Below are 48,640 nucleotides of genomic sequence, written 5' to 3' on the forward strand. Positions count from 1 at the left end.
GGCGACGCGCAGGGTGCCCGCGACGATGCGGGACCGGCCGCTCAGCGCTTCGGCGAGCGCGATTCCGCCGGGCTGCTTCGGGTCGATGCGCAGCGCCTCGCCGGGCCCGACGCGCAGGCTCGCGACGCGGGCGCCGCCGCGCAGCAGCAGCTCGTCGCCCGCGATCCGGGCGTCGGGCTGGTCGGGCGGCCAGTTCTCGTGCGCGAGCTCGCGGGCGAGCCCCTCGCCCTCGACGTCGAACACGGGCAGCACGCGCGACAGCCAGCGGGGCATGCGCCAGGCGCGATCGCCGAGCAGGGCGAGCACCGCGGGGACGAGGGTCATGCGCACGAGGAACGCGTCGACGAAGACGCCGACCGCGAGTCCGAGCGCGATCACCTTGATGCTCGCGTCGCCCTCCGGCACGAAGGCCGCGAACACGGCGAACATGATGATCGCGGCGGCGGTGACGACGCGGGCCGAGCCCACGAAGCCGGTGCGGATCGCGGTCTGCGCGTCGGCGCCGTGCACGACCTCCTCGCGGATGCGGGAGACGAGGAACACCTCGTAGTCCATGGCGAGACCGAAGAGCACACCCATGAGGATGATCGGCATGAAGCTCAGCACGGGACCGGTGGTCGGGACGTGCAGGACATCGGCGAACCAGCCCCACTGGAACACGGCGACGACCGCGCCGAACGCCGCGCCGACCGAGAGCAGGTAGCCGAGCGTCGCCTTGATCGGTACCCAGACGGAGCGGAACACCATGGCCAGCAGGATCAGCGAGAGGCCGACCACGAGCACGGCGAAGGGCAGCAGCGCCTGCGCGAGCAGGTTGGAGACGTCGATGGCGACGGCGGTGAAGCCCGTGACGGCGAGGCTGACGCCGTACTTCTGCTCCCACGCGTCGTGCTTCGCGCGGAGCGCGTCGACGAGCTTCGCGGTGCTCTCGGCGTGCGGACCGGCCTCGGGCACCACCTGGATGATGCCGGTGTCGGCGGTCGCGTTCGGCGTGGCCAGGGGCACCTCGGCGACGCCGGGCACCTTGCGCACCTCGGCGGCGAGGGCGTTCATGAGCCCGACCGGGTCGTTGCTCGCGACGATGGATCCGGTGAGGACGAGCGGTCCGGTCGCGCCGGCGCCGAAGTGCTCGGAGGTGAGCTCGGAGGTGATGCGGGCCGGGTCATTGGCCGGCAGCGCGGTGGCGTCGGGCAGGGCGAGCCGCAGGTCGAGCGCGGGGATCGCCGCGGCGCCGACCGCGAGCAGCACCGCCACGATAGTGATGATGGGCTTCCGGGTCGCGAGGCGCACCCAGCCGCCGAAGAATCGTTCGGCCCGGGTCTTCGGCACCGCGGGAGCGGCGCCGTGCGCGTCCGCGCCGGTCGGGCGGCCCCCGTCATCCTGCGGGACACGGTCCCCGTCATCCTGCGCGAGCTCGCGAGTCGCAGGATCCCCGCCCGTCACGAGCGCCGCGCGCTGCTTCCGCTGCTTGCGTGGCAGGATACGCTCGCCCGCCATGCTGAGGATCGCGGGCGTGAGCGTGACCGAGATGAGCACGGCGATGGCGACCGCCGCGGCCGCGGCGACGCCGAGGGCGGTGAGGAACGGGATGCCCGCGACGCTGAGCCCGACGAGCGCGATGATCACGGTGAGCCCGGCGAAGACCACGGCGGAGCCGGAGGTCGCGGTGGCGCGCGCGATGGACTCGCGCACGTCGAGGCCGGCGCGCAGCTGCTCCTGGTGCCGGCTCACGATGAACAGCGTGTAGTCGATGCCGACGGCGAGGCCGAGCATGAGCGCGAGCATGGGCGTGGTCGAGGTGAGCGGCACGAACGCCGTGGTGAAGATGATGCCCGCCATCGCGACGCCGACGCCGAGGATCGCGATGAGGAGCGGCATGCCCGCGGCGAGCAGGGATCCGAGAGTGAGGATCAGCACGACGAAGGCGACGACCACGCCGACGGCCTCGGTGGGGCTGATGCCCGGCACCGACATGTTGAACACCTCGCCGCCGTAGGAGGCCTTCGCGCCGCTCGGCAGCTCCTTCGCGAGCGCGTCGCTCGCGTGCTTCACCTCGTCGAGCGTGGCCTTCGGCACCTCGCTCGCGGTGCCCTTCAGCTGCACGGTGATGAGCGCGGCGCTGCCGTCCTTCGCGAGGCCCGCCGCGACCTGCCCGAAGGGGGTCTGCACGGCGTTGACGTCGTCCACACCCTCGAGCGCCTTCGCGGCCCGCTCGATCTCGCCGCGGTAGGGCTGCTCGTCGACGCGCTGCCCGTCCTTCGCGACCACGATGATCTGGGCGCTCGTGCCGCTGACCTGGGGGAAGGTGCGGGCGAGCGAGTCGAGCGCCTGCTGCGACTCGGTGCCGGGGATCGTGATGGGCGCGTTGGCGCCCTGCCCGAAGACGGCGGCCCCCGTGCCGAGCACGGCGAGCACCGCGATCCAGAGCAGCAGCATGAGGGTGCGCGCGCGGGCGGCGAAGCGCCCGAGCGCGTAGAGCATCGACGACATGGCGTCCTTCCGTGAGGATCGCGAAGCGGTTTCGATACAGGAGTGTATCGGTTTCGATACAGTACTGTATCCACATCGGCTTCGAGCCGCCTGAACGCCGGGCCGCGGCCCGCGCCCTGAGAGGATGTGAGCATGCGCACCGCAGACCGTGAGGACGAGTCCACCGCGACCAGCCCCCGCCGCCGGGAGACCCGCGCGCGCCTGCTCGCCGCGGCGTTCGAGGTGTTCGCCGAGGTCGGCCTCGGGGCCGCGTCCGTCGAGCAGATCTGCCAGCGCGCCGGATTCACCCGCGGCGCCTTCTACTCGAACTTCTCGACCAAGGAGGAGCTGTTCCTCGAGCTGCTGAGCCAGGAACTGCGCAAGCGTCTCGAATCGCTCGAGGCGGCGGCCGAGCGCTCGATGCCCGAGCTGCGCCAGCGCAGCTGCACCCTCGACCGCGACGACCTCGCCGCGTTCGTCACCGAGTTCTTTGCCGACTTCCTGCAGACCGGCGAGGAGGCGACCACCTGGTACGTGCTCGAGACCGAGTTCCTGCTGCTCGCGCTGCGCGATCCCGAACTCGCGCCGCGCCACGTGCAGTTCTCGGTCGAGGTGTGCGCCGAGATGGCACCCGTGATCGAGCGCCTGGTCGGCGCCGCCGGGCGCCGCTTCGTGCTCCCGATCGAACGGGCGCTCGGGATCCTCACCGACTTCTTCGAGCGGGCGATGCGGGCGTCCGCGCTGCAGGGACCGGACGCCCCCGACGGGCTGACCACGTTCGGGCGACACACGGCCGACCTGCTCTTCGCGATCACCGAGCCGGCCGCCGCTGCCGACGGATCGGACGCGGAGCAGCCGCCCAACTAGTTGCCTCAGGCAACCACTGAGCGTAGGGTCGAGGCATGACCTCGGACCCCGCGCACCCGCACGCCGCCCTGCTGGGCGAACTCACCCGGCTCATGTCGCGCTGGTCCTCGCTCGAGCTGCAGCGGCGCATCACCGCCGAGTGCGGCGTCTCCCTCGATCCCGTCGCGGTCCGCGCGGTCTACCTGCTCGGCGTCGCGGGCGGCGGCGCACGGCCCAGCGTCCTCGCCGACGAGCTGCACCTCACGCGCCCGTCCGCCTCCAAACTCGTCGCCCGGCTGACCGAGGCCGGACTGGCGGAGCGCCGCCGCGATCCCGCCGACCGCCGCGCCGCCACCGTCGAACTCACCGAGACGGGCGAGGACGTCTACCGCCGGCTCTTCTCGGCGGGCGTCGGCATGGTCGACGCCGCCACCGCCGACTGGGATCCGGCCGACGTGCGCGCGCTCGGCGCGCTGCTGCACCGCTTCGTGGGCGGGCTCCTCCGCCCCGACCCCGCACCGGGGAACCGAGAGGAATGAGGGAATCACCATGGCACGCACCTTCGTCGTCACCGGAGCCGCATCCGGCATCGGACGCCTGACCGCGCAGCAGCTCCGCGATCGCGGCGACACCGTCATCGGGGTCGACCTGCGCGACGTCGAGGTCGCGGGCGACCTCTCGACCCGCGAGGGCCGGCTCGCCGCGGCCGAGGAGGCGACGCGTCTCGCCGGGGGCACGGTCGACGCCGTCATCGCCTGCGCCGGCCTCTCGCTCCCCAAGGTCGTCACCGCCGCCGTCAACTACTTCGGCATGACCGAGTTCCTGGAGGCCATGCAGCCGGCGCTCATCCGTGCCGCCGCGCCCCGTGCGGCGCTGATCTCGTCGATGGCGTCGCTGCAGCCGGTGGCGCCGCCTCTCGTCGACGCCCTGCTCTCAGACGACGAGGCCGCCGCGCTCGCGATCGCCGCACAGCTCGAACAGGATCCCGAGACCGGTAACCTCATCTACTCCTCCTCGAAGCAGGCCATCTCGCGATGGGTGCGCCGCGAGGCTCCGGGCGCCCGCTGGGCGGGCTCCGGGATCCCGCTCAACGCGGTCGGCCCGGGCACCGTCGTCACCCCGATGACCGCCGAACTGCTCTCGACCCCGGAGGGATCCGCGCTCGTCGACGCGGTCGTCCCCATGCCGCTCCACGGGCACCAGGGTCCCGAGAGCATCGCCGACCTGCTGCTCTGGCTCACCTCCGTCGAGAACACCCACTGCTGCGGCCAGACCATCTACTGCGACGGCGGCGCGGACGCCGTGCTCCGCGGAGACGACGTGTGGTCGTGGAACGAGGAGGGGATCCGCGCGAAGTTCGGCGAGATCATGGCGGACCTGCAGGGCTGAGGGCCACCCGGAGCACGGCACGGGAACGATCCCGACGGTAGGATCGTTCCCGTGCTGCTCTCAGATCGCGATATCAACTCCGAACTCGCCTCCGGCCGCATCGGGCTCGCGCCGAGCGAAGCGTCGATGGTGCAGCCGTCGAGCGTCGACGTGCGGCTCGACCGCTACTTCCGGCTCTTCGACAACCACAAGTACGCGGTCATCGACCCGGCCGAGGAGCAGCCCGAACTGACCCGGCTCATCGAGGTCGACCCCGCCGAGGGCTTCATCCTGCACCCGGGCGAGTTCGTGCTCGGATCCACCTTCGAGAAGGTCTCGCTGCCCGACGACATCGCGGCCCGGCTCGAGGGGAAGAGCTCGCTCGGCCGCCTCGGCCTGCTCACCCACTCGACGGCCGGCTTCATCGACCCCGGCTTCGAGGGGCACGTCACGCTCGAGCTGTCGAACGTCGCCACCCTGCCGATCCGCCTGTGGCCCGGCATGAAGATCGGTCAGCTCTGCTTCTTCAAGCTGTCGTCGCCCGCCGATCGGCCCTACGGCGCCGGCGCGACCTACTCGCGCTACCTCGGCCAGCGCGGCCCGACCGCGTCGCGCTCGTTCCAGAACTTCCACCGCACCGACGTCACCGTCACCGCGGAGGGCTCGCCGGGGCAGTAGCCCCGCAGAGGCACCCCGACCGGATCCCGGATCCGCTGGGCCCGCCCCGGGGCCGCTACCGCTTCCGCGCGGAGCGCGCGTCGCGCTCCGCCTGGGCCGCGAGCATCGCGTTGTACTCAAGGAGCTCGGCCTCGCCCGAACGATCCGCCGCACGGTCCCGGCGCTTCTGCTCGCGGGCGTCGCTGCGCGACCACTGCACGGTGACCACGAGCGCGAGCGCGAGCGTCGGCAGCTCGCCGATGCCCCAGGCGATGCCGCCGCCCAGGTTCTGATCCTCGAGCGGAGGCGCGCCCCAGGTGCGCCCCATCGCGCCGAACCAGTCGGCCAGCATCAGCCCGTTGCCCGTCATGATGGTCACGCCGAAGAAGGCGTGCGACGCCATCGTGGCGAACAGCGTGACGAGGCGCAGCGGGTACGGGAACCGGTAGGGCACGGGATCGATGCCGACCATCGAGAGGCTGAACAGGTAGCCCGAGATGAGGAAGTGGATGATCATCCACTGGTGTCCGAGATGCTCGGTCATGGCCCAGCGGAACACGGGCGTGAAGTAGAAGATCCAGAGCGAGCCCGCGAACACCACCGCGGCGACCGCCGGGTGTGTGATGATCTTCGAGTACGGCGTCTGCACCATCCACATGATCCACTCGCGACCGCCCCACGAGCCGTCGTCGCGCTTCTCGGTCGCGCGCAGCGCGAGCGTCACCGGTGCGCCGAGCACGAGCACGAGCGGGATCAGCATCGTCAGCATCATGTGCCCGAGCATGTGCACGCTGAACAGCGTCTGCTCGTAGGCGTTGAACGCGCCGTTGGTGGTGTAGAACAGCATCGCGAGACCCGCGAGCCAGGCGAGCGTCCGCCCGATCGACCAGCGGTCACCACGGCGCCTCAGCCGCCAGACACCGGCCAGGTAGAGCGCGGCCGCGAACACGCAGACGAGCACCCAGGCGAGGTCGAACTTCCAGGCCGTGAAATAGCTCAGCGGGGTGAACTCGGGCGGCAGTTTGTCGCCGGTCAGCCACTCGGCCGGGGGCAGCAGCGTGTCGGCGTCGCGCACCGGCTCCTGCGACACGGGCGGCGCGGTGCGGCCGAGCGCGGCGGCGATACCGCTCGCGAAGCCCATCACCGCGAGCTCGGCGACCGCGAACCAGGCGAAGACGCGGCCGCCGTTCGGACCGGCGATGCGCGGGATCAGTCGCTCGCGCTGGATCGCGCCGAAACCGCCGAGCAGGATCAGGGCGAGGGTCTTCAGCAGCACGAGCTGGCCGTAGCCGGTGTTCAGCAGCGCGTCGAGGCTGCCGAGACGCACCCAGGCGCTCACGACACCGGACGCGGCGACGCCGACGAAGGCGAAGAGCGCGAGCGGCGAGTAGCGGCGCACGAGGTCGGAGAGCCGCTGCTTGTCGACCGTCCGCGCGAGGATCAGGAGCGTGAGGAGCCCGCCGAGCCAGACCGCCGCGCCAAGCAGGTGCACCAGCAGCGAGTTGACGGCGAGCGCGTGCCCCGACGCGCCCGCGGCGTGGCCCTGGAAGGCGAAGGGGAGAGTGGTGCTGAGCGCGGCGACCAGCACGATCAGCTGCATGCGGCGCTCGCGGATCGCGAAGCACATGACCGTGGTCGCGGCGGCGAGCAGCAGCTCGATGAGCCAGAGGCGGCCCAGCTCGATCTCGGTGACGAACTGGGCGAGGCCCGCGCCGAAGCTCGCATCGGTCGAGAACGCCTTGCCCGAGACATCGACGTAGGCGAAGAGGAGGGTCGCTGCGGAGGCGACGGTGAGGACCGCGCCCGATGCGGCCGCGAAGTCGAGCGCGACGCGCTGCTCGGGCTTGCCCGGGGTGAGCGACCAGACGGCCGTGACCACGGCCCCGATGAGGCCGGCGCAGGCGATGTTGACGATGGTGCGCGAGATCGGCAGGCCGTAGCGCACGACGGCGCCCGGGTCGAGCAGGGTGCGTTCGTCGGCGCCGCCGCCGATGCTCAGTCCGATGAACAGCGTCACGAGGGCGACGGCGAGCAGCACGGCAGGGGCGATCACGCGCAGATTACGGGGCACCGCACCAGCCTACGCGGCCCAGATGCGAAGAAGCCCCCGGCCGGAGGCCGGGGGCTTCTTCGAGGCCGTACTTACTTGACGGCTGCCTTCAGCTTGCTGCCGACCGACACCTTGACGCGCTTGCCAGCGGGGATCGCGATCGACTCGCCGGTGCGGGGGTTGCGGCCCGTGCGGGCAGCGGTGGTCGCGGTCTCGAACGAGATCCAGCCGGGGATCGAGACCTTGCCGCCGTCGGCGACGGTCTCGGAAACCGCAGCGAACAGCCCGTCGACGACGCTGGCAACGGCGGCCTGGCTCTGGCCGGTCTCGGCAGCGATCTTGGCAACGAGCTCAGTCTTGTTCAGTGACATGTCCTGTCCTCCCAGGGCCGCCGGGTGCGGACCTCTGATCGTGTGCAAGTTCCCCGATATGGGGATCGATCGGTTGATCGCGTCCGAATCTACCCCACACCGCGACAAAAACCGCGGTATTTCGGTGAATTTCCCGCGATTCGCCCCTTCGAGGACGCTGAGATCACCCCGAATCGGGGTCTCGGGATCGCCCCGGCCCCTCCCGAGCACCGTTCGGAGGCGCTCACGCGCGTCCGCGAGAACCGTACCCGAGAACGACGAAGGGCCCGGATCCTCTCGGATCCGGGCCCTTCGTTCAGAAGCGGGTGCTTACCAGCTCGACTTGGTGATGCCGGGCAGCTCGCCACGGTGCGCCATGTCGCGGAAGCGGACACGCGAGACGCCGTACTTCGACAGGACGCCACGGGGGCGGCCGTCGATGACGTCGCGGCTGCGCACGCGCACCGGCGAAGCGTTGCGGGGCAGCTTCTGCAGGCCCACGCGAGCGGCCTCGCGGCTCTCGTCGGTCCCGTTCGGGTCCACGAGGGCCTTCTTCAGCTCGGCGCGCTTCTCCGCGTAGCGGTTGACGATCGCCTGGCGCTGCTTGTTCTTCGCAATCATGCTCTTCTTGGCCATGATTAACGCTCCTCTCGGAACTCGACGTGCTTGCGAACCACCGGATCGTACTTCTTGAGCACGAGGCGGTCGGGGGTGTTGCGACGGTTCTTGCGGGTCACGTAGGTGAACCCGGTGCCAGCCGTCGAACGGAGCTTGATGATCGGACGGACGTCCTTATCTTTTGCCATTAGAGCTTCACCCCACGCTTCTGCAGATCAGCAACGACGGCCTCGATGCCACGAGCGTCGATCACCTTGATGCCCTTGGCGGACAGGGTGAGCGTCACCTTGCGGCCCAGCGAGGGCACGAAGTAGGTCTTCTTCTGGATGTTCGGATCGAACCGACGCTTGGTACGACGGTGCGAGTGCGAAATGTTGTGACCGAAGCCGGGAACGGCGCCGGTCACCTGGCACACTGCTGCCATGGTGATTCCTCTCAGTACCGTGGAGCCGGACGGCCCCACCCAAGATCTCTTGTCTGCACGGGACATCACCTGAGCCGAAGCCCCGGATCGCCCCCGTGCGGTCTGCGCGAAGGGAGTTCGCACAGCCAAAGATCAAGCTTAGATCAGGATCGCGTCGGCCGCAAGCCTGATCTGCGCGGCCGCACCACCAGCCACGCGACCCCGCCGAGCAGCACGGCGAGCACGCAGACGCCGAGCAGGATCAGCGCGACGATGATCGCACTGCTCTGGTACACCCAGCACAGGAAGACACAGAGAGGCAGTCCGCCGATGAGGCCGCCAAGACCGGCGCCGAGGCTCAGCGGCAGCGCCCGATCCGGAGCCGGGAGTCCTCCCGACCCGGTTCGACCGCCGCTGCTCCACTGACCGACGAACGCGCCCAGGGCCGACAGCAGCCCGGCGACGATGCTGAGGGCGAAGCACGGGACCAGCAGGTAGAAGAAGGCGTAGATGATGCTCCACGGGGCGTCGAGGAAGGCCCCGATGATCGAGAGCAGCACCCCCGTCATCACGACCCCGACGCTGACGGCCGGGAGTACGAGCAGCAGGATTCGACGTCGCACGATTCACCTCCTCGCGGGCCGCCCGGCCGTCAGCCAGGCGATGGCGGCGGCGAGCGCGATCACGGCTCCGGCGGTGCCCGGCGCGAGGTATCCCTGGGTGAGCACCCAGCCGACCGCGACCACGAGCAGCACGGTCGCGAGGATCGCCGCCCACAGGCGCATCGGCCCCGGACGCTCCTTCGGCCAGAGCCGCTCGATCCGGGCCACGAGCGGGCAGAGCACGGCGATCACGGCCGCGATCGCGAGGATCCAGGGCACGCGCGTCAGCCACCAGACGCCCGTGAGCGGTTCGGGGAACGGCAGCCCGACGGCCAGCAGGATCCCGACCACGACGCCCATCGCGACCGTGTGCCACAGGTAGATCGTCATGCCGAAGACGCCGAGCGCGCCGACGACGAGCAGCACGCGCCTACGGCGCACCACCGCGCGGATCAGCGGCTGCAGCAGGGTGAAGAGGTACACCTGCGCCAGGCCGAGCAGCAGGAGGAGCACGGTCGGCGGGTTCAGGTTGGCGAGCATGTCGGGCGAGTAGCCCAGCCCGAACACCGCGACGCACATGAGCCCGTAGGCTGCGGCAGCGAGCACGACGAGCAGCCAGCGCGGGCGCTTCGCGTACCAGCCGTCGCGCACGCCGAAGCCGAGCTGCTGCACGAACAGCCACACGAACAGCCAGTTGAGGGCGGCGACCGGCACGCCGGCGAAGCGGCTGAGCAGGTCGACGGCGACCGCGGCGCCCGCGAGTCCGAAGTACGTCGGCCAGGCCGCCAGGCGGTGCAGTTTCGCCATGAGCGGCACGAACGCGGTGCAGATCGCGTAGACGGCGATGAACCAGAGCGGCTCTGCGAGCCGGAACGCGAAGGTGCGCAGGAACTCGGGATCCACGCCGCAGAGCGCGAGGACGCCGAGCACGGCCAGCACCGCGAGCATCGCCGGCAGCACGGGTCGGGCGAGCCGCAGCGCGCGGATCCGCAGGTACTCGCCCGCGGTGCCGCCGCTCGCGCGGAGCCTGCGCCAGGTCGTGATCCCGGCGAAGCCGCCCGCGATGAAGAAGGTGGGCATGATCATGCCGACCCAGGTGATCCAGACGAGCGGCTGCCAGTGCGCGAGCGCGTTCGAGGCCCGCAGCGGATCGCCGGAGATCCCCATCTGCAGGGCGTGCAGCAGCACGACGACGGGCAGGCAGAGCGCGCGCACCGCGTCGATGGAGAGGTCGCGATCGGGCGGGATCCGGGGGAGCTTCGATGCCACGGGATCAGCATACGGGCGGGCGCATGCCGACGAGCGCGCGCTCCGGCGGCCGGGCGTAGGCTGGCGAGGTGCCTCCGATCGACGACGCTCCCGCCCCGCTGTTCCCCGCCGACGCCCCGATCCGCTACGTCGCGATCGGCGACAGCTTCACCGAGGGCGTGGGCGACGAGCAGCCCGACGGCTCGGTGCGCGGCTGGGCCGACCTCGTGGCGCAGGGCCTCGCCGATGCAGCGGGACGCCCGATCGAGTACGCGAACCTCGCGATCCGCGGGCGCCTGCTCGGGCCCATCATCGACGAGCAGCTGGAACCCGCGCTCGCGCTCGGCCCGACGCTCGTGAGCTTCAACGGCGGCGGCAACGACATGCTGCGGCCCGGCACCGACCTCCCGTGGATCCTGGAGCGCACCGGCAGCGCGCTGAGACGGATCCTCGAGACCGACGCCGCTCCGCTGCTGCTCGCCGGCGCCAACCCCACCGCGGGTCTGCCGAGCGGTGGGCGCGTGCGGGCGAAGGGCGACGAGCTGACCCGCGAGGCGGGCGCGCTGGCCGGGCAGCTCGGGGTGCGGTTCTGCGACAACTGGAGCGATCCCGTGCTCGCGCGCCGCGAGTACTGGTCGCCGGACCGGCTGCACCTCGCGCCGGTCGGGCACCACCGCGTCGCGAGCAACGTGCTGCGCGCACTGGGCTACGCGGCGCCCGCCGACTGGGTGATCGACGCGGACCCGAAGCCCGCACCGACCCGGCGCGAGCAGCTCCGCTACACCCGCGAGCACGTGCTGCCGTGGATCCAGCGCCGCCTCACGGGCCGGTCGAGCGGCGACGGCCGCACGGCGAAGCACCCCGGCTGGGTGCGGATCGAGCCGCGGGAGTAGTCGGCGGTCTCCTGTGGATCACCGCCCGTTCGGCGGTGACGATCCGCTCGAGCGTGCTCAGTCCTCGCCGGGAAGGGACTCGGCGAGCGAGCGTTCGAGGAGTTCGCGCAGCACTCCGCGGTCCACGCCGGTCAAGCGCGTGAGATAGAGGCAGACCTTGCTCGCGCGGTGCGGTCCGAGCCCCGACATCAGATCCGGCCAGCGCTCCGCGAAGTCGTCGACCAGGTAGACGGTGTGCTTCGTCGCACCGGGAGCGAACGCGAGCAGCGGCATCCGACCGCCGCGACCGCTGTCGTAGCGGTACTCGACCTCCCCGAATCCGATGATGCGCCCCGCCCACACGACCGGCGGCTCCCCGCTCAGCTCCGCGCAGAGCGCGAGCAGCTCATCCGCCTCGACGCGTCGCGCTCCGGTCGCGCGATCGAGCACTTCGGCGACGGGCATCTCGGACGGCGACATCGCGGGCTGTTTGGCTGCCATGAGGACTCCTGACGATTCGGGTACCGGGTGCTGCCACCGTAGACGAAACGGGGCGCAGCTGCTCAGCCCGCGAGCGGCGACTTCAGCCCGGAGCCGGTGAGCACGACGACCGTCGTCTCCTCCGCCCGGATCTCGCCGCGCGCGAGCAGCCGCGTGAGCCCGGCCGCCGCGACGGCGCTCGTCGGCTCGGCGTAGAGCCCCGTGCGCGCGAGCCCGACGTGCGCGGCCCGGATCTCGTCCTCCGTCACGGCGACGGTGCCGCCGTCGCTCCGGCGGATCGCCACCAGGATCTCGGCGAGGCGACCGGGTGCGCGGATCGCGGTGCCCTCGGCGATGGTCGGCAGCACCGGCCGCTCGGCGCCCGGCTCCGCGAACGCCGCGTCGATGGGCGAGCAGTGCAGCGGCTGCGCGGCGTAGAGGCGCGGCAGGCGATCGATCGCGCCGGCCTCGAGCAGTTCGCCGAAACCGAAGGCGCAGCCGAGCAGGCTGCTGCCCGCGCCGACCGGCAGCACGATCGCGTCGGGCGCGCGGAAGCCGAGGTCCTCCCAGAGCTCATAGGCGAGGGTCTTCGTGCCCTGCAGGAACACCGCCTGCCGGTTGTGCCCGGCGTCGTGCGCATCGCCGCGCGCCACGGCGGCGAGCGCCGCCGCCTCCGACGCCTCGCGCGGACCGTCGACGAGCTCGATCGCGGCGCCCGCCGCGCGCGCCTGCACGAGCTTCGCGGGCGAGGTGCTGGCCGGGGCGAACACCGTGACCGCGAGGCCGGCGGCTGCCCCGTACGTCGCGACCGCCGCGCCGCCGTTGCCCGAGCTGTCCTCGACGATCGCCGTCGCACCCGCCGCTCGCAGCGCGGTGACGAGCGCGCTCGCGCCGCGATCCTTGAAGCTGCCGCTCGGCGAGAACCACTCCAGTTTGAAACGCGGGCACGCACCGGCCCAGTCGCGGGCGACGAGCGGCGTGCACCCCTCGCCGAGACTCACCGGCGCGGCGCCGGCCAGCTCCGGCAGCGCGGCGCGGTAGCGCCACATGCTGCGCTCGGCGGTGTCGACGTCGCTCGGGGTGATCATGCCGCCACTCTAGGCGGCGCGGGCGCGGCAGCGCTCGCAGACGCCGTAGAGGTCGACGACGTGGTCGATCTCGGTGAAGCCGTGCTCGGCGCCGACCCGCTGGGCCCACTCCTCGACCACGCGCGCCTCGAGCTCGCGTGTCTCGCCGCAGATACGGCACACGAGGTGGTGATGGTGCCCCTGCATGCTGCAGGAGCGGAAGCGGTTCTCGCCGTCGGGCGACTGCAGCGAATCGGCCTCGCCGCCCTCCGCGAGTCCGGCGAGCGCACGGTACACGGTGGCGAGGCCGATCGTCGAGCCCTGGTCGCGCAGCGTCTGGTGCAGCTCCTGGGCGCTCACGAACCCGCGCGCCTCGGCGAGGGCGGCGCGGACGGCCTCGCGCTGCCAAGTGTTGCGCTTGGGTGCTGCGGTCATGCGGCTCCGCCTTTCGTCACCTCCAGGCTCTCACGCCCGGAGGCCTCCGCGCACGCCGGGTCCGGGGCTCCGGTCTCGGCCTCGCGGATCACGACCGCGCGCTCGCGCGCCTGGAGCGCTCGCTCGGCCGCGCGTTCCGCGCCGAGCCGGAGCCGGTCGCGCAGCCGGCCGGCGGCAGCGGCGAGCAGGAACACGACGGCCACCACGAGGCCGATGGAGCCGCCGGCGGCGATCCCGAAGTCGCGCGAGATCCACAGGCCGACGAGGCCCGAGACGACGCCGAGCACCGCGGCGATGCCGGGGATCCAGGTGAATCGGGGCGCGAGGATCCGCGCGGCGGCCGCGGGGCCGACGAGCAGGGCGACGCCGAGGATCGCGCCGACCGCGGGCATCGCGGCGACCACGCCGGCGGCGATGATCCCGCTCGCGAGCGCCTCGACCGGCCATGCGCGGAACCCCGCGGCGGCGAAGCCCACGGGATCGAAGGTGTGGAACAGGATCCGCCGCCCGAACACGGCGAGCAGCAGCAGGGTCGCGGCGAGCACGGCGCCGGTGCGCACGAGGTCGGAGCCGGTGACGCTGAGCGGCGACCCCACGAGCAGCGCCTCGACCGGGACGCCGTTGCCCGTGTTGAGGCTCGCGAGCAGCGTGCCGAGCGCGAAGCCGAACGACAGCACGATGCCGCTCGCGACCTGGCGGCCCTGACCGGGCACGCGGGCGAGCAGCGTCATGATGCCGACGAGCAGCAGAGCGAAGAGCGCCTGGCCGAGGATCAGGTTCCAACCGAGCACCGCGAACAGCACGCCGCCGGGGAAGGTGGCGTGGCTGAGCGAGACCGCGAAGAACGAGCGGCGGCGCATCACGATGAGCGTGCCGACGATGCCGGACAGCACGCCGAGCAGGGCGAGCTCGATCGCGGCGAGGGCGAAGTAGCTCATGCGGCATCGCCCCCGGCGGTCGCGCCGACCGGCGCCGGGGCATCCGCCTGATCCGCCGCATCGGAAGCGCGCTTCGCGCGGGCGCCCGGCGCGCGTCCGCGCAGCAGGCGCCAGCCCACGGCGAGCGCGTAGAGCGCGACGAGCACGAGCACGACCGTCGCGCCGGGCGAGACGGTGGCGCCCGCGCCGACCGACCACACGAACGAGAGCCACAGGCCCGCGACGCCGGCGATCAGCGGCACGAGGATCGCGATGGGGACGAGCAGACCGAGCCGCCCCGTGAGGAGGCGCGCCGCGGCCATCGGCACGGTCAGGATCGCGAGCACCATGAGCACGCCCAGCGCCTGCACGCCCGCGACGACGAGCAGCGCGACCGCGACCGACAGGGTGAGGTCGGTGACGAGCGGGCGGAAGCCCGCCGCCCGGAACCCCTCGGGATCGAACGCGCGGAACAGCTGCGCCCGCCAGCCGATGGCGAGCACGATCACGGCGAGCACCGCGACGACCGTCACCTGCCAGAGCTGGGCCGCTGTCACGGTGAGGAGGCGCCCGAACAGCAGATCCTCCAGCTGCGAGACGTACCCCTGCTGCCGTGAGACCAGCACGACTCCGAGGCTGAAGAGGCCCGTGAGCACGACCGCGATGGCGGCGTCCGAACCGACGCGTCCCGCGCGCTCCAGCAGGGTGAACAGCACGGCCGCGATGAGCGCGGCGATGATCGCGCCGGGCAGCACGAAGTCGGATCCGCCGATCGCGGCGCCGACCACGAGCCCGGGGAACACGGCGTGCACGAGGCCGTCGCTCACGAACTCCAGCTCGCGGAAGCTGATCCCGATCCCGACGACGCCCGCGGCGACGGCGAGCACCGCGAGGGTCGCGAGCGCGCGGCCCATGAAGGGCAGCGAGAAGATCTCGATGAGTCCGGCGTCCACCGCTACTCCGTCTCGCGGGTGGTGGTGACGGTGTGGCGGTCGAGCTCCACGGTGGTGTCCTGGAACGCGTGGGCCACGGCCTCGAGCGTCAGCGCATCGTCGAGGGTGCCGTAGGCGGCCGGGTGACCGGGATCCTCGGGGTGGTGCCCGCTCGAGAGCAGCAGCGCGTGCGTGCACGCCTCGCGCGCGATCTCGAGGTCGTGGGTCGAGACGATGATGGTGCGGCCCTCGGCGCGCACCTCGCGCAGGAGGGCGAGCAGCGTCTCGCGGTTCTCGCGGTCGAGCCCGTTGAACGGCTCGTCGAGCAGGATCATCTCGGGGTCCGCGACGAGCGCGCGGGCCAGGATCCCCCGCTGCTGCTGCCCGCCCGACAGTTCGCCGAAGCGGCGCTGCGCGAACGGGGCGAGCCCCACCCGGTCGAGCACGGCGTCGATGCGGCGACGGCCCTCGCGGCCGATCGGCCGGAAGGCGCCGAGCTCGCGGTACAGCCCCATGCCGACGACCTGCCGCAGCGTGACCGGCAGCGAGGTGTCGCGCTGGTCGGCCTGCGGCAGCGATCCGATGCGGCGGCGCGCCCGCACGGGCGCCTCGCCGAGCACCCGGACCTCGCCGGCCGTGAGGTCGGCGAGGCCCAGGATCCCGCGCAGCAGCGTGGACTTGCCCGAGCCGTTGGGCCCGATCAGCGCCACCGCCGAGCCGCGCTCGACGGTGAGGGAGAGGCGCGCCACCCGTGTGCGTCCGGCGTAGCCGAACGCGGCATCGCGAAGAAGGATCGCGGGGGTGTCGTGCGCGGCGGGCGCCGCTCCTGCTGGGGCTTCGGTCACTTGAGGTTCTCCGGGAGCGGGCCTGGCTTCTCGCCCCAGGCCTCGAGGATCGTTTGCGTGTTGTGGACGGTGGCGCCGAGGTACTGCGCGCTCGAGCTGCCGGCGGGTCCGAGCGAGTCGGTGTAGAGCGACTCCGCGTCGACGACCTTGACGCCGGCCTCCTTGGCGATGGTACGCGCCAGGCCGGGGCTCATGGACGATTCGACGAAAACCGCACGGACCTTGCGCTCCTTGATCGTCGCGACGAGGCGGTCGACATCGGCCGCGCTCGGCTCGGCGTTGTCCTCGAAGCTCGGCAGGATCGACCCGGCGAACGCGATCCCGTAGTCGTGCAGGTAGTAGCGGAGCGAGTCGTGCCCCGTGACCATGATCCGCTCGGCCTTCGGCACACGATCCATCTGAGTCGTGATCCACTCGTCGAGACCCTTGAGCTTGAGCAGGTAGGCGTCGGCGCGGCGCTGGTAGTCCGCCTTGTGCGCGGGATCCGCCTGCGCGAGCCCCTTCGCCACCTCGGAGACCATGCCCTCGGCGTTGCGGGGGGAGGTCCAGATGTGGGGGTTCAGGTCGCCGTGATCGTGATCGTCGTCATCGCCGTCGGCGTGCGCGTGGGCGGCCTCCTCGGTCGCGCTCGCGTGGTCGTGGGCATCGGTCGACTCGTGCGCGTGGTCGTGCGTCTCGGCGCCGCCGGCCTCGGCCGCGCCCTCCGCAGTGATGGCCTTGAGCGTCGCCTGATCGAGGCCGTCGGCCGCGGTGACCGTCTTGCCGTGGAAGCCCGAGGCCTCGACGGCGCTGCTGACGAAGGTCTCGAGGCCCGCGCCGTTGACCACGAGCACATCGGCGCGGCCGAGCGCGAGCAGGTCGGCGGGGCTCGGATCGAAGTGGTGGGCCGAGGCGCCGGGCTTCAGCAGGCCGGTGAGCTCGATGTCGTCGCCGCCGATCTCCTTCGTGAAGTCGGCGAGCTGCGTGGTGGTCGCGACGACCCGGAGGCGCTCCCCGTCGGGGGCCTTGCTCCCGCCCGCTTCGGCGCTCGGCGACGAGCAGCCGACGAGCGAGGCGGCGAGTCCCGCCGCGAGGGTGGCCGCGAGCGTCGCGGTGACGAGGGTGCGAGTCCGTGAGTGTCGCATCGAGTGGGTCTCCTGACCAGTTCGGGTCGCGCCGGTGCGCGCCGCTTGTTGAGAACGAATCTCAGCATAGTCTCTTCTGAGAACGGTTCGCAACAACGGGGCGTGAGCCTGCTTCTGTGTCCCCGCCCCGTGCGCGCGTGCCGCCCCTGCGCCGCACCCCTGCGCCGCCCCGCTCCCGGGCTCGTCGAGTGAGCAGTTGTACACGTTATGAGGCCGCATAACGTGTACAACTGCTCACTCGACCGGGGTGGGTGGGCGGACGGGATGGTGGGGTGGGTGGAGGGCGGGGCGGGGTGGGGCGGGGCGGGTCGTAGGCTGGAGGGATCCGGCGGCCGACTCCGCCACCCGACGACGAAGGGCCCGAGATGACCCACGAGCCGCAGAACGAGCTGCCCCCGGAGCTGCGCGAGGACCCCGCCGAGAGCCCCGCCCCGACGGAGGCTCCGCGCCGCGGGCGCCGCGTCGGCCCCCTGGTCGCGATGACCCTCGCACTGCTGCTCGCCGTCGGCGGCGTCTTCGCGCTGCCGTTCAACGTCGGCGGCGCCTGGACCCAGCCGACGTCGGGCGGCGAGAAGATCATCCGGGCCGCGATCGCCAGCGACCCGACGAACGTGTGCGACGGGGGCATCGATGCCGATTCGCTCACCCACCTGGCGGATCTGCCGGGCGGATCCGGGTTCTTCGCGGCGCGCACGAACTCCGGCGGCGTCTGCGCGCTCCTGACGGAAGCGCACGGTTGGGGATCGATCTCGGGCGACTCCCCCGTGCGGGGCAGCTCGCTCCTCACCGGGAGCGACGGCAGGAACCGCTACATCGTGCTCCGGCTCGAGTCGGCCGGCGACGGCGCCTCCGGGTTCCGATCCGACTACCGGATCGTCGACGACCCCGCCGAGGTGGAAGCGTGGATGCGCGGGCAGGACACCTCGACGTCCGTCTGAGCCGCTCGACCGATGCTCCGGCGCGCAGCACGATCTGAGAGACTCGCTCCGTGAACGCCGACACGCACGCACCGTCCGCGACGCACCCGACCGCGCTCGAACTGCGCGACGCGCTGCGCCGCGGCGAGGTCTCCGCGGTGGAGCTCGTGCACGACGCCCTCGACCGGATCGCCGCAGACGAGCTCGGCGCCTTCGTCAGCGCACAGCCCGAGGCGGCCCTCGCCGAGGCGCACGACGCCCACGCGCGGATCGCCGCGACGCCGCGCGACGAGCGCGGATCCCTGCCGCCGCTGCTCGGCCTGCCGACCGCGCACAAGGACCTGGTCGACGTGCGCGGCGCGGTGACGAGCCACGGCAGCCGCGCGGTCCCGCATGTCGCCGCGCGGCACGATTCCCCGGTCGCCGCGGCGGTCCGCGCAGCTGGGGCGATATCGCTCGGCAAGACGCAGGTGCCCGAGTTCGGTATCGCCGGATACTCGGAGAATCTGGTCGCACCGCCCGCCCGCAACCCGCGCGATCCGAGCCGCACTCCCGGGGGTTCCTCGGGCGGCTCCGCGGCTGCGATCGCCGCGGGCCTGATCCCGCTCGGGGTCGGCAGCGACGGGGGCGGCTCGATCCGGATCCCCTCGGCGGCGTGCGGTCTCGTCGGGCTGAAGCCGGGCCGCGGCGCGGTGCCGGCGGATCGCGGGAGCGGACTCGTCGACGAGATCGGCGCCCCGAGGCTCACCGTGTCGGGGCCGATCGCCCGGACGGCCGCCGACGCCGCCCTGCTGTTCGACGCGATGCGCGGCCTGACCGCGGAGCCGAGCCTCGCCGCGGTGCGGCGGGCCCACGAGCTGCGCGGTCTGCGCATCGGAGTGACGCTCCGCTCGCCGTTCGAGGGCGAGGTGCCGGTCTCGTATTCGCCGGACGCGCTCGCGGCGCTCGACGCCGCCGTCGCTCGGCTCGGCGAGGCGGGTCACCGCGTCGAGGAGGCGGACTGGATCCCGGATCCGCGCTATCCCGGGGCGTTCACGGACGTCTGGACGGCGGGTCTGGCCCGCATCGATTTCGGTCCCGGCGCGGAGGAGCGGCTCGGCGAGCTGGCGGCGGCGTTCCTCGCTCGCGCCCGGCGGGCCTCCCCCGAGCGGCTGGCGCGTGCGGCGCGCACGCTGCGCGAGTTCGCCGCGGATTGCGTGCGGCAGTGGGGCGCGTACGACGCGATCCTGACGCCCGCGCTCGCGTTCGCGGCGCCCCGGGTCGGCGCGTTCGTCGCGGCCGGGCCGGAGGGCGACTACCGGTTGCAGTGCGAGTGGGCGCCGCAGACGTCGATGGTGAACGTGGCGGGCCTTCCGGCGGTCGTCGCCCCGATGCGTCGCGACGCGGGCGGGCTCCCGTTCGGGGTGCAGCTGATCGGACGGGCGGGCACGGAGACGCCGCTGCTCCGCCTGGCGGAGCAGCTGGCGCCCTCGGTTTCGTCTCGCTAGCGCTCGCTCAACCAGCGGAAGCGCCCAGCGAACGGCCTGTGAGGCGTGCGCGGTGACCGGGATTGCCCGGCGGCGCATCGGGGTTGGCGTGGCGCGACGGAGGAGCGACATCGCCGGGGGATCCCCGCCTAAGCCGCAGGGCAATCCCGGTCACCGCGCACGCCCCACCCGAGAGCGACCCCTTACTCGTACGCCCCGATCACGGTCTGGTCCCAGTCGATGATGGATCCGGTGACGACGCCGCTGCGGTCGCTGAGGAGGAAGACGACGGCGTCGGCGATCTCGTCGGGTTGGCCGAGTTTGCCCATGGGCATCCCGGCGGAGGCTTGTTCGAGCCAGCCGTCTTCGGCGCCGTGGAATTTCTGCTGTGTGGCGTTCTCGCCGGGGGTGGCGGTCCAGCCGATGTTGAGGCCGTTGATGCGGATCCGGTCGAAGCGGTGCGCGAACGCGGCGTTCTTGGTGAGTCCGGCGAGCCCGGCTTTGGAGGCGACGTAGGGCGCGAGGTAGGGCTGCCCGCCGTGGGAGGAGATCGTGATGATGTTGACGATGGTGCCGGGTGCGCCGCGTCGTTGCAGGTCCGCGACGGCGCCCTGCATGGTCATGAATGGTGCGACGAGGTTGACGGCGAGGTGTTCGCCGAGCAGTTCGCGCGTGGTGTCGGTGAGGCTGCCGCGGGTGGGCAGGGCGGCGGCGTTGACGAGGCTGTCGATGCGACCGAAGCGTGCGATGGTCTCGGCGACGGCGCGTTCGGCTTCGCCGGGGGTGGCGAGGTCGGCGACGATGGCGATGGCGTTCGCGGGGCCGTCGTCGCTCCAGAGCGCCGCTTCGTGGATCTCGACGAGCGCGCGTTCGGCCTTCTCGGCGGAGCGTCCGACGATGGCGATGCCGGCGGCTCCTTCGCGGGCGGCGGCGCGGGCGATGGCGAGGCCGAGGCCCTGGGTGCCACCGGTGACGAGCAGGATCCTGCCGGCCATGAGGTGCTGCATCATGCCTCCTGGGGCGCGGTGAGGGCCGCGGTCGTGCCGGGTTCGGCGGGGATCCGTTCCCAGCTGCGTTCGGCGGCCGAGCGTTCGGCGGCGGAGACGACTCGGGCTGCGGAGAGCGCGTCGTGGATGTTCGACGCGTCGGAGGAGCGGCCGAGCACGGCGGAGAGGAACTTCTTGGCTTCGATGACTTTGAGGTCGTCGTAGCCCATGGAGGTGCCGGCGCCGGGTTGGAATCGTCCGAATTCGCCCATGCCGGGGTGCGCCATGACGGTGGTGTAGCCGGGGTCCTCGGTGCCGAGCGGGGTGGAGACGCGCAGGAAGTTGAGCTGTTCGAAGTCCCAGATCGCGGAGCCGTTCGTGCCGTAGACGGCGATCCCGTAGCTGGCGCGGGGGCCGACGGCGACGCGGGAGGCTTCGAGGGTGCCGACGGCGTCGGCTGCGACGGCGTCGCCGGAGAGCCGCACGAGCATGCCGGCGTAGTCCTCGTTCTCGACGGGTTCCATCTGTCCGCCTTCGATGAGGGCGAAGTGGGTGCCGGTGCCCATGGGCAGTTCGGGTCGTTCGGCGTAGACGGTGGAGGTGAGGGCGCTCACTTCGGCGACGGGCCCGAGCGTGTAGTGGACGAGGTCGACGAGGTGACCCATGAGGTCGCCGAGCACGCCGGATCCGGCGAGTTCGCGCACGAAGCGCCAGGAGCGGGCGCCGCGCGGGTCGGCGGAGTAGTCGGCGAACATGTGGCCGCGCACGTTGGTGATGCGACCGAGGGTGCCCGCGGCGATGAGTTCGCGGAGGTGCTCGACGGCGGGCGCGTGCCGGTAGTTGAAGCCGATGGAGGTGACGACGCCGGCCGCGTCGGCGGCTTCGGCGACGGCCGCGGTCTCGGTCTCGCCGCGTCCGACGGGCTTCTCGATCCAGAAGTGCTTGCCGGCTTTCGCGGCCGCGATCCCCATTTCGGCGTGGAGGAAGTTGGGGGCGCAGATCGAGACGACGTCGACCTCCGGGTCTTCGAGTACGGCGCGGTAGTCGGCGGAGGCGCGCTCGTAGCCGAGCACGTCGACCGCTTCGCGGCGCCGGTCCTCGGAGGTGTCGGCGGCGTGCACGAGCCGCGGACGGACCCCGAGGTCGGGGTAGGCGTAGGCGAGGTTGCGGTAGGCGCGGCTGTGGAGCTGCCCCATCCAGCCGACGCTGATGAGGCCGACCCCGACCTCGGTGGTTCCGTTCGCGAGCGTGCGCATGCGCCTCCTACTTCCGGGTCGCAGAGATCTCGTGGGCGAGCGATTCGAGCTCGGCGCCGCCGGCCATCGCCTGCACCAGTTCTTCGAGCTCGACCTTGCCGCGCTCGAAGTCGGCGATCATGCGGCCGCGGTTGAGCAGGTAGAAGCGGTCGCCGACCATGAACGCGTGGTGCGGGTTGTGGGTGATGAAGACCACGGCGACGCCGCGTTCGCGTGCGGCGAGGATGTACTTCAGCACGATGCCGGACTGGCGTACGCCGAGCGCGCTGGTGGGCTCGTCGAGGATGAGGACCTTGGCGCCGAAGTGCACGGCGCGGGCGATGGCGACGGCCTGCCGCTCGCCGCCCGAGAGCGTGCCGATGGGCTGGTTGGTGTCGCGCAGGTCGATGCCCATCTCCATGAGCGCCTGCTTGGTGATGTCCTGCGACTTCTTGACCGACATGAAGCCGAAGAACTTCGGTCCCTTGACGGGTTCGTTGCCGAGGAAGAAGTTGCGCCAGATCGACATGAGCGGCACGGTCGCGAGGTCCTGGAACACGGTCGCGATGCCGCGGGCGAGCGCGTCGCGCGGCGAGGAGAACTCGACGGCCTCGCCCTCGACGCGGAAGGCGCCGGAGCTCGGCTTGTGCACGCCCGACAGGGTCTTGATGAGCGTGGACTTGCCGGCGCCGTTGTCGCCGAGCACGCAGGTGACGGATCCGGCGTCGACTTTGAGGCTGATGTCGCGCAGCGCGATGACGCTGCCGAAGCTCTTGCCGACGTTCTCGAGCTCGAGAGCCGGGGTCGCTGATTCCTGGGTCATTTCTTTCGACCTCCCTGTGCACGACGCGAGATGGTGATGTTGATGAGCACTGCGGAGAAGAGGATCACGCCGAGGAACGTCGAGACCCAGTCCTGATCCCACAGGGCGTAGGGGATGCCGACCGCGGCGAAGCCCATGATGAGCGCGCCGATGGAGGCGCCGATCGCGGATCCGGCGCCGCCGGTGAGGAGGCAGCCGCCGACGGCCGCGGCGATGATGTAGTAGAACTCCTGGCCGACGCCCTGACCGGCCTGCATGCCCTTGAGACGCAGCACGAACATGACGCCGACGAGCGCGGCCGACATCGCGGTCATCATGAACAGCAGGATCTTGGTGCGGTCGACGGGCACGCCCGCGTTGCGCGCGGCGTTGGCGTCGCCGCCGACGGCGAAGATCCAGTTGCCGAAGACGGTGCGGGTGAGCAGCAGCGTCGCGATGATGGTGAGCAGGATCCACCAGACCACGGAGATCTGGAAGGTGGTGCCGCCGATCGAGACGGTGCTGGCGAAGAATGCCTGCGCCGAGTCGTAACCGTCGCCCTGGTCGACGCCGGAGACGCGGACGGTGCCGGTGATGCCCTTGGTGACGGCGAGGTTGACGCCCTTGAGCACGAAGAACGTGCCGAGGGTGACGATGAAGGACGGCAGTTTGGTCTTGACGACGAGCATGCCGTTGATGAAGCCGACGATGCCGGCGAAGACGATGGTGATGAGGATCGCGAGCCAGACGTTCACGCCCCACTCGGTGATGAGGAGGCCCGCGAGCAGGCCGGAGGTGCCGACCATGACGCCGGTCGAGAGGTCGAACTCGCCGCCGATCATGAGGAGAGCCACGAACACGGCGACGATGCCGACGGGGGCCGCGAAGTCGGTCCAGCCGGCGGCGCCCTCGAGCGTCGCGAAGTTGCCGGTGGTGTCGGAGAAGGCGAACACCAGGAAGATGGCGATCGCGCCGATGAGTGCGCCGAGTTCGGGGCGGCGCAGCACCTTGAGGTACCACGGCGTCGTGCTCACGCGTTCGTCGAGCTTGATGTTGCTGGTTTCGGTGAGGAATGTCATGGTCTCTCCCTGCGAGGGACGGGGCCGGCGGTACGCCGCCGACCCCGTCGTCCGCGTTAGCGCAGGCCTTCCTTCACGGATTCCTGCACGGCCTTCACGTTGTCCTTGGTCACGAATGCGGGACCGGTGTAGACGGGGAGCCCGCCGCCGATCTCGATCGCGTCCTTGACCGCGAAGTAGAGCAGCTGCACGGCCATGTACCCCTGCGCGTACTGCTGCTGGTCGATGCCGAACTGGAGCGTGCCCGCGTCGATGGCCTTGAGCGCGTCGGCCGACAGGTCGACGGTGCCGACCTTGATGTCGCGGCCGACGGTCTTGACGGCGGGGAGGACGGCGCCGGTGGCGACGTCGGCGTTCAGCGCGAACACGGCGTCGATCGACGAGTCGGCCTGGAGGGCGGCGAGGATCTTCGCCTGCGCGCCGTTCAGGTCGGCGAGCGCGCCGTCGGCGTTGAACTCCTGGACCTTGCCCTTGAAGGTCTCGGCGGCGCCCTTGCAGCGATCGGTGAGGCCGGAGTTGGCGGCTTCCTGGATCGGGCAGAGGATCTTCTTGACGCCGAGCTCGTTGAACTTCTCGCCCGCCTGGCGGCCGGCGACGATCTCGTCCTGGCCGACGTGGGTGAATGCGCCGAGCTCCTTGTAGACGCTGGATCCCGAGTTGATGGTGACGGTGGGGATCTTGGCGTCGCTCGCGGACTTCATGGCCGACTGGATCGCGCCGGGGTCGGGTGCGGAGGCGGCGATGCCGCTGCAGCCGCCCTTGACGCCGGCCTCGATGGTGGACGCCTGCTTGGCGGCGTCGTTGGTCGAGCCCTGGTAGTCGAGGGTGACGCCGAGCGTCTTCGCCGCGTCTTCGGCGCCCTTCTGCGCGACGGCCCAGAAGGTGCCGCCGTCGCCGTGGGTGTAGACGCAGATCTTGATGTTCTTGTTGTCGGGGGCGGCGCTCGCGCTGCCGCCTCCGCCCTTCGCGCCGGTGCCGGAGCAGCCGGCGAGCGCCAGGGTCAGGGCCGCAGCGGTGGCCACTGCGGCGGTGATGAGCTTCTTCTTCACCATGATGACGGTGCCTCTTTTCCTCTTCATTGAGCTTTGCGAGGTGGGACGTGAACGGCCCTGTTCGCCAGTATCTTCCATCCCCGGATCAGGATCCAGCGATTCGGGGATATTTGTCATGACATTAGGGCATTTGAGACCAGATTGTTGCAAACTCCGCGCAAAGCTTCAGTTGAACGGCATCGCAACGACGCTACCGGTCTCGGCGGACCTCTGGGCGGCATCGGCGAACAGCAGCGCGGCGCGGCCGTCGTCGAAGGTGGGGCTGTCGGACGGTTCGCCGCGCATAAGGCGCAGGAACGCGTCGAGCTCGGCCGAGTACGACACGGCGTAGCGGTGCAGGAACTGCGGTTCGTAGGGCGCTCGCGCGTCCACCGCCGTCGCATTCGACGCACTCACCAGGCTGAGCGACGGATTGTTCGCCTGCAGGGAGCCGAGCGCTCCGAAGGCTTCGATCCGCTGGTCGTAGCCGACAGCGCTGTGCCGCGAATTGACGATCGTGACGATCGCGCCCGACGCGGATTTCAGGGTCACGACGGCCGTGTCGAAATCGCCGTGCTCGCGCGCGCCCTCGTCGAAGAGGGTGCTGCCCGTCGCGCTCACCTCCACGATGTCGGGCAGGAAGAACCGAGCCATGTCGAAGTCGTGGATCGTCATGTCGCGGAAGATCCCGCCCGAGACCCCGATGTACGCCGCGGGCGGCGCCGCGGGATCCCGGCTGATGATGGTCAGCTGTTCGAGCGGCCCGATCTCGCCGGCCGCGACGCGGGCGCGCACCTCGGCGAAGGCGGGATCGAAGCGGCGGTTGAAGCCGAGCGCCACCGGCACCCCCGACGCCGCCACCTTCGGCCGCAGTGCCTCCACGCGGGCGATGTCGAGGTCGATCGGCTTCTCGCACAGCACCGGGATCCCCCGATCCACCGCCGCCTCGATGAGCGGCACGTGCGTGGGCGTCGGCGCGGCGACCAGGATCGCATCCACCTCGCCGGAGTCGAGCAGTTCGTCGCTCGAATCGGTCACGCGACCGCCGAAGCGCGCCGCGAGCGCGTGCGCGCCGTCGACGAACGGATCGGCGATCCAGCTGAGCTCCGTCTCGGGATGCGCCGAGATGCTCGTCGCGTGCACCAGGCCGATGCGGCCCGTGCCGATGAGCCCCATGCGCACTCGGTTCTGCGTCATTGCTTCGATTCCTTCTGCTCGTGGTGCGGTTCGGGAGCGCGTCCGCTCAGGCCCAGGGCCGGAGCGCCTCGCGGTTGGTGCGGTGGTCGGCCAGGCGCCGTGCGGCGAAGGTCGCGAGATCGATGCCGGCCTCGGGCAGCACGTCCTGCTCGACGACGATCCACCCGGCGTAGCCCGCCCGATCCATGGCGTCCATGATGGTCGCGAGGTCGATGTCGCCGTCGCCGAACGCCGCGAAGGCGCCCGAGCTCCAGACCTCGACCATGCCTCCGCCCGCGTCGATGACCCGGGCGAGCTCGGCGCGATCCACGTCCTTCAGGTGGAGGTGGTTGATGCGGGGCGCCCAGCGCTCGACCACGGCGGCGGGGTCGCCGCCGCCGAGCAGCAGGTGCCCGGTGTCGAAGGTGAGGCCGACGTCGACCCGGTCGAGGAACCGCTCGACCTCGTCGGGCGACTCGACGAACGTGCCCGCGTGGTGGTGGAAGGTCGGCTCGAGCCCGGCCGCGCGAACGCGCTCGGCCGCGCGGGCGGCGTTCGCGGCGAGGCGGTCCCAGCCGGCGGCGTCGAGCGGATCGACCGCGAGGCCGGGTCGCGCCTGGCGCGCTTCGGAGCCGGAGTCGGCGAGCGTCGGCTTGGGTCGGAACGCGGCGGGCCCGCCGAGCGCGGCGGCCGCGTCGGCGAACACCGTGAGCGCCGCGTCGAGCTCGGGCAGCGCGGCCGCGAACGCGTCGTCGTCGCTCATGGGCAGCTGGACCCAGCCGCCGGCGAGGCCGAAGCCGTGCGCGCGCAGGCGGGAGATCAGCGCTTCCCCCTCGCCGAGGTACCCGGCTGGGCCGAGGTCGATGCCGGCGTAGCCGGTCTCGTCGAGGATCTCGAGCATCTGATCGGGGGCGATGGTGTCGGCTCCCTCGGGGGTGAGCTCGAACACTCCGAAGCTCACCGGGGCACCGGCGACTCGTGCGTCCATGCGTGCGCCTCCTCGCGCTGTTCGATCGCTCGGGCAGCCTTGCCCGAGGCTTTGATAAGACAATAGGGCATTTCGGGAGCGCTCGCCATCCACACCCGCCCGATCGAGCTTGACACGCTCGAGTCTTCATGTGCGACACTGCCGCACATGAAGGAAATCGGAATCCGCGCACTGCAGCAGAACGCCTCCGCGACCGTTCACCGCGTGGCCGACGGCGAGTCGCTCGACGTCACCGAGCGAGGCCGACCGATCGCACGCCTCGTGCCGATCGGTCGCACGCAACGCGAGATGCTCCTCGCCAGCGGCAAGCTCCGCCCGGCGCTGATCGACCGCGACGAGTATCTGATCCGGCGGGCCGGGCATCTCGCGCGACGGGCGGAAGGCGAGCGGAACACCCACGAGCCCACCATCGGAGCCGGGGTACCCTCATCGACAGCGGAAGTCCTCGACGACCTCCGTGCGGATCGGATCTGAGCGTGCTCGTCTACGCGGACACTTCCGCGCTCGCCAAGCTCATCGTCGAAGAGCCCGAGTCCGATGCGCTCGTCGACTGGTACACGGAGGTCGAAGCGATCCTCGTCACCTCGGATCTCGCTCGAGTCGAGCTCATGCGCGCCGTACATCGCATCGACCCCGGGTTGTCGATCGACGCGCACGACCTGCTCCGCAGTTGCGAGATCATCAGCCTGGACTCGATCGACTACGAGCGCGCTGGCACACTGCCTCCGACGCCTCTGCGCAGCCTCGATGCGCTCCACCTGATCGCCGCGCAGAACCTCGGCGACGCGCTGGACGCGATCCTGACCTACGACATCCGCCTTGCCGAAGCCGCCGCGGTGTACGGAATCACGCCCGTGCACCCGGGCCGGGAACGACTCGCATGAGCCGCGCACCGATCCGCCTCGCCGCGGCAGTCGCCGCCCGAACGCACTCCACAGCATTTGTCCAAAATATGTAGACCGGTCTATTATTTGGGGCATGACTTCCAAAGGTGACCTGACCCGAGCGCGGCTCGCGGCGTCCATGCTTGAACTCATCCAGACCGGCGGCTACGCCGGCACCGGCCTGAACGCCGTCATCGAGCACGCCGCCGCCCCCAAGGGATCCATCTACTTCCACTTCCCGGACGGGAAGGAGGGCCTCGGTGTGGCAGCCGTCGAGCTGGCTGAGGCCCAGTTCGCGGCGCTGATCGCCGAGGCCGCCGAGGCCGCCGGCAGCGCGGCCGGTGCCGCGCGAGCCGCGATCGAGGCCCTGGCCGCCATCGTCGGCGAGAGCGACTTCCGGCTGGGCTGCCCCGTCTCCGTCGTCACCCTCGAAATGGGCGCCGAGAGCGAGCGGCTGCGGCAGGCCTGCGCGGCCGCCTTCGCATCGTGGATCACCCCGACCACCGAGTTGCTCGTGGGCAGCGGACTCGCCGAGTCCGAGGCCCGCTCGCTCGCGACCGTCGTCGTCTCGATGATCGAGGGCGCGGTCATCGTGTCCCGCGCCACCCGGAGCACCGAGCCCCTGCACGCGGCCGCCGACGTCGTGGCCGAGCTCATCGAGGGGCGCGTCGCTCAGGTCGGGGGCACCCGATGAGCGCGGAGCTGTCCACCCGCAACGCGCTGGTCTTCGGGGCCTCTGGCCTCGTCGGCCGCACCCTCATCCGCTCCCTCGTCGCGGCGAGAGCGGACGTCACCGCCGCCGTGCGCAGCGTGGAGTCGGGTATCCGGCTCGTGCGCTGGTTGCAGGAACGAGGCGTGACGCAGAGCATCTCCGTCGTGCTCGTCGACTTCGAGACGCCCGAGCTCCTGCCGGGCGGACCTGCGGCTTTCGCGCACATCACCGAGATCCACAACTGCGCCGGGTCGTTCCGATTCGGCATGCCGGCGGAGGAGGCGCGCCGCGCCAACGTCGGCATCGTCGAGAAGGTCGTCGACTTCGCCGCCGAACTCCCCCGGTTGCAGCGTCTGCTGCACATCTCCGGCTACCGCGTGGGCGGCCAGGACCCCGCAGCGGTGCCGTGGTCCGACGAGCACCGGGCGGCGGTGTACGCGGAGCTCGGCGGCTACGAGGCGTCGAAGGTGGAGTCCGACGCGATCTTCCAGGCCCGGGCCGCCGAGCGGGGCGTCCCCTGGACGATTATCAACCCGGCCACAGTGATCGGCGACAGCGTCACCGGGGAATCCGACCAGCACATCGGCATCGCGAGCACGATCGAGCAGGTGTGGGCGGGCACCGCCACCGCGCTGCCCGCGGGGAGCTCCACGTTTGTACCCGTGCTCACCGTCGATTACATGACGTCGTTCATGGCCGCGGCGGCGATCGATCCCGACGCCGCGGGGCAGGCGTACTGGATCCTGGACGACCGGACGCCGCCGCTCACGGAGCTGCTCGTGCACGCCGGCCGGCACCTCGGAGCGCAAGTCCCGAAGCTCCGGATCCCCGTCGGCGTGATCAAGCGCCTCCCGCAGTGGGTCACGGGGGCGGACCCCGAGACCCTCGGCTTCCTCTCCTCCGACCGCTACCCGACCGGTCCCGCCGTCGCGCTCGCCGCGCGGCACGGCGTCACCATGCCCGACGTGCGCACCTCGCTCGAACGGTGGGTCGATTACATGGCCGCGCACCGGTTCGGCACCGCGAAGGGCGGCGACCGCCGGTTCATCGACGCCGGAGGCGTGCGGACCTTCGAGCTGGGCGCCTCCGACGCACGGCGACTGATCCTGCCCGGGCTGCCGGTCAACGCCGACACCTGGGCCGATGTCGCGGCGGGCATCGGGGCGCGTGCGGTCGACCTGCCCGGGCTCGGGCTGAGCGGCGGCATGGGCATCCGCGACTGGGGGCGCTGGCTGCCCGGGATCCTGGACGAGCAGCCACTCGAGTTCGTGGGCCACTCGATCGGCGCGGCCGCGGCGGTCATCGCCGCCGACCGGTTCCCCGAGCGGGTAGGGGCGCTGACATTGATCGCGCCGTTCTTCCTGCAGCCGCGGGCGGGCGCCGGAACTCGCCTGCGACCGCTCGTGCGCGGCGTGCTGCGCCGCACGAGCGCGAGCGCGCTGTCGCGCCGCCTCACCGGTTCGGAGGCGAGCGCCGACCGGCTCACGAGCAGCGCCCAGGACCTGCGGCGGGGTCGTGCCAGGGCCGTGGCCGAGCACCTCGCGCAGGCGGGCTCGGAGCGCTGGCGCGCCGAGCTCCGCGAGGCGCTCGGCCGGTACGACGGACCCGTCCGCATCGTCACCGGAAGCGATGACCCGCTCGATCCGCGTCTCGCCGCGGCGCTCGCGGCGCGGCCGAACGTCGAGATCGTGACGGTACCGGGCGCCGGGCATCATCCGCAGCTGACGCACCCGGACGCGCTCGTCGAACGGCTCGCCGGGTCGAAGGCGGCCCTGCCCGGTTAGCCCAGCAGCGGCCGCTGGGCGCGCACGTGCTCCTCGTACTCGGCGCGGGCGCGCTGCGTCGATTCCAGCTCCGAGACCTCGGCCACCGGCACGTCCCACCAGCCCTCGCCGTCGGGCGCGTAGACGAGCGGGTCGCTGTTGATGTGGATCACGGTCGAGCGCGGCGACGCCTTCGCCGCGACCACGGCCTCGCGCAGCGCCTCGGCGGCACCCGGCGCGACCGGGATCTCGACCACGTCGACGCCGTAGCTGCGCGCGTTCATCGCGAGGTCGACGGGCAGCACCTCGTCGCCCTGGAAGTTGCGGGCCTCGGCGTCGTAGCGCCGGTACTTCGTGCCGAAGCGCTCCGAGCCGACCGTCTCCGACAGGTGCCCGATCGAGGCGTAGCCGTGATTCTGCACGATCACCACGACGAGTTTGATCCCCTCGGCCACGGCCGTCGCGAGCTCGGTGCTGAGCATCAGGTACGAGCCGTCGCCGACCATGACGATCACGTCGCGGTCGTCGCCCGCCGCGTCGAGCCCGCGCTTCGCGCCGAGTCCGCCCGCGATCTCGTAGCCCATGCACGAGTACGCGTACTCGACGTGGTACCCGAGCGGATCGCGCACGCGCCACAGCTTGTGCAGATCGCCCGGCAGGGATCCCGCGGCCTGCACGATCACGTCGCGCGGGTCGCTCGCCGCATGCACCGCGCCGATGATCTCGGACTGTCCGGGCAGCTCCGCACCGGTCGGCGCGAGGGCCGCGTCGACGACGCCGTCCCACTCGCCCTTCTCGCGGGCCAGGCGCTCGGCCGAATCGGCGCCGAGCCGCCAGTCCGCGAGCAGCGGCGCGAGCTCGAGCAGCGTCTCGCGGGCGTCGGCCACGACGGGCAGCTGCGATCCGTGCTTGACCGCGTCGAACGCGGCGACGTTGATGTTGACGAAGCGCACGCCCGGATCCTGGAACGCGGTGCGCGATGCCGTCGTGAAGTCGCTGTACCGGGTGCCGATGCCGATCACGAGGTCGGCCTCGGCCGCGAGCCGGTTCGCGGCGGTGGTGCCCGTGGCTCCGACACCGCCGAGGTACTGCGGGTGATCCCAGGGCAGCGATCCGCCGCCGGCCTGCGTCGTGCCGACCGGGATCCCCGTCGCCTCGGCGAGCTCCCGCAGCGCGTCCTCGGCACCCGAGTAGATGACGCCGCCGCCGGCGACGATGAACGGGCGCTTCGCGGATCGGATCGCCGCGACCGCGGCGGCGAGCGCATCGCGCTCGGGGCGCGGGCGCCGGATCCGCCACTCGCGCGGCTGCAGGAACTCGGCGGGCACGTCGAACGCCTCGGCCTGCACGTCCTCGGGCAGCGAGATGGTCACGGCGCCGGTCTCGGCCGGATCCGTGAGCACTCGCATCGCGCCGAGCGCGATCGAGAACAGCTGCTCGGGCCGCTGCACCCGGTCGAAGAAGCGCGAAAGCGGCCGGAAGGCGTCGTTCACGGTCAGCCCGATGTCGTGCGGCTGTTCGAGCTGCTGCAGCACGGGATCGGCGACGCGCGTCGCGAAGGTGTCGCTCGGCAGCAGCAGGGCGGGCAGGCGGTTCGTCGTGGCGAGCGCCGCGCCCGTGAGCAGGTTCGTGGCGCCGGGCCCCACGGAGGCGGCGGCCGCGAAGGTGCCGCGCCGGCGGTGCATGCGCGCGTAGCCGACGGCCTGGTGCACCATGGCCTGCTCGTTGCGGGCCTGGTAGTAGGGCATCAGCGCGGGATCCTGCGCGTTGAGCTGCTGCAGCGCCTGGCCGACGCCGGCCACGTTGCCGTGCCCGAAGATCCCGAACACGCCGGGCACGGTGCGTTCGCGGATCTCGGCGCCGGAGGCGTCCCGGTCGACGGTCCACTGGTTCGCCAGGAACTCGATCAGCGCCTGGCCGACGGTCATGCGTCGCGCGGTCATCGTGCGGTCTCCTCGGTGTCGGGCGCGGGCTGCGCGTCGGGGGCGAAGGGCAGGCGGGCGTCGATGCCGAGCCCGTCCCAGGTGCTGCGCACCCAGCCGTGCGCGGGATCGTCGCTGATCAGCCAGACCCGCTCGGGGTCGGGGCCGGCCATGACGTTCAGGTAGTAGAGGTCGTAGCCCGGAGCCGCCACTGCCGGACCGTGATAGCCGAAGGGGATCAGCGCGACGTCGCCCGTGCGCACCATCGCGTCGATCTCGATGTCGCCCGCGGGCGACGAGTAGGTGCTGAACATGCCGAAGGCGTGCGCTTCGCTGGCCTCGACGGCGGCGCCGCGCGCCGGGGCGGACTCGAAGTAGTAGATCTCCTCGAGCCGCGACTCGTGCCCGGGCACGTGCTCGTCGTGCTTGTGCGGCGGGTACGACGACCAGTTCTCGGCCGGGGTGATGACCTCGCAGACGATGAAGCGGGAGGCGTCGAGCGCCTGCGGAGTGCCGAAGTTGTGCACCTGGCGGCTCGATGCGCCCCCGCCGCGCAGCTCGACCGGCACCTCGTCGGCGCCGATGCGCCGGGTCGGCAGCACGCGGTCGGTGGGCGAGGTCGCGACGGCGAACCGGCCGGGGCCGCCGACCGCCTCGACGGAGGCGGAGTCGACCGCGGCCGAGAGGTAGAGCACGTCGGTGGGACCGTCGAACACGGACGCGCGGCCCGCGAGCTCGATCGTCGCAGCGCCGTCGGCGGCTCCCGGTTCGGTGCGCGTCACCGCGAAGGATCCCGAGAGCGGCACGATGAGCCGTTCGACGCCCGCACCCTCGAGCGCGATCCGTTCGCCGGCCTCGAGCCGCGCGACCCGGAGGCCCGTGTGCGCCCAACCCGGCGTCCGCTCGTCGACGACGGTCTCCCAACCGTCCGCGCCGAGCGCTCCCCGCCGATGGAACCAGCGCTCGCCGGATCCGTTCGCCTCCGCGGTCATGCCGCCCCCTCCGTCGCCGTGGTCGTCAGATCACCGTGCACCAGTCGCGCGGCCGTGTCCACCGCGGCGGTCACGTCGCCGTCCTGCGGGTAGAGCAGCGTGCGCCCGACCGTGAGGCCGCGCACGCCGGGCAGCGCGAGCGCCCGCTCCCACGCGGCGAACGCGGCGTCGGGATCCCCGCCGCCCTCGCCGCCGAGCAGCAGGGTCGGCATGGTCGTCGCCTCCATCACCCGCTCCATCTCGTCGACCACGGGGAGCTTCATCCAGGTGTAGGCGCTGGAACGGCCGAGACCCGCTGCGATCGCGATCGAGAGGATCACGGCCTCGGGGCTCAGATCGTTGACGACGCGGCCCGTGCCGGCGTCGCGACCCGAGAGGAAGGGTTCGAGCATGATCGGGAGCCGCGCGTCGGCGGCCGCGTCGACGGCGCGCGCCGTGGCCTCGAGCGTGGGGGCGGTGCCCGGGTCGTCGAGGTCGACGCGGATCAGCGTCTTCGCGAAGTCGAGCCGCTGGGCGACCATCGCGGGGACGTCGTAGGCGGTGTAGCGGTCGTCCATCTCGAAGGAGGCGCCGCGCAGGCCCCCGCGGTTCATGGATCCGACGACGATCTTGCCGTCGAGCAGGCCGAGGGCCGCGAGGTCGTCGATCACGTCGGGGGTGCCGAGCACCCCGTCGACCCCGGGGCGGCTGAGCGCGTGGGCCAGGCGGTCGATGAGCTCGCCGCGGTTGCCCATCGCGGTGGCGTCGCCGCCGGCGGCGAGCGCACCGCGCGCGGGGTGGTCGGCGGCGACGATGAAGAGGCGCCCGTCGCCCGCGAGCAGCTCGCGCCGTTCGCGGGTGGCGAGGTACTCGCCGATCGCCTCGGGATGTTCGGCGCGCACGGCGCGGAGCCGGGCGAGGTCCGCGTCGCTCAGTCGCAGGTTCATCGGACCGCGCCTTCCGCTGCGAGACGGGCCGTGTCGCGCGCCTCGGCGTCGCGCACGGCGTCCGCCGATCCACCGGCGAGCACGGCCTCGACCTCGGCGGCGCTCGGCATGGCCGTGGAGCACTCGCGGCGGGTGGCGACGATCGCGCCGGCCGCGTTCGCGTACTGCAGGATCCGTTCGAGCCCCCAGCCCTCGAGCAGGCCGTGGCAGAGGGCACCGCCGAACGCGTCGCCCGAGCCGAGGCCGTTCACGACCTCGACGAAGTGCGGCGGCACCTCGACGGTCTCGTCGGCGGTCTTCGCGAGCACGCCCTTGGGGCCCTGCTTCACGATGGCGAGACGCACACCGCGTTCGAGCAGCGCGTCGGCGGCGCGCAACGGCTCGGTCTCGCCGACGGCGACCTCGCACTCCTCGCGGTTGCCGACGGCGACGGTCGCGTGCGCGATGGCGCGGGCCACCTGGGCGCTCGCCTCGGCGGGGTCCGGCCAGAACATCGGGCGGTAGTCGAGGTCGAGCACCGTGTGCTGCGCCGTCGGCGCGGGCGCTGCGCTGCGCGCTTCGAGCGCCGCGTGGTGGGCGGACCGGCTCGGTTCCTGGCTCAGTCCCGTGACGGTGAGCCAGAGGATCCGGGCGGCGCGAATCGCGTCGAGGTCGAGATCCTGCGGGGCGATCTCGAGGTCGGGCGCCTTGGGCTCGCGGTAGAAGTAGAGCGGGAAGTCGTCGGGCGGGAAGATCTCGCAGAAGGTGACGGGTGTGGCGTAGCGCGGGTCGACGCGCACCTCGCGCGGGTCGACGCCGAGGCGGGCGAGCTCCGCGAGGAGGTAACGGCCGAAGGGGTCGTCGCCGACGCGCGAGACGAGGGCGCTCGCGTGCCCGTAGCGCGCCGCGGCGACGGCGACGTTGGCGGCGGAGCCGCCGAGGTACTTGCCGAAGCTCGTGACCTCCTCGAGCCCGACGCCGTCCTGCAGCGGATACACATCGACGCCGAGGCGGCCCATCACCAGCGCGTCATCGGGATCCCGGTCAGCCATCGCCGACCTCCTCTCGGGGCATCTTTGCCGTCACGTTTGTCCTAACAATATCACTTTCTCGGGGTCCGTCCAGATGCGCAGCCGCCGGAATCCGCCGCGGGGCTCGCACGAATCGGCGTAGGGTGGACTCACGTCTGGTTGTCCGCACAAAGTGCGGAAGGGGAGGAGGGCGAGATGAGCGCAGAACCGGTGTGGCCCGAAGAGCTGTTCGTCGACCTCGACCGCAACGGCCCCGTGCCCCTCTACTACCAGGTGTCGTCCCGCCTGGAGGAGGCGATCCGCTCGGGCCGCATCCCCGCCGGCGCCCGCCTCGAGAACGAGATCTCGATCGGCGAGCGCCTCGGACTCTCGCGCCCGACTGTGCGCCGCGCGATCCAGGAGCTCGTCGACAAGGGCATGCTGGTGCGCCGCCGCGGGATCGGCACCCAGGTCGTGCAGGGCCGCGTCAGCCGCCCCGTCGAGCTCACGAGCCTGAACGAGGACCTGAGCCGCACCGGCCACGCCCCCACCACCGAAGTGTTGGAGGTCGCGCGCGAGCCCGCGAGCGACGAGATCGCCGCGCAGCTCGGCGTCGAACCCGGCACCGAGGTGACCCGGATCCGCCGCCTGCGCCGGGCCGACGGCACCCCCATGGCCGTCCTCGTGAACTACCTGCCGCCCGAGTTCGCCGACCTCACCGCCGAACAGCTCTCGGAGCGCGGGCTCTACGAGATCCTGCGCGCCCGCGGCATCGCGATCCGCATCGCCAATCAGACGATCGGCGCGCGCCGCACGCACGGCGACGAGGCCGAGCTGCTCGACATCGCGAAGGGCAGCCCGCTGCTCACCATGGACCGGGTCGCGTTCGACCACTCGGGCCGCGCGATCGAGGCCGGCCACCACTGCTACCGCCCCGACCTCTACTCGTTCGAGACCACGGTCGTCGCCCGCTAGGCTCGGCCGACCGGCTCGACGGAAGGATCCTCGGATGAGCACCACCGATCCCGTCGCCGAACGCCGTCGCCGGGAGGCCGCGAAGCTCGGCGCGCCCCGGTACGCCGTCGCGCTCGTCATCAGCGGCGCGGTGATCGCGGCCGGCGCGGGAGTGCTCGCCGCCATGCTGCTCTCGTTCGGCGCCCTGGACGAGTTCACCGAGGCCGCCCCGTTCCCCTGGCCCGGGCTCGGCATGGTCATCGGGCTCCCCGCGATCATCATCGGCATGCTCGTCCACACCGGCTTCGCACGCAAGTACACCGGGCGGCTGCTGGCCTACCCGCTCGTCGGCCCGCTCACGCTCATGCTCGGCGGCGGCGCGATCGGCGGCTGGCTCGGCTGGTTCGGTTGGCCCGCGCCCTCCGGTTCCCGCCCGGGCGGACTCTGGTGGTTCCTCCCCGCCGGCCTCACCGTGCTGGCCGTGCTCTCGCTCATCGCCGGGGCCCGCGGCAGGATCCGCACGCGCGCCGGGCAGCGCACCCTGGCCGGCGTCCTCACCACCGGCCGTATCACCGCGGGCGAGATCACCGCGATCCCCGAGATCAGCCCCGAATCCGGCGGACTCCTCGGCGAGATGGTCGTGCGCTTCGTCGACGATGCAGGCACGGAGCGCTGGGTGCAGCGGCTCGGGCAGTGGAAGCGCCACGAGCTGCCGAAGATGGGCGACACCGTCGCGGTCCTCTTCGACCCGACGGCTCCCGGCGACACGAAGCGGATCTGGATCGGTCCCGCCGACGCCCGCACCGCCGAGGACTTCTCGCGCTGGAGCCTGTGACACCTCCGCGGCTCCCCCGGAAACGCCGAACGGGCGGGCGGTCCGAGGACCGCCCGCCCGTTCGCGGAGCTCACCGGCGCGGAGCCGGCGGACGCAGACTAGTCGTTCTGCGGGAAGCCGAGGTTGATGCCGCCGTGGGTGGCGGGATCGAGCCAGCGGCTGGTGATCGCCTTCTCGCGGGTGAAGAACTCGAAGCCGTGCACGCCGTACGCCTTCGCATCGCCGAACAGCGAGGCCTTCCAGCCGCCGAAGGAGTGGTAGGCGACCGGCACGGGGATCGGCACGTTGATGCCGATCATGCCGACCTGGATCTCGCGCTGGAAGCGGCGGGCCGCCCCGCCGTCGTTCGTGAAGATCGCGGTGCCGTTGCCGAACTGGCCCGAGTTGATGAGCTCGACGCCCTCGTCGAAGGACTTCACGCGCACGACCTCGAGCACCGGGCCGAAGATCTCCTCGGTGTAGGCGCGCGACGTGGTGGGGATGTTGTCGATCAGGGTGGGGCCGACGAAGAAGCCCTCCTCGTGACCCTCGACCGCGAAGCCGCGACCGTCGACCACGATGGTCGCGCCGTCCGCCTCGGCGATGTCGATGTAGCCGGTGATCTTGTCGCGGTGCACGTCGGTGATGACCGGGCCCATGTCGGGCTCGGGGCTCGACGCACCGTTGCCGATGTTGAGCTTGCCGATGCGCTCGACGATCTTCGCGATGAGCTCGTCAGCGACGGGCTCGACCGCGAGCACGACCGAGATGGCCATGCAGCGCTCGCCCGCGGCGCCGTAGCCCGCGTTGATCGCCTGGTCAGCGACGAGGTCGAGGTCGGCGTCGGGCAGAACCAGCATGTGGTTCTTGGCACCGCCGAGCGCCTGCACGCGCTTGCCGTTCTTCGACGCGTTCTCGTAGATGTACTGCGCGATCGGGGTCGAGCCGACGAACGAGATCGACTGCACCTCGGGGGCGTTCAGCAGGCCGTCGACGGCGAGCTTGTCGCCGTTGAGCACGGTGAAGACGCCGTCGGGAAGACCGGCCTCCTTCCAGAGCTCGGCCATCCAGAGCGCGGCCGACGGATCCTTCTCGCTCGGCTTCACGACGACCGAGTTGCCCGCGGCGATCGCGATGGGGAAGAACCACATCGGCACCATGGCGGGGAAGTTGAAGGGCGAGATGATGCCGACGACACCCAGGGGCTGCTTGATCGAGTAGACGTCGATGCCGGTCGAGGCGTTCTCCGAGAAGGCGCCCTTGATGAGGTGCGGGAACCCGGTGGCGAGCTCGACGACCTCCTGGCCGCGGAGGATCTCGCCCATGGCGTCCGAGACGACCTTGCCGTGCTCGGCGGTGATGATCTTCGCCAGCTCGGGCTTGCGCGCGTTGAGCAGCTCGCGGAAGTTAAAGAGGACGGTCTGGCGCTTCGCGATGGAGTACTCGCTCCAGATCTCGTAGCCGCGCTGCGCCGAGGCGATGGCCTCGTCGATCTCGGCCTGGTCGGCGAGGGCGACCTGCGCCTGCACCTGGCCGGTGGCGGGGTTGTAGACGGGTGCGGTGCGGCCGCTGGTCGAGGGGCGGCGTGCGCCATCGATCCAGTGCGGGATCACGGTGGTCTCGGTCATCGCTGTGCTTCCTTCGCGTGCATCGTTGGGTGCGGCTGTTCGTGCGTCGCGCGGCCGGCGCGGCGCATCGTGGGGTCGCGGGCGAACCGCGAGCTCCGACGAGTTCGAGCGTAGATCAGTCGGCCCGCTCGCGCAGGGGGCGCGGGGCGGTCTCACGGGGTTTCGCGCCGACTTCCTGACACGGTGTCCGGCCGCTTCGGAGTGGCCGAACACTCTGGTGCGGATCGCTTACCAGGAGCGGGATCCGCGCGAGGTGACGTCAGGGACAGTTTGTCCGGTCGAGCAGGGTGCGGTACGCGGCGAGCAGGTGCTCGGCCGAGCGGTCCCAGCCGTGCGCGAGGGCGAATCGGCGCGCTTCCTCACCCATCCGCTCCAGCCGCACGCGATCCCGCAGCAGCACCTCGATCTCGTCGGCCCAGGCCTCGGCGCTCGCGCCGTCGGGCAGCAGCACGCCCGTCACGCCGTCGCGCACGGCCTCGCGCAGCCCGCCCACCTCGCGGGCGATCACGGGGACCCCCGACGCGGCGGCCTCGAGCGCCACGAGCCCGAAGGTCTCGGTGTGCGAAGGCACGAGCATCAGGTCGGCCTGCCGGATCCGCTCGGCCAGCTCGGTGCGGCGCAGCGCACCGTCGAACGCGGTCGTCGAGACCATGCCCGCGTCGACGACGGCGGCGTGCAGAGCGCGCGCGTAGTCGTCGCCGTCGGGCGGCGGAGCGCCCACGATCCGGAGCACCGGGCGCCGCTCGGCCGCGATGAGCGAGATCGCGGCGACGGCGAGGTCGAAGCCCTTGAGCGGGTGCAACCGGCCGACGACGATCACCTCGGGGCGTCCGCCCCGCTCGATCCAGTCGCGCTGCTCGGCGCACTCCGCGGTCTCGCAGGGGTGGAAGCGCTCGGTATCGACGCCGAGCGGCACGACCGCGATGCGCTCGGGATCGCCGCCGAGGCGACACTCGATGGTGCGCCGCTCGGCCTCGCTCACGGCGAGCAGCAGGTCCGCCTCGCGGGCGAGCCGCTGCTCCCCCGCCTCGCGGCCGGGCGATTCGGCCCGTTCGCCGTCGCCGAGCGGGCTCTCGTGCGGCGCCGCGATGGAGTGGTAGCTCTGCACGAGCGGGATGCCGGTCGCACGGGCCACGGGCAGGGCGGCGATGCCCGAGAACCAGTGCTCGGCGTGCAGCAGGTCGGCGGGGTGCTCGGCCAGTTCGGCGGCGAGCGCCCGACCGAAGTCGTCCATCACGGCCTCGTGGTCGCCCTTGGCGAGCAGGCGCGCGGGCCCGGCGTCGAGGTGCACGACCGTCAGGTTCGCGCGCGTCTCGACGCGGGCGGGCACCTCGGGGTCGGCGCGCCGGGTCAGGATCCGGACCTCGTGGCCGGCGTCGGCCAGCGCCTCGGCCTGGGCGCGCACGGCGACGTTCATGCCGCCGGCGTCCTTCGTACCCGGGACGTCGAGGGGGGAGGTGTGCAGCATCACGAACGCGATGCGGAGCGCGGGCTGGCGTGAGGTCACCCTCCGAGGGTATCGGGCCGCGGGCGCGCTCGAATTGTTGCGCCCGTTAAGTACGTGTCAAGGATAATTTGATAGCCTATAAATCATGCTTTGACCGCACTTATGCCAAGGGGGTTCAGGTGGGACTGCCGACGACCGCGCAGGAGGACGCCGCGAAGATCGGCGATGCGCTCCGCCGCTGGAGACTCGTGCACGACCTCCCCGCGAGGGTGGTGGCGGACCGCGCCGGCATCTCGCTCGACACGCTCCGCTCCCTCGAACGGGGAGACGGCACCGGGGCTCGCTTCGGTGCCGTGCTCGCGGTCGCCCGGGTGCTCGGGATCCAGGAGCGGATCTTCGATGCGGTCGAGCCGCTGAACACCGAGCTCGGGCTGCTCCGTGCCGACCGCATGCGACGGAAACGAGCCCCGCGGTGACCGCGGTCGATGTCTCCGTGCAGCTTCCGTCCGGAACGGAGATCCCGGCGGGGGTGCTCCGCGAGGAGCCCTCGCCGACGGGAGGCGCGCCCTTCGTCTCCTTTCGCTATCACGCGGAGTACCTGGCGGCCCCGGGGAGCTACGCGCTCTCGCCGGAGCTCCACCTCGACACCGGGTTGCAGCGGCCGCCGGTGCATCGCCCGATGTTCCTGGGGTTCGAGGATGCCGGCCCCGATCGCTGGGGGCGGGACCTGCTGCAGGAAGAAGAACGCCTGCTCGCGAGACACGATGGTCGGCCGTACGGTCGCTTGAGCGCGCTCGATTCGCTCCTGCGCGTGTCCGACAGCACCCGCCAAGGGGCGGTCCGATTCTGGAGCGACGGCGCCCCGCTCGGCCGCAGCGCGCTCCCCGATCGCGTGGACACCGTGGACTGGCCCCGGTTGCTCGCGGCCGCCGCCGATGCCGAGGCCGGGCGCAACGTGGCCGCCGCGCTCGAGATCCTGTTCCAGTTCGGTTCGGCTTCTCCCGGCGGCGCGCGGCCGAAGGTGCAGGTCACCGACGACAGCGGGAGCCTCTGGCTCGCCAAGGTCCCGGCCCACGGGGACCGCTGGGATGTGTCGCTCTGGGAGGAGGTCACCCTCACCCTCGCGGCCCGCGCCGGGATCCGCGTTCCGCCGCATCGCCTCGAGCGCGTCGGTGAAGGACGTTCGATCCTGCTGCTGCGGCGCTTCGATCGCGAGGACGGTCGACGCATCGGGTACCGCTCCGCGCGCACCCTGCTGCAGCTCGACGATCATGAGATCGACCGTCGAAGCTACACGGACCTCGCAGGCGCCCTGCGCCGGACGGCGAGCACGGAGGACGTGCACGAGCTGTTCCGCCGCGTCGCGTTCACCCTGCTCGTGGGCAACCTCGACGACCACATGCGGAACCACGGTCTGCTGCGCACGAAGACGGGCTGGCGGCTCTCGCCCATGTTCGACGTCAACCCGCACTGGGGGTCGGGCTTCGATTCGACTCCGATCGTCCCCTCCGGGCCCACCCGACGACGCGAGATCCACGAACTGCTCGACGTCGCGGACGCGTTCGATCTGAGCACGGACACCGCGATGACGATCCTGCGGGAGGTCGAATACGCGACTCGAGACTGGGCCGCCACCGCGATCGGCGCCGGTGCCGAGCAGGAGAACCTCGAACCGTTCGCCGCGCTGTTCGACGGCCCCGCACGGGACTGGGTGCGGAACCGGTGACCCCGAACCGCCAGTGAACGCATCGAGCCCCCATCCGATCCGGATGAGGGTTCGACGCGTTCACTCGCGCGGGCCGGCTGGCGCCCGCACTACGAGATCTTCTTGCGGTAGATGACGATCGCGAAGGCGTAGGCCAGCACGAGGATCCCCACCATCCAGGCGAGCGCGATCCAGATGCTCCCGCCCACCGGTTGGCCGGCGAACAGGTCGCGGATCGTGTTCACGATCGAGGTGACGGGCTGGTTCTCGGCGAACCAGGCGACCGGCGCGGGCATCGAGGAGGTCGGCACGAACGCCGAGCTGATGAACGGCAGGAAGATCAGCGGGTAGCTGAACGCGCTCGCGCCGTCGACCGTCTTGGCCGAGAGCCCGGCGATCACCGCGAGCCAGGTGAGCGACAGGGTGAACAGCACCAGTATCCCGGCGACCGCCAACCAGGCCCCGACGGAGGCTCCGGTGCGGAACCCCATCGCGAACGCGACACCGACGACGATCGCGACCGAGACGATGTTCGCGACGAGCGAGGTGAGCACGTGCGCCCAGAGCACGCTCGATCGGGCGATCGGCATGGACTGGAAGCGTTCGAAGATGCCGCCCTGCAGGTCGAGGAACAGCCGGTACGAGGTGTACGCGATGCCCGACGCGATGGTGATGAGCAGGATCCCGGGGAGCATGTAGTTGATGTACGACTCGGAGGATCCGGTGCGGATCGCGCCGCCGAGCACGTAGACGAACAGCAGCATGAGCGCGATCGGGGTCACCGCGGTGGTGATGATCGTGTCGGGACTGCGCAGGATGTGACGCAGCGAGCGCCCGGTGAGCACGCGGGTGTCGCTGAGGACGTGAGCGGTCATCTCGATCCCTCCTTCTCGGTCTTCTCGGCGCCGGTCGCGGATGCGACCGACGGGCCGACCAGCGCGAGGAAGACCTCCTCGAGCGTCGGCTGCTTCTCGACGTACTCGACCTTCGCCTGCGGCAGCAGGCGCTTCAGCTCGGCGAGCGTGCCGTTCTGGATGATGGTGCCCTCGTGCAGGATCGCGATCCGGTCGGCCAGCTGCTCGGCCTCGTCGAGGTACTGCGTGGTGAGCAGCACCGTGGTGCCGCCGTCGGCGAGCGCCTGCACGGTCTGCCAGACCTCGATGCGCGCCTGCGGGTCGAGCCCGGTGGTGGGCTCGTCGAGGAAGATGATCGGCGGGTCGCCGATCAGGCTCATCGCGATGTCGAGCCGGCGGCGCATGCCGCCGGAGTAGGTGCCGGCCCGGCGCCCGCCCGCCTCGGTGAGCGAGAACCGCTCGAGCAGCTCGTCGGCGATCCCGCCCGGATTCGGCAGGTGCCGGAGCTTCGCGACGAGCACCAGGTTCTCCCGGCCGGTGAGGATCTCGTCGACCGCGGCGAACTGACCCGTGAGGCTGATCGCCTCGCGCACCTCGCCGGGCGACGTCGCGACGTCGACCCCGTGGACGGTGGCGGATCCGCCATCGGCTTTCAGCAGGGTGGACAGGATCCGCACCAGGGTGGTCTTGCCCGCTCCGTTCGAGCCGAGCAGGGCGAAGATGCTGCCCCGCTCGACCTCGAGGTCGACCCCGCGCAGGACCTGCAGGTCCCCGTAGGCCTTCGTGACGCCTCGCACGCTGATGGCGGGGGCGGCCGTGGTGGTCATGATCAGCGCTCCTTCCCGGCGGCCTCGTCGATCGACTTCGCGAGGCGCGCCCGCTCCTTGTCGATCCACTGCGTGCCGCCGTACGCCTGGGCGAAGGTCTCGGCGAACTCGACGGGATCCTGCCCGACGATGTCGCGGACGGGGGTGCCGTCGGCGGCCGCGCGCTCCCAGAGGTCGGCGAGGTCGTCGAACATCTGCACCAGCGTGTCTCCGTCGGTGACGCCCCCGTAGTACATGAGGTACCGGTGGCAGGCGTTCGCGGCGACGCGGTAGGACTCGGGCAGCGCTTCGATGCGCGCCTTCGCCTGCTTGTACTGCTTCTTCTGCTCGAGCGAGCCCGTGAGGGCTTCGATCCATTTGGCGGCCATGTCAGGCTCCTTCGTTCTCGTTCGTGTCGGTGGTTCGGTGCGCGGCGGCGGGTGCCGTCGCGTCGCTGCGGTGGAGCTGCTCGATGCGCTCCGTGAGGAAGCTCCAGGTCTCCCAGAAGTCGGCGAGCTGCGCCCGCCCCTGCGCGTTGAGGGAGAACACCTTGCGCGGCGGCCCCTTCTCGGACGGGACCTTCTCGACGTCGACGAAGCCCCGCTGCTCGATCCGCACGAGGAGCGCGTAGATCGTGCCCTCCGCGATGTCGGCGAAGCCCTGCTCGCGCAGCCGTGTCGTGATCTCGTACCCGTATGCCGAGCGCTCGGCCAGGATCGCCAGGACGATCCCCTCGAGCGTGCCCTTGAGCATCTCGGTCATCTGACTCGCCATCGTTCGCCTCCCTCTCTACTCTGTGTCGTTGACTACCACTACAAAGTAACACTGAGTACCGGTAGATAGCAACACTGAGTACCAACTTTTTCTCGCAGCCATTCGGCCCGCGAGAGATCCCGGCCGAAAACACGAAGCGCGTGCCGGAGCACTGCTCCGGCACGCGCTGCATGAGACACGTTCCCTATTCGACGACGACGCCCGCGAGGTCCGCGCCGAGGCCCTTGAGCCCCGCGTAGGTGAGCTTGTCCATGCGCGCCCCCGAGAAGTCGACCTTGCGGAAGCCGGTGCGGTACTTGCGGCTCCAGCCGCGGAACGAGACGTCGCGCAGCGTGGCCCCGGCGAACGAGGCGCCCGCGAGGCCGGCGTTGTCGAAGCGCACGCTCGTGAACCGTGCGCCGCTGAAGTCGACGCCGCTGACGTCCGAATAGCTGAAGTCGACCCCCACGAAGCTGCAGCCGTCGAACTCCACGCCCGTGAGGTCGGCCCGCTTGAACTTCACGTCGGTCAGCTCCGATCCCCCGAAGCGCGTCCGCTTCAGCGAAGAGGTGCTGAAGTTCGTGCGGACGAGGATCGCGCCGACGAGACTCACGCCGTCGAGGTCGCTCGTGGTGAGCACGGCATCGGTCAGGTTCGCGCGGTCGAAGGTCGCGCCGGCGAGGTCACTGCTGCGGAAGGCGCTGCCGGTGAGATCGGCGCCGGTGAAGTCGGAGTCCTTCATGGCGCTGGCCGAGAAGGATCCCTTGCGCACGGTCACGCCGGCGAAGTCGCTGCCGGTCAGTTCGCTCGCGGTGAATCGGGTCGCCATCTGGCGCTCCAGGGTGATGGTCATGTCGCTCATCTCTTTCACGGTCTCCTCGATGTCGCCGATGCTGTCGAAGGTCTCCTCGAGCGCCTCGGCCTCGCTCCTGCCCGAATCGACGAGCTCGCGGAATCGGTCCTGCAGGTCCGCGTGCAGGTCGGATTTCAGTTCTTCGATGCTCTTCGCGCCCTCGTGGGCGGCGAAGAGGCTGTTCACGTGCTCGGTGATCTTGTCGTTGGTGCTCATTGCGTTTCCCGCTCCCGTCCGGTTCACAGCAGCCGGTCGAGCACGCGCTTCGCGTGCTGCCAGTTGCTCTTGTTCTGCTCGTAGGTGCCGCGTCCCTGGTCGGTGATGCGGAAGTACTTGCGACGGCCGCCCTGCGACTCGTCGCCCCAGTACCAGGTGATGTCGCCGTCCTGCTCGAGTCGGCGCACGCTGGAGTACATGGTCGCCTCCTTCAACTCGTACTCCCCGCCCGACCGTTCGGCGATCATCTTGACGATCTCGTAGCCGTACCGGTCGGCGTCGAGGAGCTGCCGCAGGATCATCGTGTCCGCGTGCCCTCGCAGGAGGTCCGAGGTGACTGCGCCCGTTGCCATGGTCACTCCTTCCGTTCATGAAGAATGTACGTCCAAGTACTGTGACTGTCAAGGTAGTTGATCCGGGAAGGATCCTCCTCCCCGATTGCTCGCGAAAAACTTCGGTCCGCAGGGTTGCGGACGATACCCCTCGGGGGTATGGTTGCGTTCAGATACCCCCACTGGGTATTGCGTCGACACGGTCGGTTCCACGTGAAACACGGATCCGAGACCGTCCCGTCGCCAGAATTCCGGCCCAGCGCCGATCCACTCCGAGGAGCACTCCGATGAGCACCACCGCCGACACCACCACCCGCGCCGAGTTCGCCGTCACCGGCATGAGCTGCGGGCACTGCGAGGGCGCGATCACGCGCGAGGTGAGCGGGATCCCCGGCGTCACGGACGTCGAGGTCAGCGCTCAGACCGGTCGCCTCTCCGTGACCGCCCAGGGCCCCGTCGATACCGCGGCCGTGCTGACCGCGGTCGACGAGGCCGGATACTCGGCCGCCACGGCCTGACCGACACGAATCGTCGCGGGGCGCCGCAGTCGACGCCCCGCGATCCCGGCACAGCACCAGAGCAGAAAGCGAGCAGCATCATGACCCCCACCCCGGACCCGCTGGTCTTGGACATCGGCGGAATGACCTGCGCTTCGTGCGCCAACCGCATCGAGAAGAAGCTCGGCAAGATCGACGGTGTCGAGGCCACCGTCAACTACGCCACCGAGCGCGCGACCATCCGCCCCGCGGCGGACGCCGACCCGGCGGCGAGCGCCGAACTGCTCGCGGATCCCGCGCGGTTCGTGAGCACCGTCGAGGATCTCGGGTACCGGGCCACGGTGCGGCCGTCGGTCGCCGCGCGCACGCGGGCCGCATCGCGCGAAGCGCACGCGCAGACCCCCTCCGAGCACGGGGGGATGCACGCCGGCCACGACATGAGCGAGCACGACATGTCGGGCCACTCGGGCGGCGACATGGCCGGACACGACCACGGATTCTCGTTCGCCGATGGCGCGAAGGAGGCCGACGACGCCGAGCTCCGCGATCTGAAGCACCGCCTCATCGGGTCCGTGATCCTCTCGGTCCCCGTGATCCTCATGGCGATGATCCCTGCGCTGCAGTTCACCAACTGGCAGTGGCTCTCGCTCGCGCTCGCGGCCCCCGTGATCACCTGGGCTGCCTGGCCGTTCCACCGCGCCACCTGGATCAACTTCAAGCACGGCGCCGCGACCATGGACACCCTCGTGTCGGTCGGCACGGGCGCCGCGTTCCTCTGGTCGCTCTACGCGCTGTTCTTCGGTACCGCAGGGCACCCGGGCATGACCCACGGCTTCGAGCTGACCGTGAACCCGGGCAGCGTCGACGGTGCGGGCAACATCTACCTCGAGGTCGCCGCGGGCGTGATCATGTTCATCCTCGCGGGCCGCTACTTCGAGAAGCGATCGAAGAAACAGTCGGGCGCCGCGCTCCGCGCGCTCATGGAGCTCGGGGCCAAGGAGGTCACGGTGCTGCGCGGCGACGCCTCGGGCGACGCACCCGCGACCGAGGCGCGGATCCCCATCGGGGAGCTGCGCGTCGGCGACCGATTCGTGGTGCGCCCCGGCGAGAAGATCGCGACCGACGGCGTCGTGGAGTCGGGCGCGAGCGCGGTCGACGCCTCGATGCTGACGGGCGAGTCGGTGCCCGTCGAGGTCGCCCCGGGCGATCCCGTCACGGGAGCGACCGTCAACGCCAGCGGGCGCCTCGTGGTTCGCGCCAGCCGCGTCGGATCCGACACGCAGCTCGCGCAGATGGCGCGGCTCGTCGAGGACGCGCAGTCGGGCAAGGCGGCCGCGCAGCGGCTCGCCGACCGCATCTCGGGCGTCTTCGTGCCGATCGTGATCCTCATCGCCATCGGCACCCTCGTCACCTGGCTGCTGATCGGCGCCTCCCCCGCCGCCGCGTTCACCGCCGCCGTCGCGGTGCTGATCATCGCCTGCCCGTGCGCCCTGGGCCTCGCGACGCCGACCGCGCTGCTGGTCGGCACCGGTCGCGGCGCCCAGCTCGGGATCCTGATCTCGGGGCCCGAGATCCTCGAATCGACGCGCAAGGTCGACACGATCGTGCTCGACAAGACCGGCACCGTGACGAGCGGGCGCATGGCGCTCGCCGAGGCGATCCCCGCCGCGGGCGAGGATCGCGCCGAGCTGCTGCGGATCGCCGGAGCGCTCGAGGCGGGTTCGGAGCATCCGATCGCGCAGGCCATCGCGGCCGGGGCGCGCGAGTCGGATCCCGCTCTGCCCGAGGTCGAGTCGTTCCGGAACGCGCCGGGAACGGGCGCGAGCGGCGTCGTCGACGGCCGCGCCGTGCTCGTCGGGCGCGAGGCGCTGCTCGGCGACTGGGCGGTGACGATCCCCGCGGAGCTCGCGACGGCGAAGGCCGCCGAGGAGGCGAAGGGCCGCACCGCGGTGCTCGTCGCCTGGGACGGCGTCGCGCGCGGCGTCGTCTCGGTCTCCGACCGGGTGAAGCCGACGAGCGCCGAGGCGATCCGGCAGCTGCGCGAGCTCGGGCTCGAGCCCGTGCTGCTCACCGGCGACCACGAGACGGTGGCACGCGAGGTGGCACGCGAGGTCGGCATCGACCGCGTCATCGCCGGCGTCATGCCGGCCGACAAGGTCGAGGTCGTGCGCGGCCTACAGGCCGAGGGCAAGCGGGTCGCGATGGTCGGCGACGGCGTCAACGACGCCGCGGCGCTCGCGCAGGCCGACCTGGGTCTCGCGATGGGCACCGGCACCGACGCGGCGATCGCGGCGGCCGACATCACGCTCGTGCGCGGCGACCTGATGGGCGCGGTCGACGCGATCCGGCTGTCGCGCCGCACCCTCGGCACCATCTACGGCAACCTGTTCTGGGCCTTCGCCTACAACGTGGCCGCGATCCCGCTCGCCGCGCTCGGCCTCCTGACCCCCATGATCGCGGGCGCCGCGATGGCGTTCTCGAGCGTGTTCGTGGTCGGCAACAGCCTGCGGCTGCGCCGCTTCCGGAGCGTGACGAAGGGCTAGGGCGGCCCGGCCACCGGCCGTTCCCGCCGGCGCCGAGGTGCCCCGTGCTGGGGTTCTGAGCGATCGGAACCCCAGCACGGGGCACCT

51 protein-coding genes are annotated in these 48,640 nt (G+C 71.4%); 17 read left to right on the plus strand and 34 right to left on the minus strand.

Annotation, left to right across the window (positions count from 1 at the left end; genetic code table 11):
- A partial coding sequence (locus XM48_RS05695; protein WP_052961322.1) for an MMPL family transporter occupies positions 1 to 2,490 on the minus strand: 2,490 nt, incomplete at its 3' end.
- A 132-nt stretch (positions 2,491 to 2,622) separates the two neighbouring features.
- Here XM48_RS05695 and XM48_RS05700 point away from each other — a divergent pair.
- Genes XM48_RS05700 through dcd form a run of 4 tightly spaced genes read left to right on the plus strand, consistent with a single transcriptional unit; the run spans position 2,623 to position 5,361 of the window.
- Positions 2,623 to 3,336 carry a TetR/AcrR family transcriptional regulator gene (locus XM48_RS05700; RefSeq protein WP_046454842.1) on the plus strand — a complete coding sequence of 238 codons (714 nt, stop codon included), beginning with the start codon at positions 2,623 to 2,625 and terminating at the stop codon, positions 3,334 to 3,336.
- A gap of 35 nt (positions 3,337 to 3,371) precedes the next feature.
- Positions 3,372 to 3,854, plus strand: coding sequence for a MarR family winged helix-turn-helix transcriptional regulator (locus tag XM48_RS05705; RefSeq protein ID WP_046454843.1), 483 nt, complete (start codon positions 3,372 to 3,374; stop codon positions 3,852 to 3,854).
- 10 nt (positions 3,855 to 3,864) lie between these two features.
- Entirely contained in the window at positions 3,865 to 4,704 is an 840-nt protein-coding gene (locus tag XM48_RS05710) for an SDR family oxidoreductase (RefSeq protein ID WP_046454844.1), read from the plus strand.
- Between the two features lie 51 nt (positions 4,705 to 4,755).
- Positions 4,756 to 5,361 carry a dCTP deaminase gene (dcd, locus tag XM48_RS05715; protein WP_046454845.1) on the plus strand — a complete coding sequence of 202 codons (606 nt, stop codon included), beginning with the start codon at positions 4,756 to 4,758 and terminating at the stop codon, positions 5,359 to 5,361.
- Positions 5,362 to 5,416: 55 nt separating this feature from the next.
- Here the strand turns inward: dcd and XM48_RS05720 are convergent, their stop codons facing one another.
- The 7 genes from XM48_RS05720 to XM48_RS05750 form a co-directional block, all read right to left on the minus strand.
- Positions 5,417 to 7,411: a cytochrome c oxidase assembly protein gene (locus XM48_RS05720; RefSeq protein WP_197074154.1), complete on the minus strand. Its 1,995-nt coding sequence runs from the start codon at positions 7,409 to 7,411 to the stop codon at positions 5,417 to 5,419.
- Between the two features lie 71 nt (positions 7,412 to 7,482).
- Entirely contained in the window at positions 7,483 to 7,761 is a 279-nt protein-coding gene (locus tag XM48_RS05725) for an HU family DNA-binding protein (protein ID WP_046454847.1), read from the minus strand.
- Between the two features lie 309 nt (positions 7,762 to 8,070).
- Positions 8,071 to 8,376, minus strand: a complete 306-nt coding sequence (gene rpsN, locus XM48_RS05730) for a 30S ribosomal protein S14 (protein WP_046454848.1) — start codon at positions 8,374 to 8,376, stop codon at positions 8,071 to 8,073.
- A 2-nt stretch (positions 8,377 to 8,378) separates the two neighbouring features.
- The gene (gene rpmG / locus XM48_RS05735) at positions 8,379 to 8,546 is read right to left on the minus strand and encodes a 50S ribosomal protein L33 (RefSeq protein WP_046454849.1); all 168 of its coding nucleotides are present in this window, start codon (positions 8,544 to 8,546) and stop codon (positions 8,379 to 8,381) included.
- Entirely contained in the window at positions 8,546 to 8,782 is a 237-nt protein-coding gene (gene rpmB / locus XM48_RS05740; protein WP_046454850.1) for a 50S ribosomal protein L28, read from the minus strand. The genes rpmG and rpmB overlap by 1 nt, the downstream gene beginning before the upstream one ends.
- A 143-nt stretch (positions 8,783 to 8,925) precedes the next feature.
- The gene (locus tag XM48_RS05745) at positions 8,926 to 9,384 is read right to left on the minus strand and encodes a hypothetical protein (RefSeq protein WP_046454851.1); all 459 of its coding nucleotides are present in this window, start codon (positions 9,382 to 9,384) and stop codon (positions 8,926 to 8,928) included.
- 3 nt (positions 9,385 to 9,387) lie between these two features.
- Positions 9,388 to 10,632: an acyltransferase gene (locus XM48_RS05750; RefSeq protein WP_052961323.1), complete on the minus strand. Its 1,245-nt coding sequence runs from the start codon at positions 10,630 to 10,632 to the stop codon at positions 9,388 to 9,390.
- A 68-nt stretch (positions 10,633 to 10,700) separates the two neighbouring features.
- Between XM48_RS05750 and XM48_RS05755 the strand changes: the two genes are divergently transcribed.
- Positions 10,701 to 11,504 carry an SGNH/GDSL hydrolase family protein gene (locus XM48_RS05755; protein ID WP_231580816.1) on the plus strand — a complete coding sequence of 268 codons (804 nt, stop codon included), beginning with the start codon at positions 10,701 to 10,703 and terminating at the stop codon, positions 11,502 to 11,504.
- A gap of 57 nt (positions 11,505 to 11,561) precedes the next feature.
- On the opposite strand, the gene XM48_RS05760 is transcribed toward XM48_RS05755, so the two are convergent.
- The 7 genes from XM48_RS05760 to XM48_RS05790 form a co-directional block, all read right to left on the minus strand.
- Complete coding sequence (locus XM48_RS05760; protein WP_046454852.1) at positions 11,562 to 11,984, minus strand: DUF1801 domain-containing protein; 423 nt, start codon at positions 11,982 to 11,984, stop codon at positions 11,562 to 11,564.
- Between the two features lie 62 nt (positions 11,985 to 12,046).
- Complete coding sequence (locus XM48_RS05765; RefSeq protein WP_052961324.1) at positions 12,047 to 13,051, minus strand: pyridoxal-phosphate dependent enzyme; 1,005 nt, start codon at positions 13,049 to 13,051, stop codon at positions 12,047 to 12,049.
- A gap of 9 nt (positions 13,052 to 13,060) precedes the next feature.
- Positions 13,061 to 13,465 (minus strand): Fur family transcriptional regulator, encoded by a 405-nt coding sequence (locus XM48_RS05770; RefSeq protein ID WP_046454853.1) that lies wholly within the window; start codon positions 13,463 to 13,465, stop codon positions 13,061 to 13,063.
- Positions 13,462 to 14,403 (minus strand): metal ABC transporter permease, encoded by a 942-nt coding sequence (locus XM48_RS05775; protein ID WP_084821022.1) that lies wholly within the window; start codon positions 14,401 to 14,403, stop codon positions 13,462 to 13,464. The genes XM48_RS05770 and XM48_RS05775 overlap by 4 nt, the downstream gene beginning before the upstream one ends.
- Positions 14,400 to 15,335 carry a metal ABC transporter permease gene (locus tag XM48_RS05780; protein ID WP_231580817.1) on the minus strand — a complete coding sequence of 312 codons (936 nt, stop codon included), beginning with the start codon at positions 15,333 to 15,335 and terminating at the stop codon, positions 14,400 to 14,402. The genes XM48_RS05775 and XM48_RS05780 overlap by 4 nt, the downstream gene beginning before the upstream one ends.
- A 2-nt stretch (positions 15,336 to 15,337) precedes the next feature.
- Positions 15,338 to 16,159, minus strand: coding sequence for a metal ABC transporter ATP-binding protein (locus XM48_RS05785; protein WP_046454854.1), 822 nt, complete (start codon positions 16,157 to 16,159; stop codon positions 15,338 to 15,340).
- On the minus strand, positions 16,156 to 17,283 hold the full coding sequence (locus tag XM48_RS05790; RefSeq protein ID WP_046454855.1) for a metal ABC transporter substrate-binding protein: 1,128 nt from the start codon (positions 17,281 to 17,283) through the stop codon (positions 16,156 to 16,158). Before XM48_RS05790 ends, XM48_RS05785 begins: the two co-directional genes overlap by 4 nt.
- 365 nt (positions 17,284 to 17,648) lie before the next feature.
- On the opposite strand from XM48_RS05790, the gene XM48_RS05795 reads away from it, so the two are divergent.
- Together XM48_RS05795 and XM48_RS05800 are read left to right on the plus strand one after the other, a co-directional pair.
- Positions 17,649 to 18,221: a hypothetical protein gene (locus XM48_RS05795; RefSeq protein ID WP_046454856.1), complete on the plus strand. Its 573-nt coding sequence runs from the start codon at positions 17,649 to 17,651 to the stop codon at positions 18,219 to 18,221.
- A gap of 50 nt (positions 18,222 to 18,271) precedes the next feature.
- Complete coding sequence (locus XM48_RS05800) at positions 18,272 to 19,687, plus strand: amidase (protein WP_046454857.1); 1,416 nt, start codon at positions 18,272 to 18,274, stop codon at positions 19,685 to 19,687.
- A 182-nt stretch (positions 19,688 to 19,869) separates the two neighbouring features.
- Here XM48_RS05800 and XM48_RS05805 read toward each other — a convergent pair whose 3' ends face one another.
- The 7 genes from XM48_RS05805 to XM48_RS05835 form a co-directional block, all read right to left on the minus strand.
- Complete coding sequence (locus XM48_RS05805; protein WP_046454858.1) at positions 19,870 to 20,673, minus strand: SDR family oxidoreductase; 804 nt, start codon at positions 20,671 to 20,673, stop codon at positions 19,870 to 19,872.
- Positions 20,673 to 21,908: a Gfo/Idh/MocA family protein gene (locus XM48_RS05810; RefSeq protein WP_046454859.1), complete on the minus strand. Its 1,236-nt coding sequence runs from the start codon at positions 21,906 to 21,908 to the stop codon at positions 20,673 to 20,675. Before XM48_RS05810 ends, XM48_RS05805 begins: the two co-directional genes overlap by 1 nt.
- A gap of 7 nt (positions 21,909 to 21,915) precedes the next feature.
- A complete protein-coding gene (locus XM48_RS05815) occupies positions 21,916 to 22,710 on the minus strand; it encodes an ATP-binding cassette domain-containing protein (protein WP_046454860.1) in 795 nt (264 codons plus the stop codon).
- On the minus strand, positions 22,707 to 23,768 hold the full coding sequence (locus tag XM48_RS05820) for an ABC transporter permease (RefSeq protein ID WP_046454861.1): 1,062 nt from the start codon (positions 23,766 to 23,768) through the stop codon (positions 22,707 to 22,709). The genes XM48_RS05815 and XM48_RS05820 overlap by 4 nt, the downstream gene beginning before the upstream one ends.
- 56 nt (positions 23,769 to 23,824) lie before the next feature.
- Positions 23,825 to 24,820: a substrate-binding domain-containing protein gene (locus tag XM48_RS05825; RefSeq protein WP_046454862.1), complete on the minus strand. Its 996-nt coding sequence runs from the start codon at positions 24,818 to 24,820 to the stop codon at positions 23,825 to 23,827.
- A 165-nt stretch (positions 24,821 to 24,985) separates the two neighbouring features.
- Positions 24,986 to 25,996, minus strand: coding sequence for a Gfo/Idh/MocA family oxidoreductase (locus XM48_RS05830; protein WP_046454863.1), 1,011 nt, complete (start codon positions 25,994 to 25,996; stop codon positions 24,986 to 24,988).
- A 46-nt stretch (positions 25,997 to 26,042) separates the two neighbouring features.
- Positions 26,043 to 26,963, minus strand: a complete 921-nt coding sequence (locus tag XM48_RS05835; protein ID WP_046454864.1) for a TIM barrel protein — start codon at positions 26,961 to 26,963, stop codon at positions 26,043 to 26,045.
- A 147-nt stretch (positions 26,964 to 27,110) separates the two neighbouring features.
- Here XM48_RS05835 and XM48_RS05840 point away from each other — a divergent pair, with 147 nt between their 5' ends.
- The 4 genes from XM48_RS05840 to XM48_RS05855 all read left to right on the plus strand — a co-directional run bounded on the left by XM48_RS05840 (position 27,111) and on the right by XM48_RS05855 (position 30,343).
- A complete protein-coding gene (locus tag XM48_RS05840; protein WP_052961325.1) occupies positions 27,111 to 27,437 on the plus strand; it encodes a type II toxin-antitoxin system Phd/YefM family antitoxin in 327 nt (108 codons plus the stop codon).
- A gap of 2 nt (positions 27,438 to 27,439) precedes the next feature.
- Positions 27,440 to 27,847, plus strand: a complete 408-nt coding sequence (locus XM48_RS05845; RefSeq protein ID WP_046454865.1) for a type II toxin-antitoxin system VapC family toxin — start codon at positions 27,440 to 27,442, stop codon at positions 27,845 to 27,847.
- Positions 27,848 to 27,941: 94 nt separating this feature from the next.
- The gene (locus XM48_RS05850) at positions 27,942 to 28,541 is read left to right on the plus strand and encodes a TetR/AcrR family transcriptional regulator (RefSeq protein WP_046454866.1); all 600 of its coding nucleotides are present in this window, start codon (positions 27,942 to 27,944) and stop codon (positions 28,539 to 28,541) included.
- Positions 28,538 to 30,343 (plus strand): alpha/beta fold hydrolase, encoded by a 1,806-nt coding sequence (locus XM48_RS05855; protein WP_046454867.1) that lies wholly within the window; start codon positions 28,538 to 28,540, stop codon positions 30,341 to 30,343. The genes XM48_RS05850 and XM48_RS05855 overlap by 4 nt, the downstream gene beginning before the upstream one ends.
- Here the strand turns inward: XM48_RS05855 and iolD are convergent.
- Genes iolD through iolC form a run of 4 tightly spaced genes read right to left on the minus strand, consistent with a single transcriptional unit; the run spans position 30,340 to position 35,193 of the window.
- Positions 30,340 to 32,265 (minus strand): 3D-(3,5/4)-trihydroxycyclohexane-1,2-dione acylhydrolase (decyclizing), encoded by a 1,926-nt coding sequence (gene iolD / locus XM48_RS05860; RefSeq protein WP_046454868.1) that lies wholly within the window; start codon positions 32,263 to 32,265, stop codon positions 30,340 to 30,342. The genes XM48_RS05855 and iolD overlap by 4 nt on opposite strands.
- Entirely contained in the window at positions 32,262 to 33,236 is a 975-nt protein-coding gene (gene iolB, locus XM48_RS05865) for a 5-deoxy-glucuronate isomerase (protein WP_046454869.1), read from the minus strand. The genes iolD and iolB overlap by 4 nt, the downstream gene beginning before the upstream one ends.
- Positions 33,233 to 34,162 (minus strand): hypothetical protein, encoded by a 930-nt coding sequence (locus tag XM48_RS05870; protein ID WP_046454870.1) that lies wholly within the window; start codon positions 34,160 to 34,162, stop codon positions 33,233 to 33,235. Before XM48_RS05870 ends, iolB begins: the two co-directional genes overlap by 4 nt.
- Positions 34,159 to 35,193, minus strand: coding sequence for a 5-dehydro-2-deoxygluconokinase (gene iolC, locus XM48_RS05875; protein ID WP_046454871.1), 1,035 nt, complete (start codon positions 35,191 to 35,193; stop codon positions 34,159 to 34,161). Before iolC ends, XM48_RS05870 begins: the two co-directional genes overlap by 4 nt.
- A gap of 174 nt (positions 35,194 to 35,367) precedes the next feature.
- Here iolC and XM48_RS05880 point away from each other — a divergent pair, with 174 nt between their 5' ends.
- Both XM48_RS05880 and XM48_RS05885 read left to right on the plus strand, forming a co-directional pair.
- A complete protein-coding gene (locus XM48_RS05880; RefSeq protein ID WP_046454872.1) occupies positions 35,368 to 36,126 on the plus strand; it encodes a GntR family transcriptional regulator in 759 nt (252 codons plus the stop codon).
- A 34-nt stretch (positions 36,127 to 36,160) separates the two neighbouring features.
- Positions 36,161 to 36,940, plus strand: a complete 780-nt coding sequence (locus tag XM48_RS05885) for a hypothetical protein (RefSeq protein WP_046454873.1) — start codon at positions 36,161 to 36,163, stop codon at positions 36,938 to 36,940.
- A 98-nt stretch (positions 36,941 to 37,038) separates the two neighbouring features.
- Here XM48_RS05885 and XM48_RS05890 read toward each other — a convergent pair whose 3' ends face one another.
- Positions 37,039 to 38,547 (minus strand): CoA-acylating methylmalonate-semialdehyde dehydrogenase, encoded by a 1,509-nt coding sequence (locus XM48_RS05890; RefSeq protein ID WP_046454874.1) that lies wholly within the window; start codon positions 38,545 to 38,547, stop codon positions 37,039 to 37,041.
- A gap of 259 nt (positions 38,548 to 38,806) precedes the next feature.
- Positions 38,807 to 40,054, minus strand: a complete 1,248-nt coding sequence (locus XM48_RS05895; protein WP_231580818.1) for a glycosyltransferase — start codon at positions 40,052 to 40,054, stop codon at positions 38,807 to 38,809.
- A gap of 119 nt (positions 40,055 to 40,173) precedes the next feature.
- Here XM48_RS05895 and XM48_RS05900 point away from each other — a divergent pair, with 119 nt between their 5' ends.
- Together XM48_RS05900 and XM48_RS05905 are read left to right on the plus strand one after the other, a co-directional pair.
- Positions 40,174 to 40,470, plus strand: coding sequence for a helix-turn-helix domain-containing protein (locus XM48_RS05900; protein WP_197074155.1), 297 nt, complete (start codon positions 40,174 to 40,176; stop codon positions 40,468 to 40,470).
- Positions 40,467 to 41,720, plus strand: coding sequence for a type II toxin-antitoxin system HipA family toxin (locus XM48_RS05905; RefSeq protein WP_052961327.1), 1,254 nt, complete (start codon positions 40,467 to 40,469; stop codon positions 41,718 to 41,720). The genes XM48_RS05900 and XM48_RS05905 overlap by 4 nt, the downstream gene beginning before the upstream one ends.
- Positions 41,721 to 41,809: 89 nt before the next feature.
- Here XM48_RS05905 and XM48_RS05910 read toward each other — a convergent pair whose 3' ends face one another.
- From XM48_RS05910 to XM48_RS05935, 6 genes are all read right to left on the minus strand, one after another.
- Positions 41,810 to 42,574 (minus strand): ABC transporter permease, encoded by a 765-nt coding sequence (locus XM48_RS05910; RefSeq protein ID WP_046454875.1) that lies wholly within the window; start codon positions 42,572 to 42,574, stop codon positions 41,810 to 41,812.
- The gene (locus XM48_RS05915; RefSeq protein ID WP_046454876.1) at positions 42,571 to 43,380 is read right to left on the minus strand and encodes an ABC transporter ATP-binding protein; all 810 of its coding nucleotides are present in this window, start codon (positions 43,378 to 43,380) and stop codon (positions 42,571 to 42,573) included. The genes XM48_RS05910 and XM48_RS05915 overlap by 4 nt, the downstream gene beginning before the upstream one ends.
- A gap of 2 nt (positions 43,381 to 43,382) precedes the next feature.
- Positions 43,383 to 43,748: a DUF1048 domain-containing protein gene (locus XM48_RS05920; protein ID WP_046454877.1), complete on the minus strand. Its 366-nt coding sequence runs from the start codon at positions 43,746 to 43,748 to the stop codon at positions 43,383 to 43,385.
- 1 nt (position 43,749) lies between these two features.
- Positions 43,750 to 44,133 (minus strand): PadR family transcriptional regulator, encoded by a 384-nt coding sequence (locus tag XM48_RS05925; protein ID WP_046454878.1) that lies wholly within the window; start codon positions 44,131 to 44,133, stop codon positions 43,750 to 43,752.
- 184 nt (positions 44,134 to 44,317) lie between these two features.
- Complete coding sequence (locus XM48_RS05930; RefSeq protein ID WP_046454879.1) at positions 44,318 to 45,181, minus strand: pentapeptide repeat-containing protein; 864 nt, start codon at positions 45,179 to 45,181, stop codon at positions 44,318 to 44,320.
- A 23-nt stretch (positions 45,182 to 45,204) separates the two neighbouring features.
- The gene (locus XM48_RS05935) at positions 45,205 to 45,534 is read right to left on the minus strand and encodes a PadR family transcriptional regulator (protein ID WP_046454880.1); all 330 of its coding nucleotides are present in this window, start codon (positions 45,532 to 45,534) and stop codon (positions 45,205 to 45,207) included.
- Positions 45,535 to 45,800: 266 nt separating this feature from the next.
- Here XM48_RS05935 and XM48_RS05940 point away from each other — a divergent pair, with 266 nt between their 5' ends.
- Both XM48_RS05940 and XM48_RS05945 read left to right on the plus strand, forming a co-directional pair.
- Positions 45,801 to 46,031 carry a heavy-metal-associated domain-containing protein gene (locus XM48_RS05940; RefSeq protein ID WP_046454881.1) on the plus strand — a complete coding sequence of 77 codons (231 nt, stop codon included), beginning with the start codon at positions 45,801 to 45,803 and terminating at the stop codon, positions 46,029 to 46,031.
- Between the two features lie 80 nt (positions 46,032 to 46,111).
- Entirely contained in the window at positions 46,112 to 48,553 is a 2,442-nt protein-coding gene (locus XM48_RS05945; protein WP_046454882.1) for a cation-translocating P-type ATPase, read from the plus strand.
- Positions 48,554 to 48,640: the final 87 nt, after the last annotated feature.

This window comes from Leucobacter sp. Ag1, assembly GCF_000980875.1.
GTDB classification, from domain to species: Bacteria; Actinomycetota; Actinomycetes; order Actinomycetales; family Microbacteriaceae; genus Leucobacter; species Leucobacter iarius.

Excerpts from the sequence above, each read along its gene's own strand:
- rpmG (WP_046454849.1), bottom strand. The coding sequence starts at position 8,546 with ATGGCAAAAGATAAGGACGTCCGTCCGATCATCAAGCTCCGTTCGACG.
- XM48_RS05880 (WP_046454872.1), top strand. The coding sequence starts at position 35,368 with ATGAGCGCAGAACCGGTGTGGCCCGAAGAGCTGTTCGTCGACCTCGAC.
- XM48_RS05815 (WP_046454860.1), bottom strand. The coding sequence starts at position 22,710 with ATGACCCAGGAATCAGCGACCCCGGCTCTCGAGCTCGAGAACGTCGGC.
- XM48_RS05810 (WP_046454859.1), bottom strand. The coding sequence starts at position 21,908 with ATGCGCACGCTCGCGAACGGAACCACCGAGGTCGGGGTCGGCCTCATC.
- XM48_RS05870 (WP_046454870.1), bottom strand. The coding sequence starts at position 34,162 with ATGAACCTGCGACTGAGCGACGCGGACCTCGCCCGGCTCCGCGCCGTG.
- XM48_RS05820 (WP_046454861.1), bottom strand. The coding sequence starts at position 23,768 with ATGACATTCCTCACCGAAACCAGCAACATCAAGCTCGACGAACGCGTG.
- rpmB (WP_046454850.1), bottom strand. The coding sequence starts at position 8,782 with ATGGCAGCAGTGTGCCAGGTGACCGGCGCCGTTCCCGGCTTCGGTCAC.
- XM48_RS05765 (WP_052961324.1), bottom strand. The coding sequence starts at position 13,051 with ATGATCACCCCGAGCGACGTCGACACCGCCGAGCGCAGCATGTGGCGC.
- XM48_RS05725 (WP_046454847.1), bottom strand. The coding sequence starts at position 7,761 with ATGTCACTGAACAAGACTGAGCTCGTTGCCAAGATCGCTGCCGAGACC.
- XM48_RS05700 (WP_046454842.1), top strand. The coding sequence starts at position 2,623 with ATGCGCACCGCAGACCGTGAGGACGAGTCCACCGCGACCAGCCCCCGC.
- XM48_RS05930 (WP_046454879.1), bottom strand. The coding sequence starts at position 45,181 with ATGAGCACCAACGACAAGATCACCGAGCACGTGAACAGCCTCTTCGCC.
- XM48_RS05945 (WP_046454882.1), top strand. The coding sequence starts at position 46,112 with ATGACCCCCACCCCGGACCCGCTGGTCTTGGACATCGGCGGAATGACC.
- XM48_RS05840 (WP_052961325.1), top strand. The coding sequence starts at position 27,111 with ATGAAGGAAATCGGAATCCGCGCACTGCAGCAGAACGCCTCCGCGACC.
- XM48_RS05770 (WP_046454853.1), bottom strand. The coding sequence starts at position 13,465 with ATGACCGCAGCACCCAAGCGCAACACTTGGCAGCGCGAGGCCGTCCGC.
- rpsN (WP_046454848.1), bottom strand. The coding sequence starts at position 8,376 with ATGGCCAAGAAGAGCATGATTGCGAAGAACAAGCAGCGCCAGGCGATC.
- iolC (WP_046454871.1), bottom strand. The coding sequence starts at position 35,193 with ATGGCTGACCGGGATCCCGATGACGCGCTGGTGATGGGCCGCCTCGGC.
- XM48_RS05925 (WP_046454878.1), bottom strand. The coding sequence starts at position 44,133 with ATGGCGAGTCAGATGACCGAGATGCTCAAGGGCACGCTCGAGGGGATC.
- XM48_RS05825 (WP_046454862.1), bottom strand. The coding sequence starts at position 24,820 with ATGGTGAAGAAGAAGCTCATCACCGCCGCAGTGGCCACCGCTGCGGCC.
- XM48_RS05885 (WP_046454873.1), top strand. The coding sequence starts at position 36,161 with ATGAGCACCACCGATCCCGTCGCCGAACGCCGTCGCCGGGAGGCCGCG.
- XM48_RS05710 (WP_046454844.1), top strand. The coding sequence starts at position 3,865 with ATGGCACGCACCTTCGTCGTCACCGGAGCCGCATCCGGCATCGGACGC.
- XM48_RS05795 (WP_046454856.1), top strand. The coding sequence starts at position 17,649 with ATGACCCACGAGCCGCAGAACGAGCTGCCCCCGGAGCTGCGCGAGGAC.
- XM48_RS05915 (WP_046454876.1), bottom strand. The coding sequence starts at position 43,380 with ATGACCACCACGGCCGCCCCCGCCATCAGCGTGCGAGGCGTCACGAAG.
- iolD (WP_046454868.1), bottom strand. The coding sequence starts at position 32,265 with ATGACCGCGCGACGCATGACCGTCGGCCAGGCGCTGATCGAGTTCCTG.
- XM48_RS05910 (WP_046454875.1), bottom strand. The coding sequence starts at position 42,574 with ATGACCGCTCACGTCCTCAGCGACACCCGCGTGCTCACCGGGCGCTCG.
- XM48_RS05940 (WP_046454881.1), top strand. The coding sequence starts at position 45,801 with ATGAGCACCACCGCCGACACCACCACCCGCGCCGAGTTCGCCGTCACC.
- XM48_RS05935 (WP_046454880.1), bottom strand. The coding sequence starts at position 45,534 with ATGGCAACGGGCGCAGTCACCTCGGACCTCCTGCGAGGGCACGCGGAC.
- XM48_RS05705 (WP_046454843.1), top strand. The coding sequence starts at position 3,372 with ATGACCTCGGACCCCGCGCACCCGCACGCCGCCCTGCTGGGCGAACTC.
- XM48_RS05855 (WP_046454867.1), top strand. The coding sequence starts at position 28,538 with ATGAGCGCGGAGCTGTCCACCCGCAACGCGCTGGTCTTCGGGGCCTCT.
- XM48_RS05850 (WP_046454866.1), top strand. The coding sequence starts at position 27,942 with ATGACTTCCAAAGGTGACCTGACCCGAGCGCGGCTCGCGGCGTCCATG.
- XM48_RS05805 (WP_046454858.1), bottom strand. The coding sequence starts at position 20,673 with ATGCAGCACCTCATGGCCGGCAGGATCCTGCTCGTCACCGGTGGCACC.
- XM48_RS05790 (WP_046454855.1), bottom strand. The coding sequence starts at position 17,283 with ATGCGACACTCACGGACTCGCACCCTCGTCACCGCGACGCTCGCGGCC.
- XM48_RS05775 (WP_084821022.1), bottom strand. The coding sequence starts at position 14,403 with ATGAGCTACTTCGCCCTCGCCGCGATCGAGCTCGCCCTGCTCGGCGTG.
- XM48_RS05760 (WP_046454852.1), bottom strand. The coding sequence starts at position 11,984 with ATGGCAGCCAAACAGCCCGCGATGTCGCCGTCCGAGATGCCCGTCGCC.
- XM48_RS05920 (WP_046454877.1), bottom strand. The coding sequence starts at position 43,748 with ATGGCCGCCAAATGGATCGAAGCCCTCACGGGCTCGCTCGAGCAGAAG.
- XM48_RS05890 (WP_046454874.1), bottom strand. The coding sequence starts at position 38,547 with ATGACCGAGACCACCGTGATCCCGCACTGGATCGATGGCGCACGCCGC.
- iolB (WP_046454869.1), bottom strand. The coding sequence starts at position 33,236 with ATGACCGCGGAGGCGAACGGATCCGGCGAGCGCTGGTTCCATCGGCGG.
- XM48_RS05835 (WP_046454864.1), bottom strand. The coding sequence starts at position 26,963 with ATGGACGCACGAGTCGCCGGTGCCCCGGTGAGCTTCGGAGTGTTCGAG.
- XM48_RS05830 (WP_046454863.1), bottom strand. The coding sequence starts at position 25,996 with ATGACGCAGAACCGAGTGCGCATGGGGCTCATCGGCACGGGCCGCATC.